The 54,574-nt window shown below is 61.2% G+C and carries 56 protein-coding genes and 1 pseudogene (1 of these 57 cut by a window edge); 36 read left to right on the top strand and 21 right to left on the bottom strand.

Going from position 1 to position 54,574, the window contains the following annotated elements; all coding sequences use genetic code 11:
• The 8 genes in view from cbiE to cobT are tightly spaced (at most 46 nt apart) and all read left to right on the top strand, a layout consistent with a single transcriptional unit that may run on beyond the window.
• A protein-coding gene (gene cbiE / locus VNX23_RS24635; RefSeq protein WP_325634174.1) for a precorrin-6y C5,15-methyltransferase (decarboxylating) subunit CbiE crosses the window boundary here: on the top strand, positions 1-84 show its 3' end. 1,107 nt of this gene lie to the left of the window's left edge; only the last 84 of its 1,191 coding nucleotides appear in the window; its start codon lies beyond the left edge, outside the window; it ends in the stop codon at positions 82-84.
• Positions 81-446, top strand: a complete 366-nt coding sequence (locus VNX23_RS24630) for a cobalamin biosynthesis protein (RefSeq protein WP_325634173.1) — start codon at positions 81-83, stop codon at positions 444-446. The genes cbiE and VNX23_RS24630 overlap by 4 nt, the downstream gene beginning before the upstream one ends.
• Positions 443-1,225, top strand: coding sequence for a precorrin-4 C(11)-methyltransferase (cobM, locus tag VNX23_RS24625; protein ID WP_325634172.1), 783 nt, complete (start codon positions 443-445; stop codon positions 1,223-1,225). Before VNX23_RS24630 ends, cobM begins: the two co-directional genes overlap by 4 nt.
• Positions 1,222-2,532 (top strand): cobyrinate a,c-diamide synthase, encoded by a 1,311-nt coding sequence (locus VNX23_RS24620; protein ID WP_325634171.1) that lies wholly within the window; start codon positions 1,222-1,224, stop codon positions 2,530-2,532. The genes cobM and VNX23_RS24620 overlap by 4 nt, the downstream gene beginning before the upstream one ends.
• A complete protein-coding gene (gene cobA / locus VNX23_RS24615; protein WP_325634170.1) occupies positions 2,529-3,323 on the top strand; it encodes a uroporphyrinogen-III C-methyltransferase in 795 nt (264 codons plus the stop codon). The genes VNX23_RS24620 and cobA overlap by 4 nt, the downstream gene beginning before the upstream one ends.
• Before the next feature lie 19 nt (positions 3,324-3,342).
• On the top strand, positions 3,343-4,020 hold the full coding sequence (locus VNX23_RS24610; RefSeq protein ID WP_325634169.1) for an energy-coupling factor ABC transporter permease: 678 nt from the start codon (positions 3,343-3,345) through the stop codon (positions 4,018-4,020).
• A 46-nt stretch (positions 4,021-4,066) separates the two neighbouring features.
• Positions 4,067-4,813 (top strand): precorrin-6A synthase (deacetylating), encoded by a 747-nt coding sequence (gene cobF, locus VNX23_RS24605; protein ID WP_325634168.1) that lies wholly within the window; start codon positions 4,067-4,069, stop codon positions 4,811-4,813.
• Between the two features lie 37 nt (positions 4,814-4,850).
• Complete coding sequence (cobT, locus tag VNX23_RS24600) at positions 4,851-5,906, top strand: nicotinate-nucleotide--dimethylbenzimidazole phosphoribosyltransferase (protein ID WP_325634167.1); 1,056 nt, start codon at positions 4,851-4,853, stop codon at positions 5,904-5,906.
• A gap of 144 nt (positions 5,907-6,050) precedes the next feature.
• On the opposite strand, the gene VNX23_RS24595 is transcribed toward cobT, so the two are convergent.
• Positions 6,051-6,626, bottom strand: a complete 576-nt coding sequence (locus VNX23_RS24595) for a histidine phosphatase family protein (RefSeq protein WP_325634166.1) — start codon at positions 6,624-6,626, stop codon at positions 6,051-6,053.
• Between VNX23_RS24595 and VNX23_RS24590 the strand changes: the two genes are divergently transcribed.
• The gene (locus tag VNX23_RS24590) at positions 6,618-6,752 is read left to right on the top strand and encodes a hypothetical protein (RefSeq protein ID WP_325634165.1); all 135 of its coding nucleotides are present in this window, start codon (positions 6,618-6,620) and stop codon (positions 6,750-6,752) included. The genes VNX23_RS24595 and VNX23_RS24590 overlap by 9 nt on opposite strands.
• A 164-nt stretch (positions 6,753-6,916) precedes the next feature.
• On the opposite strand, the gene VNX23_RS24585 is transcribed toward VNX23_RS24590, so the two are convergent.
• Positions 6,917-7,948, bottom strand: a complete 1,032-nt coding sequence (locus VNX23_RS24585; RefSeq protein ID WP_325634164.1) for a L,D-transpeptidase family protein — start codon at positions 7,946-7,948, stop codon at positions 6,917-6,919.
• A gap of 220 nt (positions 7,949-8,168) precedes the next feature.
• On the opposite strand from VNX23_RS24585, the gene VNX23_RS24580 reads away from it, so the two are divergent.
• Positions 8,169-8,777, top strand: coding sequence for a phosphatase PAP2 family protein (locus VNX23_RS24580; RefSeq protein WP_325634163.1), 609 nt, complete (start codon positions 8,169-8,171; stop codon positions 8,775-8,777).
• 554 nt (positions 8,778-9,331) lie between these two features.
• A complete protein-coding gene (locus VNX23_RS24575; protein ID WP_325634162.1) occupies positions 9,332-10,648 on the top strand; it encodes an acetamidase/formamidase family protein in 1,317 nt (438 codons plus the stop codon).
• A 104-nt stretch (positions 10,649-10,752) separates the two neighbouring features.
• Here the strand turns inward: VNX23_RS24575 and VNX23_RS24570 are convergent, their stop codons facing one another.
• Positions 10,753-11,409, bottom strand: coding sequence for an NYN domain-containing protein (locus VNX23_RS24570; RefSeq protein WP_325634192.1), 657 nt, complete (start codon positions 11,407-11,409; stop codon positions 10,753-10,755).
• A 578-nt stretch (positions 11,410-11,987) separates the two neighbouring features.
• On the opposite strand from VNX23_RS24570, the gene VNX23_RS24565 reads away from it, so the two are divergent.
• Entirely contained in the window at positions 11,988-12,935 is a 948-nt protein-coding gene (locus VNX23_RS24565; RefSeq protein WP_325634161.1) for a helix-turn-helix domain-containing protein, read from the top strand.
• Between the two features lie 62 nt (positions 12,936-12,997).
• Here the strand turns inward: VNX23_RS24565 and VNX23_RS24560 are convergent, their stop codons facing one another.
• Entirely contained in the window at positions 12,998-14,449 is a 1,452-nt protein-coding gene (locus VNX23_RS24560; protein WP_325634160.1) for a short-chain fatty acid transporter, read from the bottom strand.
• A gap of 322 nt (positions 14,450-14,771) precedes the next feature.
• On the opposite strand from VNX23_RS24560, the gene VNX23_RS24555 reads away from it, so the two are divergent.
• The 4 genes from VNX23_RS24555 to VNX23_RS24540 all read left to right on the top strand — a co-directional run bounded on the left by VNX23_RS24555 (position 14,772) and on the right by VNX23_RS24540 (position 17,296).
• Positions 14,772-15,149, top strand: a complete 378-nt coding sequence (locus VNX23_RS24555) for a hypothetical protein (RefSeq protein WP_325634159.1) — start codon at positions 14,772-14,774, stop codon at positions 15,147-15,149.
• Between the two features lie 68 nt (positions 15,150-15,217).
• Positions 15,218-15,820, top strand: coding sequence for a hypothetical protein (locus VNX23_RS24550; protein ID WP_325634158.1), 603 nt, complete (start codon positions 15,218-15,220; stop codon positions 15,818-15,820).
• Positions 15,821-16,161: 341 nt separating this feature from the next.
• Complete coding sequence (locus VNX23_RS24545; RefSeq protein WP_325634157.1) at positions 16,162-16,617, top strand: cysteine rich repeat-containing protein; 456 nt, start codon at positions 16,162-16,164, stop codon at positions 16,615-16,617.
• Between the two features lie 148 nt (positions 16,618-16,765).
• Positions 16,766-17,296, top strand: a complete 531-nt coding sequence (locus tag VNX23_RS24540) for an NUDIX hydrolase (protein ID WP_325634156.1) — start codon at positions 16,766-16,768, stop codon at positions 17,294-17,296.
• Between the two features lie 209 nt (positions 17,297-17,505).
• Here the strand turns inward: VNX23_RS24540 and VNX23_RS24535 are convergent, their stop codons facing one another.
• Together VNX23_RS24535 and katG are read right to left on the bottom strand one after the other, a co-directional pair.
• Complete coding sequence (locus VNX23_RS24535) at positions 17,506-19,128, bottom strand: CYTH and CHAD domain-containing protein (protein WP_325634155.1); 1,623 nt, start codon at positions 19,126-19,128, stop codon at positions 17,506-17,508.
• A 515-nt stretch (positions 19,129-19,643) separates the two neighbouring features.
• Positions 19,644-21,812, bottom strand: coding sequence for a catalase/peroxidase HPI (katG, locus tag VNX23_RS24530; RefSeq protein ID WP_325634154.1), 2,169 nt, complete (start codon positions 21,810-21,812; stop codon positions 19,644-19,646).
• A gap of 113 nt (positions 21,813-21,925) precedes the next feature.
• Here katG and VNX23_RS24525 point away from each other — a divergent pair, with 113 nt between their 5' ends.
• Positions 21,926-22,861, top strand: coding sequence for a LysR substrate-binding domain-containing protein (locus tag VNX23_RS24525; protein WP_325634153.1), 936 nt, complete (start codon positions 21,926-21,928; stop codon positions 22,859-22,861).
• Between the two features lie 321 nt (positions 22,862-23,182).
• A complete protein-coding gene (locus tag VNX23_RS24520) occupies positions 23,183-24,892 on the top strand; it encodes a porin (protein ID WP_325634152.1) in 1,710 nt (569 codons plus the stop codon).
• Positions 24,893-24,998: 106 nt separating this feature from the next.
• Here VNX23_RS24520 and VNX23_RS24515 read toward each other — a convergent pair whose 3' ends face one another.
• From VNX23_RS24515 to VNX23_RS24505, 3 genes are all read right to left on the bottom strand, one after another.
• The gene (locus VNX23_RS24515; protein WP_325634151.1) at positions 24,999-26,564 is read right to left on the bottom strand and encodes a hypothetical protein; all 1,566 of its coding nucleotides are present in this window, start codon (positions 26,562-26,564) and stop codon (positions 24,999-25,001) included.
• A 311-nt stretch (positions 26,565-26,875) separates the two neighbouring features.
• The gene (locus tag VNX23_RS24510; RefSeq protein WP_325634150.1) at positions 26,876-28,324 is read right to left on the bottom strand and encodes an amidohydrolase family protein; all 1,449 of its coding nucleotides are present in this window, start codon (positions 28,322-28,324) and stop codon (positions 26,876-26,878) included.
• A gap of 192 nt (positions 28,325-28,516) precedes the next feature.
• Positions 28,517-29,806 (bottom strand): serine hydrolase domain-containing protein, encoded by a 1,290-nt coding sequence (locus tag VNX23_RS24505; protein WP_325634149.1) that lies wholly within the window; start codon positions 29,804-29,806, stop codon positions 28,517-28,519.
• Between the two features lie 255 nt (positions 29,807-30,061).
• On the opposite strand from VNX23_RS24505, the gene VNX23_RS24500 reads away from it, so the two are divergent.
• From VNX23_RS24500 to VNX23_RS24485, 4 genes are all read left to right on the top strand, one after another.
• Positions 30,062-31,519 carry a L,D-transpeptidase family protein gene (locus VNX23_RS24500; RefSeq protein ID WP_325634148.1) on the top strand — a complete coding sequence of 486 codons (1,458 nt, stop codon included), beginning with the start codon at positions 30,062-30,064 and terminating at the stop codon, positions 31,517-31,519.
• 146 nt (positions 31,520-31,665) lie between these two features.
• Complete coding sequence (locus VNX23_RS24495; RefSeq protein ID WP_325634147.1) at positions 31,666-31,839, top strand: hypothetical protein; 174 nt, start codon at positions 31,666-31,668, stop codon at positions 31,837-31,839.
• Positions 31,840-31,878: 39 nt separating this feature from the next.
• The gene (locus VNX23_RS24490; RefSeq protein ID WP_325634146.1) at positions 31,879-33,540 is read left to right on the top strand and encodes a hydantoinase B/oxoprolinase family protein; all 1,662 of its coding nucleotides are present in this window, start codon (positions 31,879-31,881) and stop codon (positions 33,538-33,540) included.
• Complete coding sequence (locus VNX23_RS24485) at positions 33,540-35,597, top strand: hydantoinase/oxoprolinase family protein (protein WP_325634145.1); 2,058 nt, start codon at positions 33,540-33,542, stop codon at positions 35,595-35,597. The genes VNX23_RS24490 and VNX23_RS24485 overlap by 1 nt, the downstream gene beginning before the upstream one ends.
• Positions 35,598-35,632: 35 nt before the next feature.
• On the opposite strand, the gene VNX23_RS24480 is transcribed toward VNX23_RS24485, so the two are convergent.
• Positions 35,633-36,868, bottom strand: coding sequence for a threonine ammonia-lyase (locus VNX23_RS24480; RefSeq protein WP_325634144.1), 1,236 nt, complete (start codon positions 36,866-36,868; stop codon positions 35,633-35,635).
• A 178-nt stretch (positions 36,869-37,046) separates the two neighbouring features.
• On the opposite strand from VNX23_RS24480, the gene VNX23_RS24475 reads away from it, so the two are divergent.
• Positions 37,047-37,538, top strand: coding sequence for a TRAP transporter small permease subunit (locus tag VNX23_RS24475; protein WP_325634143.1), 492 nt, complete (start codon positions 37,047-37,049; stop codon positions 37,536-37,538).
• Positions 37,538-38,989 carry a TRAP transporter large permease subunit gene (locus VNX23_RS24470; protein WP_325634142.1) on the top strand — a complete coding sequence of 484 codons (1,452 nt, stop codon included), beginning with the start codon at positions 37,538-37,540 and terminating at the stop codon, positions 38,987-38,989. The genes VNX23_RS24475 and VNX23_RS24470 overlap by 1 nt, the downstream gene beginning before the upstream one ends.
• A gap of 6 nt (positions 38,990-38,995) precedes the next feature.
• Here the strand turns inward: VNX23_RS24470 and VNX23_RS24465 are convergent, their stop codons facing one another.
• The 3 genes from VNX23_RS24465 to VNX23_RS24455 are packed head-to-tail and all read right to left on the bottom strand — an operon-like array spanning position 38,996 to position 40,447.
• Positions 38,996-39,211 carry a hypothetical protein gene (locus tag VNX23_RS24465; RefSeq protein WP_325634141.1) on the bottom strand — a complete coding sequence of 72 codons (216 nt, stop codon included), beginning with the start codon at positions 39,209-39,211 and terminating at the stop codon, positions 38,996-38,998.
• 27 nt (positions 39,212-39,238) lie between these two features.
• Positions 39,239-39,616, bottom strand: a complete 378-nt coding sequence (locus tag VNX23_RS24460; RefSeq protein WP_325634140.1) for a hypothetical protein — start codon at positions 39,614-39,616, stop codon at positions 39,239-39,241.
• A gap of 27 nt (positions 39,617-39,643) precedes the next feature.
• A complete protein-coding gene (locus VNX23_RS24455) occupies positions 39,644-40,447 on the bottom strand; it encodes a sterol desaturase family protein (protein ID WP_325634139.1) in 804 nt (267 codons plus the stop codon).
• Between the two features lie 174 nt (positions 40,448-40,621).
• Between VNX23_RS24455 and VNX23_RS24450 the strand changes: the two genes are divergently transcribed.
• From VNX23_RS24450 to VNX23_RS24420, 7 genes are all read left to right on the top strand, one after another.
• Entirely contained in the window at positions 40,622-41,896 is a 1,275-nt protein-coding gene (locus tag VNX23_RS24450) for an ABC transporter substrate-binding protein (RefSeq protein WP_325634138.1), read from the top strand.
• Between the two features lie 332 nt (positions 41,897-42,228).
• Positions 42,229-43,110 (top strand): branched-chain amino acid ABC transporter permease, encoded by an 882-nt coding sequence (locus VNX23_RS24445; protein ID WP_325634137.1) that lies wholly within the window; start codon positions 42,229-42,231, stop codon positions 43,108-43,110.
• On the top strand, positions 43,107-44,117 hold the full coding sequence (locus tag VNX23_RS24440) for a branched-chain amino acid ABC transporter permease (RefSeq protein ID WP_325634136.1): 1,011 nt from the start codon (positions 43,107-43,109) through the stop codon (positions 44,115-44,117). The genes VNX23_RS24445 and VNX23_RS24440 overlap by 4 nt, the downstream gene beginning before the upstream one ends.
• 1 nt (position 44,118) lies before the next feature.
• Positions 44,119-44,910 (top strand): ABC transporter ATP-binding protein, encoded by a 792-nt coding sequence (locus tag VNX23_RS24435; RefSeq protein WP_325634135.1) that lies wholly within the window; start codon positions 44,119-44,121, stop codon positions 44,908-44,910.
• A gap of 42 nt (positions 44,911-44,952) precedes the next feature.
• Complete coding sequence (locus VNX23_RS24430; RefSeq protein ID WP_325634134.1) at positions 44,953-45,672, top strand: ABC transporter ATP-binding protein; 720 nt, start codon at positions 44,953-44,955, stop codon at positions 45,670-45,672.
• 30 nt (positions 45,673-45,702) lie between these two features.
• Positions 45,703-46,011: a DUF6166 domain-containing protein gene (locus tag VNX23_RS24425; RefSeq protein WP_325634133.1), complete on the top strand. Its 309-nt coding sequence runs from the start codon at positions 45,703-45,705 to the stop codon at positions 46,009-46,011.
• Entirely contained in the window at positions 46,011-47,120 is a 1,110-nt protein-coding gene (locus VNX23_RS24420) for a Zn-dependent alcohol dehydrogenase (protein WP_325634132.1), read from the top strand. Before VNX23_RS24425 ends, VNX23_RS24420 begins: the two co-directional genes overlap by 1 nt.
• A gap of 9 nt (positions 47,121-47,129) precedes the next feature.
• Here VNX23_RS24420 and VNX23_RS24415 read toward each other — a convergent pair whose 3' ends face one another.
• Both VNX23_RS24415 and VNX23_RS24410 read right to left on the bottom strand, forming a co-directional pair.
• Entirely contained in the window at positions 47,130-47,825 is a 696-nt protein-coding gene (locus VNX23_RS24415; protein WP_325634131.1) for a GntR family transcriptional regulator, read from the bottom strand.
• Between the two features lie 151 nt (positions 47,826-47,976).
• The gene (locus VNX23_RS24410) at positions 47,977-48,858 is read right to left on the bottom strand and encodes a hypothetical protein (protein ID WP_325634130.1); all 882 of its coding nucleotides are present in this window, start codon (positions 48,856-48,858) and stop codon (positions 47,977-47,979) included.
• A 168-nt stretch (positions 48,859-49,026) separates the two neighbouring features.
• Between VNX23_RS24410 and VNX23_RS24405 the strand changes: the two genes are divergently transcribed.
• Positions 49,027-49,524: a hypothetical protein gene (locus VNX23_RS24405; protein WP_325634129.1), complete on the top strand. Its 498-nt coding sequence runs from the start codon at positions 49,027-49,029 to the stop codon at positions 49,522-49,524.
• Between the two features lie 94 nt (positions 49,525-49,618).
• Here VNX23_RS24405 and VNX23_RS24400 read toward each other — a convergent pair whose 3' ends face one another.
• Both VNX23_RS24400 and VNX23_RS24395 read right to left on the bottom strand, forming a co-directional pair.
• Positions 49,619-49,903 carry a hypothetical protein gene (locus VNX23_RS24400; RefSeq protein WP_325634128.1) on the bottom strand — a complete coding sequence of 95 codons (285 nt, stop codon included), beginning with the start codon at positions 49,901-49,903 and terminating at the stop codon, positions 49,619-49,621.
• Positions 49,900-50,340 (bottom strand): hypothetical protein, encoded by a 441-nt coding sequence (locus tag VNX23_RS24395; RefSeq protein ID WP_325634127.1) that lies wholly within the window; start codon positions 50,338-50,340, stop codon positions 49,900-49,902. Before VNX23_RS24395 ends, VNX23_RS24400 begins: the two co-directional genes overlap by 4 nt.
• Positions 50,341-50,374: 34 nt before the next feature.
• Between VNX23_RS24395 and VNX23_RS24390 the strand changes: the two genes are divergently transcribed.
• From VNX23_RS24390 to VNX23_RS24375, 4 genes are all read left to right on the top strand, one after another.
• Positions 50,375-50,644: a hypothetical protein gene (locus tag VNX23_RS24390; protein WP_325634126.1), complete on the top strand. Its 270-nt coding sequence runs from the start codon at positions 50,375-50,377 to the stop codon at positions 50,642-50,644.
• Between the two features lie 27 nt (positions 50,645-50,671).
• Positions 50,672-50,866, top strand: coding sequence for a cold-shock protein (locus tag VNX23_RS24385; protein WP_414643071.1), 195 nt, complete (start codon positions 50,672-50,674; stop codon positions 50,864-50,866).
• A 391-nt stretch (positions 50,867-51,257) separates the two neighbouring features.
• Positions 51,258-51,995: a DUF3800 domain-containing protein gene (locus tag VNX23_RS24380; protein ID WP_325634124.1), complete on the top strand. Its 738-nt coding sequence runs from the start codon at positions 51,258-51,260 to the stop codon at positions 51,993-51,995.
• A 91-nt stretch (positions 51,996-52,086) separates the two neighbouring features.
• Entirely contained in the window at positions 52,087-52,266 is a 180-nt protein-coding gene (locus VNX23_RS24375) for a hypothetical protein (protein WP_325634123.1), read from the top strand.
• Positions 52,267-52,292: 26 nt separating this feature from the next.
• On the opposite strand, the gene VNX23_RS24370 is transcribed toward VNX23_RS24375, so the two are convergent.
• The 4 genes and pseudogenes from VNX23_RS24370 to VNX23_RS24355 form a co-directional block, all read right to left on the bottom strand.
• Complete coding sequence (locus VNX23_RS24370) at positions 52,293-52,472, bottom strand: hypothetical protein (protein WP_325634122.1); 180 nt, start codon at positions 52,470-52,472, stop codon at positions 52,293-52,295.
• A 13-nt stretch (positions 52,473-52,485) separates the two neighbouring features.
• Positions 52,486-52,902 (bottom strand): hypothetical protein, encoded by a 417-nt coding sequence (locus VNX23_RS24365; RefSeq protein WP_325634121.1) that lies wholly within the window; start codon positions 52,900-52,902, stop codon positions 52,486-52,488.
• A gap of 36 nt (positions 52,903-52,938) precedes the next feature.
• Positions 52,939-54,270, bottom strand: a complete 1,332-nt coding sequence (gene fahA, locus VNX23_RS24360; protein WP_325634120.1) for a fumarylacetoacetase — start codon at positions 54,268-54,270, stop codon at positions 52,939-52,941.
• Between the two features lie 16 nt (positions 54,271-54,286).
• Positions 54,287-54,574 (bottom strand): annotated as a pseudogene (locus VNX23_RS24355) (CoA transferase); the annotation flags it as partial.

Raw genomic sequence — 54,574 nt, 5'->3', positions numbered from 1 at the left:
GAAATCGCGCATGCGGGCAAGCTCGGCCGATATCGCTCATGGGAGATGGAGCGGTCGGTCGTGCAATGGAGTGCGGTGAAATGAGGGTCGCAGGGCTGGGATTCAAGCGAGACGTCACACTGGCTTCGCTGCGCGAAGCGCTTGTTGCTGCCGGCGCCGAAGGTCTTGCGGCGGTGGCAACCGTCAGCGACAAATCGCAAACGCCGGTGCTGCGGTTGCTGGCGCGAGAGCTCAATCTGCCGATCAAGGCCATTCCGGCGGCCGTTTTGGCCGGCATCGAAACCCAGACACAATCCGATCTCGTCCAGGCGAGATTCGGCGTGGGCTCCGTCGCCGAGGCCGCAGCACTTGCGGCGGCGGGTGCTCGTGCGCGTCTCGTTTCCTGCCGAACCGTTTCGCAGGATCGCACGGCTACTGCGGCAATTGCCGAAGGAGATGGCGAATGACGGTGCACTTCATCGGCGCCGGACCAGGCGCTGCCGACCTGCTTACACTGCGCGGGCGCGACATCATCGCCGCCTGTCCCGTATGTCTCTATGCCGGCTCGCTGGTGCCGCAGGGCGTTCTCGCGCATTGCCCGCGAGGGGCCCGCATCATCGATACCGCACCACTATCGCTCGACGAGATCATGTCGGAGATCGTCATCGCGCATGCCCAGGGCAAGGATGTTGCGCGGCTGCATTCGGGCGATCTATCGATCTGGTCGGCGATGGGCGAGCAATTGCGCCGTCTGCGTGCGCTTGAAATTCCCTACACCATCACTCCCGGCGTGCCGGCCTTTTCGGCCGCTGCCGCCGCGCTCGAGGCGGAACTCACGCTGCCGGGAGTTGCGCAATCCGTCGTGCTGACACGAACTTCGGGGCGGGCGAGCGCGATGCCGAAAGACGAAAGCCTCGCCGCCTTTGCCGCAACCGGCGCGGTGCTTGCGATCCATCTCTCGGTGCACATGCTCGACAGGCTGATTGCAGAGCTCACGCCGCACTATGGCGCAGATTGCCCCGTGGCGATCGTCTGGCGCGCAAGCTGGCCGGAGCAACGGATCATTCGCGCCACGCTCGGTACACTCGATGCTGCCGTCGGCCCCGAGCTCGAACGCACGGCGCTTGTGCTCGTCGGCAGGACACTCGGTTCGGAGGATTTTGCCGAAAGCCGCCTGTATGCGGCCGACTATGACCGCCGCTATCGTCCGCGAGGACCGACGCCGCGCTTCCCGGAGGCCCTATGACGCAGGCACTTGTCATTTCGGCGCCCGCCTCGGGCGCAGGCAAGACAACGCTGACGCTGGCACTCGCGCGCGCTTTTCGCGATCGCGCCCTCAAGGTGCAGTGCTTGAAGAGTGGTCCCGATTATATCGATCCCGCGTTTCACGCAGCCGCGACGGGCCGCCCCTCGGTCAATGTCGACAGTTGGGCGATGGATCGCGAGACCATTTGGCATCTCACCTCGCGCGGCGCGGACGCTGATCTTGTGCTGGCCGAGGGCTCGATGGGCCTGTTTGACGGCGTTGCCACGCCGGGCGTCTCCGGCACCGGCGCCACCGCCGATATTGCCGAAATGATGGGATGGCCGGTCCTGCTCGTGATAGATCCTTCCGGGCAGGCGCAAACCGCCGCGGCCGTCGCTGCTGGACTGCGCGATTTTCGCGCCGGCGTGCGCCTTTCTGGCGTGGTTCTCAACCGCCTTGCAAGCGCGCGGCATGAGGATCTCGTGCGCCGCGCGCTCGCCGACGTCGGCATAGCTGTGTTCGGCGCTTTGCCTCGCAACGCCGCGATCGCCTTGCCGAAGCGGCACCTCGGTCTGGTGCAGGCCGAGGAACATGAACAGGTTGGCGCCCTGATCGCCGAAGCCGCGCGCTTTATCGGCGGCCATGTCGATCTCGATGCGGTGCTGCAATCGGCAACCGTCTGGTCACCGCAACCGGTTGTACGAGGTCAAAAGGTCAGACCGCCCGGTCAGCGGATCGCACTGGCGCGGGATGCCGCCTTCTCCTTCATGTATCCGCATATGCTCGAGGCCTGGCGCGCGGCCGGAGCCGAGATCGCGACGTTCTCCCCGCTCGCCGACGAGATTCCCGATGCCGGCGCGGATGTATGCTGGCTTCCGGGGGGCTATCCGGAATTGCATGCCGGCCGTCTTGCGGAAAACCGGCGGTTTCAACGCGCGCTGAGCTCTTTTGCCCAAACACGGCCGGTGCACGGAGAGTGCGGGGGCTACATGGTGCTCGGCGGCGCGCTGACCGACGCCGACGGCACGCGCCACGAGATGGCGGGATTGCTCGGGCTCGAAACGAGCTTTGCCAAGCGCCGCATGCATCTTGGTTACCGGATTGCCGAGCTGGCTGCGCCAATACCCGGACATGAGGCGGGCGCACGCCTGCGCGGCCACGAATTTCATTATTCGACCATTGTTTCGCAGCCGGATACGCCCTTGGCGGTCGTGCGCGACGCGGCAGGCGCCGTGATTGCCGAGACCGGCTCGCGCCGCGGTCATGTCACTGGTACATTCTTCCACCTCATCGCGGAGGACAGGTGAGCGGCTTCGTCTCCTTTGTCTCGGCCGGTCCGGGAGATCCAGAGCTGTTGACGCTGAAGGCGGTGTCGCGTCTGCGCGCGGCCGACGTCGTGCTGTATGACGACCTTGCCTCAGGCGCAATCCTGGATCATGCAAGCGAGCAGGCCAACCTGGTGGCGGTCGGCAAGCGTGCGGGACGCCAGTCGACCAGGCAGCAGCATGTCAATCGACTGCTCGTCGACTATGCCGCAACCGGTGCGCGCGTGGTGCGCCTGAAATCAGGCGATGCAGGCATTTTTGGTCGGCTGGAAGAGGAGATCGAAATGCTGCGCGCGGCCGGTATCGGCTACGAGGTCGTTCCTGGCGTCACCTCCGCATGCGCGGCGGCAGCGCAAGCCGGCATTCCGCTCTCGCGCCGGCATACCTCGCGCCGGATCCAGTTCGTGACCGGTGCCGATACCAGCGGCCTGTTGCCTGCAAATCTCAACTGGGGTGCGCTTGCCGACCCGGAATCGACCACCGTGGTTTACATGGGAAGGCGAACTTTTCCGCGTCTTGCAGCAAAACTGATCGAGCACGGCATGAGCCCGGACACGCCGGCACTATTTGCAGAGTCGCTCGGCCATGCCCAAGAGCGGCTGGTCCGCTCCACCGTCGCAGGACTCGCCGAACGGCTAAGTCAGGATACCGACGCGACGACGGCCGCCGTGATTCTTTTCGGCGCACTGGCGCCCCTTGGTCCCTGCCACTTTTTCGCACCGCAAGCCGGCAAGCCGGATTGCAATCTGCAACGCCAGCGCCGTCCGGAGTGACGGCATAAGGGAATAGACCATGCATATCGAACCGGGAATCGTTGCGGGCGCCAAGATCGTCCTGAGCTATGCCACGGGTGCGGCGGCCGGCGCCTGCGCATTGAAGCTTGCCGTGGATAGCGTGCGCGAGCAGGGGGTCGTCTCGTTTGCCGTACGTAGCGTCGCAGCCACGGCCCTGGTGTTCTCCTTCTTCGAGCTGCTGCCGCACTTTCGGGTCGGTGTCTCGGAGGTGCATTTCATTCTCGGCTCGACATTGTTCCTGATTTTGGGCGCCGCGCCCGCCGCGTTCGGACTGGCGCTCGGTCTTCTGTTTCAGGGGCTGTTCTTCGTGCCGGCCGACTTGCCGCAATACGGCATGAACGTGACCACGCTATTGGTGCCCTTGTTCGCGATTCGCTCGCTCGCGGCGCGCATCATTCCCCCCAAGACCGCCTATGTCGACCTCAAGTATCGCCAGGCGCTCGCGCTGTCGACGGCGTATCAGTCCGGAATCGTCGCGTGGGTTGCATTCTGGGCACTTTACGGCGCGGGGTTTGGCGCGGCCAACCTCGCCAATATTGTCACCTTCGCCGCATCCTACGCGCTCGTCATCGTGATCGAGCCGCTGGCCGATCTGGCGGTGCTGGCGCTGGCAAAATCGCTGCGCGGCGTCACGGCAGACGGATGGGTCACCCGCCGTTTGCACCATGCCGCGTGAATGACGAAGGCGGTCGGACGGTACGACCGCCTTCCACCTTCGCGCCATGCTAACTCTCTCTTTGATTGGTATCGGTTGCGGTGATCCCGAGCAGCTCACACTTGCCGCGATCCGCGCGATCAACAAGGCCGATCTCATTCTCGTTCCAAGGAAGGGGAAGGAGAAGTCCGATCTTGCCGACTTGCGGCGCGGGATTTGCGCGAACGTGCTGACGAACGACAAGACGCGCGTCGTCGAGTTTGATCTGCCGGCGCGTGACGCCGGTGAGGAGGATTACCGCAGGGGCGTGGACGAATGGCATGACGCCGTCGCCGAGACCTGGTCGCGGGAAATCGCAGCCCATCTCGGCGGTCAAGGGCGCGCGGCGCTTCTGATCTGGGGCGATCCCTCCTTATATGACTCCAGTCTGCGGATCGCGGCACGGCTTGAGCCGCCGCCACGCATTGAGGTGGTCCCGGGTGTCACGTCGATCCAGGCGCTTTGCGCAGCCCATGCGCTGCCGGCCAATGACATCGGCGAGCCTTTTCTGGTCACGACGGGACGCCAGCTGCGCGAGCGTGGCTGGCCGTCCGGCGTGAACACGGTGGTGGTCATGCTGGACCGCGGGGGTGCGTTCCAATCCCTCGAGCCGGAGGGACTGCACGTCTGGTGGGGCGCCTACCTCGGCATGCCCGACGAAATCCTCATCTCGGGCGAGCTGGCCGAAGTCGGGCCACGTATCGTCGCCGCGCGAGCGCAAGCGCGACAACGGCACGGCTGGATCATGGACAGCTACATTCTCAGGCGCAGATAGCGATCATCGGCGAACAGTTCATTCAAGGCAGGACAACATGCTAGCCAAGTGGGTCTACCAACCGTGCCCGGGCGTCTCGGCCATTCATCGCGATGCGGCCCTGGCTCGGCAGGCTCAGCTTACCAAACCGGCCGGCTCGCTGGGACGACTCGAGCAACTCGCCATTGAACTCGCTGGCCTGCAGGAGACGGAGCGGCCGCGCGCGATGCGCGTGCCCATCATCATCTTCGCCGGCGATCACGGCGTCGTCGCCCAGGGCGTCTCGGCCTATCCTCAGGAAGTCACGATCGCCATGATGTCGAATTTCGCCTCCGGTGGTGCCGCCATTTCGGTCCTTGCGCGCGAATTGGGTTCAAGACTGGAGGTCGTCGACGCGGGCACGCTCGCGCAGTCGCCAGTGCCTGGAATCGTGACAGACAAACCGCGCAGCGGCAGCCGCGACTTCAGCACCGAAGCGGCGCTGGAGACCGTCGAAGTAGCGTTCGCATTGGAATGCGGAAAGCGCGCGGTGTTGCGGGCTGCCGGAGAGGCGCCCGATCTCCTGATCCTTGGCGAGATGGGCATCGGCAATACCACGAGCTCGGCGGCGGTCGCAGCCGCCCTGCTTGGGATCAGCGCCGAAGCGATCGCCGGCAGCGGGACGGGCGTCGATGCGGCCGGCCGCGCACGCAAGGTGAGCGTGATCGACCAGGCTCTCGCGCGGCACGGGCTTACGAGGGGCGGCGTTTCTGCCGAGGATGTGTTGTGCGCGGTCGGCGGTCTCGAAATCGCTGCCATTTGCGGTGCGATCATCGCGGCCGCTCAGCTTCGTTTGCCGGTCCTGCTCGACGGTTTCATCGTCTCCGTTGCGGCGCTGGCGGCAGTGCGTCTCAACCCCTCATGTCGTCCATTTCTCCTGGCCTCGCATCAATCGGCGGAGCGGGGGCATCGGCTGGTGCTCCGCGCACTGGACATTCCGCCGCTCATCGATCTCGACCTCAGGCTCGGCGAGGGATCGGGAGCCGCGGTTGCATTGCCGCTGCTGCGCCTCGCATGCGCGCTGCACAATGAAATGGCGACCTTCGCACAGGCGAACGTTCCACGCGCCAACTAGATCATGATGCGATTAAGTGGAAATCGCATCATGATCTCATCTCTTTGTTTGAGCATGATCTTTTCGGAAAACCGGTTTCCACTTTTCCGGATCATGCTCTAATGGTCTGCGCCGTTGCGACAGATCGTGGCAGCAGGCCTGCCGTCATCGTTCGCCAGGGCCTCCTTTAGTTTCTGGACGTTCTTCGCGCAACGCAATCTCGGGGAGATTGCGAACGCTTTGATTGACCGACACCACCCGCCATCCGTTCCGCAGGCGATCAATCCGGGTAATCGACAACGGCTGGACCAAAAAACGCAAGGCCGCTTCGACGTCGATATCGAGCGCGATGCAGAGCGCAGCGCGGATCGTTCCGGAGTGGACCACGAGTATTGACGGACCGGGCTCCAATTTCAGAAGCCCCAGCCTGGTCCTGGCCACCTGGTCTTCGAAGCTTTCGCCGCCGGGTGGTCTCGATCGAGCGGGATCTTGCCAGAACTGCGCGTAGCCTTCTTCGCCGCCGGCAGCAAGATCGTCGTGACGGTGGCCGGTCCATGCGCCAAAATCCTGCTCGGCGAATTCAGCCATCAGGACCGGATCGAGCCCAAGCGCCCGCGCCGTCTCGATCGTCCGTCGTGCCGGGCTGGCGTAGCTTGCAGCTTCGGAAGGCAGATGCCTTCGCACGGCATCCAGATGCGCCCGATCGCTCAGCTCGGCCGGAGCGTTTGCGGAATGGATCATTCCATCGACCCCGGCGACGGCCGCGTGCCGGACCAGCCAAAGAAAGCTTTCCCCTTCCATCTTATTTCCGACGATTCTCCGGCCGACCGCTATCTGGTGTTCAGGCCGGCCCGTTTCTGCCGCTAGCAAGCATCTACCATTGTAAGCCGGCTGGGCTAACTCCTTCGTCACCAATCTTTTCGAAAACGGGGGGAAGCCTTGTCCGTCTTGGTCGCGGATTTGCTGCCGCAGCCGGCGGCACGGCGGACCTCTATTTCGAGCGGGCCGCCCGCTCGTCGCTGCAACGATCGTTATGATCGCATATCGTCGACGAAATCGACAGTGGTCCCCTTCGAGACCTCTTTCGCGACGCGTTCGGCGTCCCAATTAGTGAGACGCACGCATCCGTGCGATTGAGCCTTGGACACCTTGCCGGGATCAGGCGTGCCGTGGATGCCGTAGCCTTCAGCGGAGAGGTTGATCCACACCGTGCCGACCGGATTGTTCGGCCCGGGCTTGATCGTGAAAGGCTTGTTCGAGTGAATCCCCTTGAAGTGGTATTTGGGATCGTACCGATATGTTGGATTGTGCTCGATCGCGGTCACCTTCAGAGTGCCGGTGGGCGATGGCTTTTCTTCGCTACCGACGGTCGCCGGGTAGAACCCGATCAGGGCGTTCGACCGATCAAACAGCTTTACCGTCTGCCGGTTCTTGTCGACCTCGACCCTGGCCGCTTTCGTGGAATTTGCCGTGTTCTGGTCGCCTGTATCGACGACGATGATGGTGTCGCCGGCGCGGTCGAAACGCTGGAGGGGATTGAGCGCAGCGAGCAGCTGCTCGCTCATGTGAAATTTCTCGGCCAGACCTTCGCGGGGGCTGGTGTAGCTCAGCCTCGGAATGTCCTTCATGGCTTCCATCTTCTGCGGCAGCTTGTGCAGGAAAGGTCCCCTGACGTCCTTTTCGGTGATCGTGTAAGTCGTAAGCACAGCCGCGTTGTCGGTTTCGAGTTTTTTCCAGAGCTCTCCGGTGAGATCGCTCGTGCCTGGCAGCTGTTGCGCCTCGGCGTATGCACGCAGCGCCTTCTTGGCGTTTTCGCCGAATTTGCCGTCGATCTCACCCGGGGAGAAGTGTGCACGGCCCAGCAGCACCTGCAGCCGAACGCCGAGAGGACTCGGTTTCTCGGCCGAAAGCGATTTTCCCGAAGGCTCGGCGGAATTGACAACCGCGGGCGTCAGTTCAGCGCTGGCGGCCGGAGTTGCCGCCAAGGCGATGAAAAAGCCGAGCCACACGCGCGTCGGCACGCTGATCCGACGTTTGGCGCTCGCAGGCGCCCGCAATTCCATCGACGCACCTCCCGCAAAGCTGCATATGAGGTAACAAACGCGGTCAGCGTTCGTTCCCGCCGGTGGTGGGCGCTCGGATGTCCGCGAATAGAGCATGCTTGAGTCTTCGGTTGCCAGGTCTGCAGCCGCCGGCGTGAACCGTTTTCTGTCGAGACGGAATCGTGAAACTCGCTCCACCGCGGCGCGTTGATTACGGAACCAGCCTGGTACCTGCTTCGTCATGGCGCTTATAACCGTCAAACCGAACGAGATCGACGTCGCAATCGCGGCTGCGATCGCGCGAAAGGCACGCCCTGTCCCCGAGGAGGTCGCGCGCGCGGTCACGTGGGGGGCCGACGAGAAGCTGCTGCTCGCAATGGCGGCCGTCGGTTGGCTCGTCACGCGGAGGGAACCCGAATCGCTTCGGCGCGCCGGCAATCATTTGTTGCTGGTGACGGCGACCGCCTCGCTCCTTCCGCATGTTCTCAAGTTGATGTTCGATCAGACCCGACCGGACCGCCTGACAGTGCTGGGCCACTTGCGCGGCATTCCTCGCTCGGGAAAGCCCAATGACGCTTTTCCGTCCGGTCACGCGCTACACATGGGTGCGCTGGCTTCCGCCGCGGGCGCATGGCCGCAGCCTTCGCGGGCGACGGCTCGCGGCTTCGCAATCGCTCTGTCGCTCACGCGTGTCTTCATCCTGGCGCATTGGGCGAGCGATGTCGTCGTCGGCTTTTTGATCGGGATCGCCCTCGAGCGGTTGGTGCGGCCATGGACCGGCTATCCGAAGACGCCCCCCGACGCCCAGTTCGAGGGAAGCCCGAGGCGCGCGCAGCTTCCGTGGAACTGAGCCGGCCGCCTGAAGTTTCTTCGTCATGGGGCTATTTGCGACCAAGAGATATCGCCTTGAGCCCGGCCAGAATTCAGCAAGCACTAGGGAGGCTTCGCCACTCGATCGAGGAGTTCGGCCCGTATCAATCGCTTGCGCTTTTGGCTCTGCCCCTGTGTTTGGTCGAGCCTTCAAAACTTGTTGCGGTCGCCCTGATCGGCGAGGGGCATTGGCTTACGGGCACGGCTATGATTACGGCCGCTTATGCGGCAAGCCTTGTGCTAGTCGAACGGATTTTCCTTGTCGTCAAACCGAGGCTCTTGAAACTTCACTGGTTTGCGAAGGGATGGGCCTGGATCATCGTGCGGCGATACAGATTCGTAAAAGCATTTTCGAGGTAGTCTCAGCCGCCCAATTCTGGCACCACATACCGGCTTCCTTTTCCTGTGCACCGTTTGGTTGATCGCTTCTCGTTCAAGTTGCGGGTTTTTGCTGCACGTAGGCATTTACATCTGCAGACGTTGGGAGTGAATTGTTTGTTTACAATGGTCGCGGCGTCGGTCGGGGGAGAAGCAATGCAGCAATTCAAGCGCGTTCTGGCCCTGGCTGTCTTGATCGTCACGCTCAGTGGCAGCGTCTTGTTGGCACAGCAACCGCCGTCGGCGATTTCCGGCGCGCAAAAATTGATGGCGGTGCCCGCCTCCAAATATCCCGGCCGCGTGTTCGTCCTGCCCGCAACGCTCGAAACCACCCAATGGGGATGGTTCGACAACGCCGAGTTGCCGCGCCTGGTGATCGACTCCGGCGACACCGTCGTCGTTGAAACCATGTCGCACTCCCACGGCCGGCTCTGGCCCGGCGCCACGATCGAGGAATTGAAGAAACTGCGCACGGATTGGCCGGGTCGCGGCCCCATGTCGCTGACGGGACCGATCTTCGTCAACGGCGCCGAGCCGGGCGACATCTTGCGGATAAAAATTCAGAAAATAGTTCCGCGCTCCTGGGCCGCAAACTTCAACATTCCCGGCATGTTCGGCGAATTTCCGAAAGATTTCCCCGAAGGACAGGTGAAGTATTTCTACCTCGATGCCGATCGCAAGGTCGCCGAATTCGCGCCGGGTATTGAGATCCCGCTGAGGCCGTTTCCGGGAACGCTCGGCGTGGCTCGCGCGGAGCCCGGGCGCTACAACGCCGTTCCGCCAGGACCCTTTGCCGGCAACCTCGACAACCGCGACCTCGTCGAGGGCACGACATTGCACGTGCCCGTGTTCGTCCGCGGCGCGCTGGTGTGGACCGGGGATTCGCACGCGGCCCAGGGAAACGGCGAAATCAACCTCACGGCCCTGGAGACTGCTTTCCAGGAGATCGTGCTGACCATCACGGTCGACAAGACGACCAGACTGCAATGGCCACGGATCGAGACTCCGAGCGAATGGATCACGATGGGATTCGATGAGGACCTCACCAAGGCGCTTGCAAACGCGAGATCCGAGACGGCCAAACTGCTTGCCGAGCAACGCAACGTCTCTGCCGAACAGGCGGCCGCGCTTGTTTCGAAGACGTCCGATTGCCGCGTGACGCAGGTCGTGGACATCAAGAAGGGCGTCCACTGCATCAACTCGAAAGACCAGGGCAAAACGCTCGCCGCGCAATTGCCGACCGCCGAGACGGCGGAATATCTGGTGACCTACGCCGCCAACGGCGACATGAACAAGGCGATGGACACGGCCTCATGGAACATGATCGAGCTTCTGCAAAAGCAGAAGTCGCTGTCCCGCCTTGACGCCTATTCGCTCGCCAGCATGACGATGGATTGCCGGGTCGGCGAGATGGATGCGCCGGAAAAGGGCGTGCATTGCGTCGTGCCCAAGAGCCTGTGGGTCAAGCGCTAGGGCACCACGCGCCCCTCGACGGCAATGTGCAGATCGCCGGTGGCATAGCGAACCTCTAAACGGCATGGATACGGCGACACGTCGCGGCTCCCAACCTCACGAACTCAGGCATTTCGGTGATCAGCCCCGTCGATTGCGACAGCCAGCTTGTCCGTCTCGTCCCGCTGGCTTGTAGCCCGCCGTCTCTGGAACAGCGTGGCGGGATGCTGCTGCTGCTTCGTGGGCCGCGCCGCAGAAGGCGATCGACCGAGCCTTGTTTGCAGGTCTGCGAGATCGATAAATTCGTCAGCCTGGCGACGGAGTTCATCCGCTACCATCGGCGGTACGCTCATGATCGACGAAACGATCGTGATCTTGGTTCCCCGGCGCTGCAGTGCCGCCACTAGCGAGCGGAAGTTGCCATCACCCGAGAAGAGCACGATCTCGTCCACGTGCTCGGCAATATCCAGCGCGCCAACCGTAAGCTCGACCTCGATGTTGCCCTTGATCTTGCGTCGTCCGGTATCGTCGGTGAACTCTTTGGTTGGCTTGGTAACCACCGTATAACCATTGTAATCAAGCCAATCGACCAGCGGCCGAACGGAGCAATATTCCTGATCTTCCATGATGGTCGCGTAGTAGAACGCCCGAAGCAGCGTTCCGCGGCCCTCGAATGCTTCGAGAAGTCTTTTGAAGTCGATTTCGAAGCCGAGGGCCCGCGCCGTCGAATGAAGTTTGGCCCCGTCGATGAATAGCGCGATCTTGCCTCTTCGATTTTGCATAATGTCCTCCGAAACGAATCCTCGCCAAGCGGCAGCTGTTGAGAACGTTTCGACCTGGGCGTCCACCGAGATTCTATTTCGGCTCCCAGCAGGTCGCCGGCTCTTCGATTGATGAAGTGCAGCCTGGCGCAGGCTGCGCACTTGATAACTTCATGTTCGTTGTCCGGAACATCCTCGTCGTCGTCCAGCCCATGCTGGACGTTCCAGCATGCGTTCGGACATTTGAAAACGAATGCCGCCATCAACGCTTCATTGCAGTTCGTGATCGTCACCTCGGCCATGTTAACCCGATCTACGATTTCCGAATGTAGAGAAGAACGAGATTTTCCAAGAATGGATATCGTTTTCGGTAAATGGGGTGACCCTCTGGCAGAGCCAAGGCCTTTTTGGCTTTTCAGAAGTTTGCCTCTCGTGGTGGCAATGCCACGGGGCGCAGGACTGTAGTTTGCCTTGCTGCAACCCCGAAGCGGTAGACACAATGATTGTCCGCTTTAGTATTGATCCAACTTCGGTGAGCGCGTTCCCGCGCGGTTGGCGCTCCCGGCTTTTGACCTGCCTGGAGCGAAGGGCCCAGGGCGATGAATATCCACGCAATGTCCTCGTCCCCTGCGCTGTCGACAGTGCACTGCTCCGATCCCGAAGAATTCAGTGGCATGCTGCCCGACGTCGATCGTCGGATTCTGCCGCTTGTCACAGATTTGAGTTTCTTCCAGGCCGAACTGCGACTCGGGCAGCTTCGCCTTGCGATTATAAAACGACCACCCTGCATCTCGATGGTATATCTTGCGAAAACCCGGATCGGGATCGTGCTGCCGCTGAACGACTCGCCCGGCCTGAAACTGAATGGCCTGCCGCTCGATCGGCCAGCATTGGTGAACCATGGATCGTCGATACCCCTCCAAATTTTCCAACCGGGTGAACTGACCATCGCGGCAATCATTTTCCCCACAGACCACTGCGACCGTGGATGGCCCGAACGAAATCGGGCTGCCAGGGTTGACGAGATAAGACCCGCCGCTTTCGAGCAACTGCGGCTGATGATAGCCGACGTCGTGCATCTCGCATCGTGCTCTCCGCTTCAGTTGTCACGGCAAAACCTGGTGTCTGGCTTGCAGCAGAGCCTGCTCGGGGGCTTCGATCATGCGTTCCTGAGCGCGCCCGGGGAGATCTCGGCTGCCTTGGCCATCCGCAAATATGTGCGGATATGTCGTTTGGTCGACGAGTTCCTGAGCGATGCCGCTGCGGACATACGAAGCAGCGCCGACATCGCGGCAGCGGCTGGTGTTAGCATCCGAACGCTGCATAACGCCATGACTGCGGTGAAGGGCATCAGCCTGCAGAAATTCATGATGCTCAACCGGCTTTGGTCCGTGCGCACTGCGCTCCTTCGTGCAGGTCCTGAGGATTTGATAAAGACGATCGCGCTGGACCACGGTTTTTGGCACCTTGGGCGCTTCTCGCGGACGTACCGTACATTCTTCGGTGAGTCACCCTCGGATACGGCACGCCGCTCCGCCCACGGCTGAGCGCAGCAAGCGGGAAGGGCGCCTACGAACGTGTAAACCGGGCCACCAGGCGCGGGTTGTCGTTACGGCATCACCGGCGGATGATATTCGAGCGTGTAAGCCAGAGCCCACAGCAGGAACAGCACGACCGGCAGATGCACCAGTAGTTGCAGGAAGGTGAATCCCACGACGTCGCGAGCGCGCAAGCCGAGCACGCCGAGCAGCGGCAGCATCCAGAACGGATTGATGAGATTGGGCAGCGCTTCGGCGGCGTTATAGACCTGCACGGCCCAGCCGAGATGCACCTTGAGATCGTTGGCTGCCTGCATCACGTAGGGCGCCTCTAGCAGCCACTTGCCGCCGCCGGAAGGAATGAAGAATCCGAGGATTGCGGAATAGATGCCGATCACCAGCGGAAACAGGTGCTGGGTCGACATATTGACGAAGGCATGAGTGATCTGATCGGAAACGGTGACCCCTGCGCCGTTTTTCGCCTGGGTCAGGATGGCGGCGATGGCGCCGTAGAACGGGAACTGGATCAGCACGCCCGAGGTCGCAGGTACCGCCTTGATGACTGCCGTAAGAAAACGCTTCGGCCGCCAATGCAGCAGCAGGCCGAGCATGATGAACATGAAATTATAGGTGTTGAGATTGGAAATCGCGATCATCCATTCCTGGCGGGCAAATTCGTTGATGACCCAGCCAAGCGCGAGCAATACGAGCAGGACGGTCAGAACGGGAGAATGCTCGAGCCATTCTCCCGGTTGTTTCGGCGGCGCCACCTGGATCGAGTCTTCGCGCGAGGCTTCGATCCCCATCGCTTCGGCGGTGACCGCGGTATTGGGACCGGGGGCCGACCAGACCGCGATGACCACCGAAATCACAAGCAGCACCGCCGTAATCACGATGGATTGCCACAGGAAAATCGTCTCGGAGAACGGGATCACGCCGGTGATGGACAACAGCGGTTTCGGCAGGCTTGCCGAGTTTGCTTGCAGCTGCGCAGCCGACGACGACAGCCCCATGGCCCAGGTCGCTCCAAGGCCGAGATAGGCCGCCGCCGCCGCGGCACGGTAATCCATGCGCAATTCGCGCCGCGCCGCCAGCGCTACCACCAGGAGGCCGCCGAGAATGAGGCTGAGCCCCCAGTTGAGCAGGGAGGCCAGGATGCTGACGATGGCGACAAGCCCCACCGCGCCCGTGCCGGTCGTCGGCAAATCAGCGAGCCAGCGGATGAGCCGCTGTGCGGGGGCGGACGTGGCGACGACATAACCTCCGATGGCCACGAAGGCCATCTGCATGGTGAAGGTGATCAAGCTCCAAAAGCCGTTGCCAAACGCCACGCTGACGGCTGTAGGCGAAGCCCCGTTGATCAGTGCAGCGAGCGAAACCACCACCACCGCGATGGCGACAAAGATAAAGGCATCGGGAAACCAGCGCTCCGCCCAGGCCGTGAAGCCGATGGCCATCCGGACCATCAGGCCTTCCTGATGTACCGGGCTGGGGGAGGATGCAACGGTGCTCGTCGTGGCCATTTCAGTCCTCCCCGGGCTTTCCGCCAAGGCTTTCAAGGCTTCCGCCACCTGGCTGGTTGGCTCATGTTGATCTGCATCAGGATGGTTTTGTTGATCCAGATCAACAGTAAAACTGTCGCGCCTATGCGGCACTGCAATCGCGCCCCTGGATCGTTGGACCCGTGCTGCCGCAGGCGCGAGGCGAACGCTTCGGACGACATGGCCCCGCAAGTCTCGAGCAGACCGCAAATGGCGATTGAGCTAGATCAACCAACCCCGTAGCGACGTATGCGAAGCTTTTAACTCGCCTGGATGTCTCCACCGATCACGAAGGAGTCTGATAATGGGCGACTACAGGAAAGCAGTCGCATATGCATTATCGGGAGCCCTGGTAGCGAGCCAGATCGAGTGTGCCGCTGCGACGCCGCTCCCGACCAATGTCGCGACGATGAAGTCGATGGTAGCCAATCTCGAAACGCCGGTATATTGGCGCGGAAGTCGGGACTTGGGTTGGGGTCTCGGAGCGGGCTTGTTCGCGGGCGCCGTGGTCGGCGGAGCCATCGCCAGAGGTGCGTATGGCTACTATGGCGTGCCGTACTATTATGGATATCCATACCCACCCTACAGCTACGACTATTCGTACAGCTATTCCTATTCGCCCGCCTATTACGGATGCACTACGTACTGCGGATACCATCCTCGCTATTATAACTACTGGTGAGGGCTTCAACTGCAAGGGCGCCGGATCGAAAGCGCTCAACTATTCATTGATTCGATAAGGAGGTGACAATGGCAAGCAACGCGCACTTCTATATCAACTGGGCCAAAGAACGTTTGGACGAGATGGATGCCATCCTGGCCTCGTTCGAGGGAAGAACCGCGCAGATGGCAGCCGATTCGAAGACGGCCGCGGACAATATGGTCGTCGATCTGCGAGCCAAGCGCGACGGTTTTCTGAATGAGATGAAGAAGCAAGGCGAGGCCGGTGAAGCTGCATGGCAGCAGACGAAGGCCAGGATGGAATCCCAGTGGAATAACTTCCAAGGTGAGGTCAAGAACTATGTCGAACGTTACGGCGCGCAAATGAAACAGCAACGGACGGCATTCGAGGATGTGGCCGCGGCGCAGATGAAGGCCTGGCGCGAATCGGCGGAGAAATTTCAGACCTTTTCCGCGGAATTGGCCGCCAATCAACGTGGGCAGATCGATACGGCGGTCCAGAAGATGAAGGCGGACGCAACCGCCGCCGAGGAAAATCTCAAGAAGCTCGCCAAGGCGGGTTCAGAATCCTGGACGGTTCTGAGTGCTGGCCTCGCCGAATCTCGCGCCGCATTCGATCGCGCCAACCAGGCGGCGTGGGAAGCCTTCAAGCGCGCCAGTTCGACCACATGAGACGGAGGTAGCACTCCCAACGCCGCTGCAACCAGTTGCGGCGGCGTTGTCTTGCTTGATCTGCCTCAAGTTGAACTTTCGATCCTCGATGGTTGCGAGGCGTCCCGACCTGAAAGGCGAATTTGCTGCGGTCACCTTGCGAGATTTCGGGACCCCGGGTCTTACGATCCAAAGTCTCACAATCCAAAGTATCACTATCCCAAAGTCTTGCGATCCCCAATTCTCGCACCGCCTCAAGTCTCGCCATGCCCAAATCTCGCGCTCAAGTCCGGCGATCCTCAAAGCGGGTCGAAAGTCCGGTCTGCAACGGCAATCAGTCTCAACGCGTGGGAGGATGAAAGATGCGGCAATTCATTCAAAAAACATCTCTTGGTTCGTTTTTGTGGCTGGCGCTTACGGTGGCGGGCAACGTTCATGCGCAAACGGCGGCCGCAGACAAGGTGGGCGAGCGCCTGGAAAGCGCCGTGCAGAAACTTCGAGCGGCCTGCAGCGATGATCTCGCCAAATATTGCAGCTCGGTGACACCGGGCGAGGGCCGATTGCTTTATTGCATGATTGCGCATGAGGACAAAATCAGCACCAAGTGCGATTACGCCTTGTACAGCGCAGCTCGCAATCTCGACCGGGCGATCGACTTCGTCGAAGAGGCCGCGGAGGCGTGTTGGACCGATATCCAGAAACTTTGCGCCGATGTTCCGGAAGGGGGCGGCCACGTCGCTCAATGCCTGATGAGCAAAAAATCAACGACGAGCGCGGATTGCCAGAAGATATTGGAAAAGATTCCGACGACAAAATAGCGGCTTGAGGACCGCAGGCGAGCTGGGAACTTGAGCGGCCGACACCGCGCAAGGATACCTTCGCGCCTCGCCGCTTCGAAGACCTTTCGTAATGGCGCGCGTTGTTCACAACAACGAGGCTCATCCAAATTGCGCTTTTGCAGGCGGCATGGTTTTGTGGATCGCCACGAAAGGCGAGACTCGTTTGGCGAGCAGGACGATACACGCGGTCGGGGGAATTGCGGTGCGCAATGGCGCACGGCCGAGGGTGGCCGTCGTTCAGCGCAGCAAGGATAAGCTGTGGGTGCTGCCGCGCGGCAAGCTCAAACGGGACGAGCGGCCGGTCACCGGCGCGCGACGCGAGGTGGTGGAAGAAACCGGGTTCCGGGTGCAGGTAGGCGAGTTTCTGGGTGTCATGACCTACCAAGCGCGTGGGCGGGCAAAAATCGTGCAGTTCTGGCTAATGCGCGCGGAATCCCGACCGACTTACCAGCTGATGAAAGACATTGCCGCCGTCGAATGGCTGCCGCTGGGAGCGGCGGTCAAGCGCCTCAGCCATCCGCTCGAAAAAATTTTCCTGACCAACGTCGGGCGTCATGCCGTTCTTCAAGAGAGACGGCCCCAAACGCGGAAAGTGAAGTCGGCTGCGAGCAAGGCACGACTGCGACGAAAGCGCCCGACGCGGCGGACGCGTGTGTAAGCCAGCGCTGCCTCGATAGCCTGATGCCCGCGACCTTCAATCGTTTAAAGCATGATCCGGAAAAGTGGAAACCGGTTTTCCCTCGCGACAAACGCGGAACCGCGTTTGCGCGGAGATCATGCTCAAATAAAGAGGTGGGATCATGCTGCGATTGCACTCAATCGCATCATGATCTAACCGCGGCAAGCGCGACTTTCCCGATAGCTTTCTCAGAGCGGCGGTTCCGCTGCTGGCGCTTCCAGCGGTGCCGCAATCAAGCGGTCAGGCGATTTCCAGAAGGGTTTGGCGCTGTCGAAGCGCCCATAGGCCTTTCGCGCCCGGTCGCGCAATTTCTGGACCTGCGCCTGCTGATCACCGATGATCAGTCCCGCGGCAAATGCGCGGTGGCGGCTTTGCTCCTCCGACAAGCCTTTCGCGCGATTGGTGATGATGTCCGAAAACAGGGCCTTGTGCGTGACGATGTCGTTCATCCGGCCAAGCGAATTCTGCAATTGCATCAAGGCGGACTTGATCTTCTTGCTGTGTTTTGCCGACTTCTTGCCGCCGTAAACGCTGGAGAAGAAGTTCACCGCGTAGCGGGCTTTTTTCACCTGGATGCGGAGCCTGTGCAGCTGCTCCGCGTTCAGCTCGCCGATCCTTCTTCCCCGCCGTCTGATCTGCTTGCGGCGATGCGAGAGCTGTTCGGCCGCATAGGCATCGATCGGCATTTCGCGGTAGGCGCGTTTCAAGGGGTCGTCCGAGACCGTCCAGGGGCCTGCCTCGACCCATTCGGTGGTATCAAGGACAAGCGAACGAAATCGAGCTGACCGAACGGCCTCCTGCGCATGCCGATAGCTCTTCAAGCGCTTGCGCGTGAACATGTTGCTGATGCTGGTAAATCCCGGCTCGTTCGCATGCTGCTGCCGCAGAGGCTTGATGACTTCCGAGAGCAGTGTGTCCAGATCCCGTGCCGGGCCCAATGCCTGTGCAAGCCATTTCAATTCGGTCTTGATCGCCTCCAGTCGATCGTCGCTCGTCACCGCGGAAAACAACGAAATGGCGGCGCGCAGCCGGCGCAGGGCGACCCGCATCTGGTGCAGCGCAATCTCGTCGCGGTCGAGCATGGCGGATACGTTCGCAACGAGATGGCGCAAACACGCGCGCCCGATCAGCGCGAAAGCGCGTCCGGCACTCGTTCCCGGAACCAACTCCGGATCGTACCCCGTTTCGGCGCCCAAGGCGGTCTTGTCGGCCAGATCATAGCCGCGCTCGGGTTTGCTTTTGAATTCGAGTTGAGCAGGTACGATGTCGAGAATGTCACGCGCGATCCTGAAAAGGTCGGACGGATGGCCTTGCCTGAGTTCAAGCTCGATTTCCGAAACCGGTTGCGAAGAGTCGGGCGCCAGGATTTGTCCTTCGTCGATCGTCAACATGATGTCGGCGCCGTTGCCGTTGAGGTGATAGGCCGTGCGCTCGATCCGCGTCTCAAAAACCGGTTTCAGCTCCCTGCCCACCTCGTCGGTGAGAATTTGGCCGAGAGCGGTGTCCTTCACACCGGAGATATCCGGTTGATCAGCCTCAATCGTCTGTTCCCATTCCGACCGCTCGAACAGGCCGACGCCCGCGTCGGCTGACTTGATGGTCTGCACACGCTTTTCGCCATCATGTCGCACCCGCAAGGTCAATCCGTGATCGCGCAGGAACCGATCCTTGGAATCGAAATAAATGGAATCCAGCGTTTCGCGGGTCGGGTCGTGAAGGGAATCTGCAAAACGCGGACTTTTGAGGACAGCATTGATATCTTCGGGTGCGACCCAAAGCTTAAGCTCAACCTCCGTTGGCGTATCGACCATACTGATGAAGAGTGTTGCTTGGCAGGTTTAGTGGACCAGGAACGGTCGTCATAAAAATATCACATAAAACGGGCGACGCCAGACGCCTTAGCTGCGGCACATCATTCTTTTATCGCTTGACTTTATTCAGCTGACTTGCGGCCCGGAAATTGCGTATCCAGCGACGAACCGAGGACTGTTCTAGGAGCCAGATGTCCTGCCGCGCGGCAGGTTTCGCCGCGCCGCCTGGCGTTCAGGAGATTTTCAAGCAGTTTCAAAGTTTTGTCGACGTGCTTCGCCGATGAGAGCACCGCACTCGGTCGGCTAAAGCTTCTGCTCGCAATTTTTCAAAAAATTCAAAGCGCGATGGATTGAAGTCGAAAATCCGTCGCGCCGTAGCCTATTGTTTGCGCATCAGCTACCTGTGCGCGTGCGTAGCGGTTCTTCGCTTCCCGGTCATCTCGTTTGAAAATCCGCCTGCTTTTTCAATGGGCAGAACGCCTGCCCATTTTTCATTTTTGAAGCAGGCGTTCAAATCAGGCGATGTCGAAGCGATCCAGGTTCATCACCTTGGACCACGCCGCCACGAAGTCGTTGACAAACTTCTCCTTCGAGTCCGCGCAGGCATAGACTTCCGCCAGCGCCCGGAGCTGGGAGTGCGAACCGAAGATCAGGTCGACGCGCGTGCCGGTCCACTTGATCTCATTCGTCTTCCGGTCACGCCCTTCGAACGCGTCTTCCGACCCCGCCGCGGGTTGCCACTGCGTGCTCATGTCGAGCAGGTTGACGAAGAAGTCGTTTGTCAGCATCTCCGGTTTCTTGGTGAAGGCGCCGTGGGCAGACCGCCTGGCATTTGCGCCGAGCACGCGCAGGCCGCCGACGAGAACCGTCATCTCTGGTGCCGTCAGATTCAACAGTTGCGCCCGATCGACCAAAAGCTCCTCGGCGGACAGGCGCTGCTTGTCGCGCAAATAGTTGCGGAATCCGTCAGCCGCAGGCTCGAGCGGTCCGAAGGACTCGACGTCGGTTTGCTCCTGCGACGCATCCATGCGGCCCGGCGTGAAGGGGACCCTCACGTCGTGCCCGGCGGCTTTCGCCGCCTTCTCGATTGCCGCACCGCCGCCGAGAACGATCAGGTCGGCGAGCGAGACCTTCTTGCCGCCGGACTGCGACTTGTTGAAATCCTTCTGGATCGTCTCAAGAGTCCGCAACACCTCGGCCAGCTGAGCCGGCTGGTTGACGTCCCAATCCTTTTGTGGCGCGAGCCGAATCCGCGCCCCATTTGCCCCGCCGCGCTTGTCGGAGCCGCGGAATGTCGAGGCCGAAGCCCACGCGGTCGAGACCAGTTGGGAAATGGTCAGGCCCGAGCCGAGGATCTTCGCTTTCAGCGTAGCGATGTCGGCGTCACCGATCAGCGGATGATCCACGGCGGGAACCGGATCCTGCCACTTCAGTTCCTCCTTCGGAACGAGCGGACCGAGGTAACGCGCAATCGGACCCATGTCGCGGTGCGTCAGCTTGAACCACGCGCGCGCGAAGGCGTCGGCGAACTGATCGGGATGCTGGTAAAAGCGCCTTGAGATCTTTTCATATGCCGGATCGAGCCGCAGCGACAGGTCCGTGGTCAGCATGGTCGGAACGTGCCGCTTCGACGGGTCGAAAGCGTCCGGGATCGTGGCAGCGCCACCCTTTGCCTTCCACTGTTGCGCGCCTGCCGGGCTCTTGCTCAGCTCCCATTCGTTGTTGAACAGGTTCTCGAAAAAGTGGTTGCTCCACTTCGTCGGCGTCTGCGTCCAGGTGACTTCCGGTCCCCCGGTGATCGCATCCTTCCCCTTGCCGGTTGCGAATTTGCTCTTCCAGCCGAGGCCCTGCTCCTCGATGCCGGCGCCTTCCGGTTCCGCGCCCACCAGCGTCGCATCGCCCGCGCCGTGGGTCTTGCCGAAGGTGTGACCGCCGGCGATCAGCGCGACGGTCTCTTCGTCGTTCATCGCCATGCGCTTGAACGTCTCGCGGATATCGCGAGCCGCAGCGACCGGATCCGGCTTGCCGTTCGGCCCTTCCGGGTTGACGTAAATCAGGCCCATTTGCACGGCGCCGAGAGGCCCCTGAAGTTCGCGGTCGCCGCTGTAGCGTTCGTCTGCCAGCCATGTCCCTTCAGGACCCCAGTTCAACTCTTCCGGCTCCCAGACATCCGCGCGCCCGCCGCCGAATCCGAAGGTCTTGAAGCCCATCGACTCCAGCGCAACGTTGCCGGCGAGAACCATCAGGTCGGCCCAGGAGATCTTGCGGCCGTATTTCTGCTTGATCGGCCAGAGCAGACGCCGCGCCTTGTCGAGGTTGGCGTTATCCGGCCAGCTGTTGAGAGGTGCGAAGCGTTGCTGGCCCGCCCCCGCGCCGCCGCGGCCGTCGCCAATGCGGTAGGTGCCTGCGGCATGCCAGGCCATGCGAATGAACAGTCCTCCATAATGGCCAAAATCGGCTGGCCACCACTCCTGCGAATCCGTCATCAAGGCGTTGAGGTCCTTGATCACGGCATTGAGGTCGAGGCTTTTGAATTCCTTGGCGTAGTCGAATGCCGCGCCCATCGGATCGGACAGATTCGAGTGCTGGTGTAGCACCCCCAAGTTTAGTTGATTGGGCCACCAGTCACGGTTCGTAGGTGCGCGTTTCCCGCCCGATACCGGGCATTTTGTTTTGTCGTCCATGATCATCTCCTCTGGTGGATTGGGGAGTTCCGCCCAGTCCGGGGTGCGCAATTTACGTAGCACATTTCATCAGGTAAAATTGACTTTAATGATTGCTGCGATAGGAAAATCTGATGATCAACGTCACGCTTCGCCAGCTTCGCTATTTCGATGCGCTGGCACGCCACGGCCATTTCGGGCGCGCGGCGGAGGCTTGCTCGATTTCACAGCCGGCCCTGTCGATGCAGATCAAGGAAATGGAAGAAGCTCTCGGCGGCATGCTGCTGGAGCGAAGCGCCCGACAGGTCGCACTCACGAGATTCGGGGAAGAGCTTGTGGAACGCGTCCGCGATATCCTGCGCTCGGTCGAAGAACTTGGAGACTTCGCACGCGCCGCCCACGCCCGCTTCGTGGGCCGCCTGCACATCGGCATGATCCCGACGGTCGCGCCCTATCTGCTGCCCAAGGTGATCGGAAATCTCTCGCGCACCTATCCCGAACTCGACATCCAGGTGCGAGAAGCGTTGACTCCAAGGCTGATCCAGGAACTCGCCGAAGGCCGGCTGGATACCGCCATTCTCGCATTGCCGGTGTCAGAACCTTCGTTGACCGAGGTTGCGTTGTTCTCGGAGAATTTCCTGCTGGTCCGGCCGCGCGAAGACGAGCGAACGCCGGTGCCCAGCAGCGAGATGCTGCGCGAAATGCGGCTCTTGTTGCTGGAAGAAGGGCACTGCTTCCGCGACCAGGCCCTGTCCTTCTGCAAGAAGCAATCGTCGGCGCCACGGGAAATGCTGGACGCCAACTCGCTCTCCACGCTCGTTCAGATGGTCAGCGCCGGCATCGGCGTCACCCTGATCCCTGAAATGGCGGTTGCGGTGGAGACCCGCTCGGCTTCCGTGTCCGTCGCGCGCTTCAAAAATCCGCAGCCGTCACGGACCATCGGGATGGTCTGGCGCAAAACCAGTCCTCTGGCAAGGCAACTGCTGCAGATCTCTGAAGTGGTGTGTCAATCAGCCGGCAAGGCGCGCGGGCGATCACGTCCCAACGGCGCTCCCTCGCCCACGAGGTGATCGAACAAGCGGAAAACTGCCCTGCTTTCGCCTTGAAGCTGCCTCGCATCGACACGTCCGCGACGTCAGATATTTCGCGAGAAAACAGTTCTTCGCGCGGCGACCGGTAGAGCATTCCGTTGCCGCCGGCCCCCAGATTGCAATCCTCTTCGACCCCGATTTGACACGGCTTTTCGCGCCGTTCTCTACTCATCGAGAGACTGAACCATTTTTCGGGGGATCTCGATGCGTTTGGAAATTTGCGATGACCTCGCTTCCGCGAAAGCGCGCACTCATGCAAGATGCGGCATTTCCATTCTTGCTGTTTCAACCGGCGTCTGGATGCTGGGCGCACCAGGCGCGCGCGCGGATGACAGCGCGGCACTTCAAAGGCTGGAAGTGCAGGTCCAGCGCCTGGAAGCCCGCCACGAGAGCGAGATCAAGGCGCTGCAGGCCGAGATCCGGCGATTGCGCCGGCAAAAGGGGGAAACGGAAAAGCCGGGAACGGTGACCGCGACGCGCTCGCCCCCGGCCGATCAGCCGCGATCCTCCACCGCGCCGTCAGGCGTTCCGAGCCCGGCATTGCCGGCCAAGGTCCTCATGACCTACGACCGCGGCTATCATTTCGGCTTTTCGGATGCGACCGGCGACAACACCGTCGAACTCTTTGGCCGCCTCCAGCTAGACGCCGGGGGATACACCAATTACCAGCCGGCACCGGCGACGCTTGATCGCAAGGGTCTTTCGGATGGGCTTGATTTGCGCCGGGCGCGCCTCGGCGTCATCGGAACGTTCATGACCGATTGGCACTACGCCTTTGTGTACGATTTCGGCAACTCTTCGGACAGCAGCAATGCCAACAACGCGCTCGCGAGCGCGAACTCAGGCACCAGTCCGACGACGAGCAACACCTTCCTGTCGGGGGTCGAGAATGCGTTCCTGACCTACAATGGCTTTTACAAACACGACAACCTGTTTCCAACGGCATTTGATTTCGGCATCATGGACGTGCCGTGGACGCTCGAAGAAGCGACGAGCTCGAACGACCTGATGTTTTTGGAGCGCTCTACCGCACAGGTGATCGCAACCAGCTTTGGCGGCGGCGACTTCCGCTCGGCGATCGACGTGCGCTCCAACAACGACCGCTACTGGCTCGGTGCATTCCTGACCGGCCCCAATTCGGGCGCCCTGCACACGGCTGGCGCCTCGTGCAACACCGGCACGGTCGCGGTAACGCCGGGAACACCCTGCGTCACCAGTGCCCAAATGACCGGGCTCGGCCCGCAACTGGCATTCCTTGCGCGCGGCGCCTATCAGCTCGTGCAGGAGCAGGACGCAACCTTCCATGTCGGGTTCAACTACGCCAATCTGTTCGCGCCGCGTGTCGGCCCTAACCTGGCCGCCGTCCTGCTTGCTGATCGCCCCGAGCTTCGGGTGGATCCGACCTCTTTCCTCGCCACCGGCAATATTCCAGCAAGCGGCGGGCAGGTTTACGGCGTCGAAGTCGCAGGCTCGTACAAGAACCTCTTCGCACAAGGCGAGTACTACCACTATGTCGTTGACACGCGTGCGGGCGTACCGACAGTGCCGGGCAATTTGCAGGGCGGCATTCCGGGTCCCGCGCTCAATTTCGATGGCGGTTACGCCCAGGCAAGCTACAGCATCGGTGGTACCAGGCATTATGACCCGACCCGCGGCGCCTATACCGGCGTCATTCCGGAAACGCCGATGATGCCGGGGAGCTCCGGCTGGGGCGCGCTCGAACTCGCCACGCGCTACACCTTCGTCAACCTCAACAGCCCTTATCTGACGACGGCGACGCTCGGTCCCGCATTTTCCGCGCCGGGTGTCTTCACCGGCGGCACCACAACTTACGGCGGCGGCAAGGAGACCAGCTACGGCATCGGTCTCAACTGGTATCCCAACTACAACATGAAGTTCATGCTCGATTACGAACACGTGGTGGTCGACAATCCGCAATTTTTCGGCGGGGCGAATTATCGCGGTGCCACGATCGATTGGATCGCGGCGCGGTCACAGATCGTGTTCTGACGCGTGTGTCGGGCTTGCCGCCTAGACGTTATCAGTGCGCCGAAGGCAGATGCGGAAGGGGCGGGAGCCAGCTCCCGCCCTTTGCGATCATGCCATCGCTGGCAACTCACTTGCTCAGGAATGCCTTGGCTTCCCCGGTCTCCTGCCGCTCGGTATCTGCGTTTTGCGCCAGTGTTACTACCTTGCCGTAATAGTCGGCCGCTTTCTGGCGATCGCCAGCCGCATTCGCGGCGCGCGCCATGCCAAGCAGCGCGCGATAGCGATTGGGGGTCTGATGAAGCGCCGCCTCGTACTCTGCCTGCGCCGCCGCCGGCTGGCCCATCTCAAGCAGCAGTTCCGCCAAAAGTTCGCGAAGCGGATAAAGACGATTCTCCATGGCCACATGCTTGATGCTGCCATCCTCACCATCGGCGGCCGCGCGCATCAACTTCTCGGCTTGGTCGCGGGCGCCCTCCTTAAGAGCGATCCATGCCGAGATCGCCTGGATCTGCTCGTCTGACCGGTCTGCCCAATAGGACTGGTCGGCCTTTGCGAGGGCAGCGCGCAGCGTCTTGATGGCTTCGACCTCGGCCCTTGCGCCCTCAAGATTGCCAGTCCGTGCCATTCCGATACCGCGCGCGAAATGGGTAAGGGCGTCGGCCTGGGGGTATTGGCTCGGCTTGAGCGGAAGCGCAGCCGCGCCATTCCAGTCGGCACGTTCCAGCACATAGCGAGCCGGCATGGCGTTCTTGGCCGTGAAGTTTGCGAAATTGATTGGTCGGTCGCCGCGATCGGCGGTGCCGAGCGATTTTTCGGTCAGCGCTTTTGCCTTTGCATCCTGGGCGAGTTGCAGGTGCGCATAAACCGCGAAGTCGGCCGCATGATAATAATCGGGCTGGATTTCCAGGGACGAAGTGTTCGATGCGATCGATTCCTCCCACAGTCCGACCATGGAGTAAATGTGCGAAGGCATGTGTCGGGCGTGGGGAACCGCCGGAGCAATGACCGCATAACGTCTCGCCGCGGGAATGCCTTGTTGCGCCAGCGGTGCAAAGTCATAGGCGTGAATGAGGAAATGCGTGACGCCGGGATGTTGCGGATTCTGGTCGTACAGTTTCTCCAGAATTGCCGCCGATTTGAGCTGCCTGGCGTAGGTAGTGTCCTCGCGCAGCGCCGATGCCTGCAAGGTGAGTGCATAAAACACCTGGGCCTCATAGTCGTCGGGATAACGTTGCGCAAGACTCTCCATGGCGTCGTTATAGGTGGCCAACCTGACGTTGACGGGGGTCTTGGCGTAGTCCCGGTAGTAGGCGCTCAACGCTTCGATCCAGTCGTGCTCGCGCTGCGTGGTTTTGATCGCGCGCCCTTTTTCCAGTGCCGCCCAGGCCGCCTGGGCATCCGCCGGGGTCGGAGTGGTGGCCAGCGTGTTGCCAAGGAAATCCGCCGCTATTCCCCAATAGGCAATTGCGCAGTTCGGATCCTTCTGCAGTACATCCTCGAATGTACGGCGCGCGATCAGGAACCAATAAGAATGGATCATCGCGACGCCGCGTTCGAACTGTGCCTGCACGGCCGGATCGCATGAGGTCGGAAAGCTCAGCTTGCCCAGCCGGTCATCTTGCTGGCCGTACGCATTGCCGCTCATAACGACTGTCATGAGACCGGCTGTCAGTATCGATCGCATCGCCTTCATGCGTTCCTCCCATCCGCGAAAGGTGCACAGCTCTATCCGCGGCGTGACCACCACGTTCAGTCGTCCTTGGGATCAAAGCGAAAAGAACTCACCAGTGACATTTTTCGCGCCCTGAAATCGAACTCGGCATGTCCAAAAGGAAGCTCTTCGAGGTTACCTCATCAGGTATTTGGACGGAAGAACCGATGGGAAAGCGCGGCGCAAAGTCGCCCCTGTCATTATGACAGGCTGGCTTACCTGCTGCAGGCGCCAGTGCCGTTCCTGGCAGCAGGGCCGTCGGTCGCAGAACTATCGGCGTTGTCCCGACGCGCTCAGCGCCATTTCGTGCGCTCGCGCACGCCGGCAAGCGCGGAGCGCGCGCCGGCGACGATTCCGGAGGTGTCGAGCGCGGCGAGCTTGCCGCCGCGCTTGAGGATGCGGCCGTCGACCACGACCGTGTCGACGTTTTCGGGACCCGTCGCTTCGAGCACGAGATGAGCCGGATCGGTCACGACAGCCATGTTGAGCGCATCGGGGCTGATTGCGATCAGATCGGCGCGCTTGCCCGGTTTGAGCGATCCGATTTGATTGTCCATCCCCATCGAACGTGCGCCCTCGATGGTGCCGAGCTCAAGCGCCTTGCGCGCCGTCATCCTGAACTCGCTTTCCACCCTGGCGTTTTCCGAATCGCGCGCAAGCTTGAGCACGCCGAACAGGTTTGAGCTTCCGGTCAGCGCCGAGGTATCGATCGAGACACCGAGCGGAATGCCCTTCGCCAGCATCTCGCTGATCTGCGGATAGCCGTAGCCGATGCGAAGCTCGGAGCCGGGCGACACCGATACCGACGAGCCGGTCTCCTTGATCATGTCGAGTTCGGCGGGGTTTGCCGACAGCGCGTGAATGAGCTGGACGTCCTTGCCCATCAGATTTGCCTTGTAGAGCAGACCGATCTGGTTCACCGCCTTGCGGGCGCTCGCAACATGAAGCGTGATTGGCAAACCGAGCTTGCGGGCGTTGTCGAACTCCGGTTGATAGACCTCCGGTTTGATCGGGCCGGCACGGAACTGCCCGCGCCATCCCATGCCGAGCGTAATCAGGCCGTCGTTGGACCAGCTCTTCCAGTTCCTGGCGAGGCTCTCGATTGGCGCCTGATCCGCCGACTGGGTGTCGGGCAAGCCTTGTGCCCAGCCGCAGGAGTGGCGGGCACGGATGCCGACCTCGGCAAGCGCACGAATATCGGCCTCGGCATGCGCCGTGCTGCGCGCGTTGTGAAACCAGGAATGCACGAAGGTCATTCCGGAATTGATCGCTTCCGCCGCCGCGAGCCGCGTGCTCTGAAAGATATCGTCCGGGCCCATCTGCTGGCCGAAGCGCGCCACCGTCGGGAAATAGCCTTCCTCCGGCTTGTCGCCCGCAAAGCTGCGGAACAGCGTGTTCCACATGTGCCAATGAGTCTCGACGAGGCCGGGCATCACGATCATGCCGACGCCGTCGATCTTTTCGCCGCCCCCGATCACGTCCTTGCCGACGGCGACGATTTCGCCATTGCGCACGTGTACGGTGCCGCCCGCGATATCCCCGAGTGCGCCGTCCATCGTCATCACGTAAGCATTGGCGATGGTGAACTCGCCGCGCGACGGGAGTCTTGATGGGAGTCCTGGCGAGCCGGCGTTGTCGCGCGCGGCCTGCGCCTTTAGCGGCGACGAAAACAGCCCGCTTGCGCCGGCAGCACCGAGCGCGGCGGCGCCGCCGATAAAATCACGCCTGCAGATCTCGCACATCGAACCCCTCCCTGTAAGCGTCGGCTTTTGCCGATTATCAAGCCGCGGACTTCTCCGCTTGAGGCTACCTTATATCAGCCGGATCGCCCCGGGCAGCGGCTCGATCCTGGCGACGTCATTTCCGCAGAGCTGCACCGCCATGCCCGCCTGCCTGGACAAGGCTTGATCGCGTTCGACCCGGACGATCGCGCGTCAGGCCGATTTTATGAGGGCATAGATTTCGCGTTCGAACTGCCGGTAGAGATGCAGCGCGCGGTAGTCCGCAAACGGTAACACCTGGGTCATGAACACAGCCGCGACGCGCTTGCCGGGATCGATCCAGTAATAAGTGTTGAAGAGGCCGCCCCAGGTCAGGCTGCCGGCACCGCGGCCATGGGCGATGGGCTGCATGTTGATCATGTGACCAAAACCCCATTTGAGGCCGACGCCGGGACAGAGATCGACGTCATTGGAGAGTGCGGGGGCCGTCGTCTTCAGGACGCCGACATCGACCTTGCCGATCTGGTTCTGACCCATGAGCGCGACAGTCTCGGGACGCAGGATCCGCGTGCCATCCAGCGTACCTCCCCGCAACAAGCTGCGGATGAGAGCCAAGTAATCCGGGCCGGTCGAATAGATTCCACCCCCGCCCGAAAAGCTTTGCTTCGTCGATCGCGGCTCCATCGGTTGTGCCGCAAGCGATCCGTCGCCCTTGCGCCGATGTACGCTCGCTTCTCTCTCCTGCTGGCGCGGCGAGATGACGAAGGTCGTATCCTTCATTCCCAGTGGATCGAAGATGTGCTTGCGAAAATAGACGTCAAGCGACTCGCCGCTGACAAATTCCACGATGCGGCCGACCCAATCGATGCTGGTGCCATATTGCCAGCGTTCACCGGGGTCGAACATCAGCGGGTTGCGCGTGATCAGGGTCTTTTGCCCCGGGGTGAATTGCTTGATCGAGGTGGCATACTGGACAGCCTTGGCATCCCACAGCCGGTAGGTGAAACCGGCGGTGTGGGTCAAAAGCTGGCGCAACGTGATCGGCCGCGTTGCCGGTCGCAACAACGGCAATCCCTTGGTGTCAAATCCCTCGAGCACTTGGGGCGCGCCGACCGCTGGGTCGATCTCGGGTACCGGTGCATCCAGCGAAAGCCTGTTCTGTTCGACGAGTTGCAGCGCAGCGACCGACGTCATCAGCTTGACCATCGAGGCGACGCGAAACACCGTATCGCGCGTCATGGTAGGTCCGTCATGGAGCCGACGCCGGCCGAAGCTGCCTTCATAGATCGTGCCGTCGTCGGTCGTGGCCAATGCCACGACACCGGGCACTTCTGCCGCACGTGTCGCAGCTAGAAGCATCGAATCGATGCGGGAAACCGTCGTGCGGTCGATGGGGGCGGGCACCCTGTCGTGCGCGAACGCCGCGCGCAGGTTCACCGCGCCGGCTGCCGTCAGGCTCACGGCTGTCTTCACCACATCGCGGCGGCTGGGGCGATAGATCATGCTTAGAGGACCACTTGGATGCGATCAGATTCGAGGGCTGCTCACAATATCAAAGCAACCAGGCTGCTCAGATTACCATGCGGGCCCAATCTTTGGCCCACATATGCCAATCCCCAGGCACCTCCGGGAGGAACCCGCAGCCTCCGAGAGCGTTTGCCCAAATCCGAATTGGCAGGTTTGTTCGAACCGGATTAGTCTCCATCAATTGCCGACTGGCCCCGATCAGATGCGCCGCGTATGACGTTTGGTTTCACAATGCACAAGCGGACGCGGTTGCGCCGTGCGTATCTTACCGTTGTGGCTCTCAGCGTGCTGATTGCGACCGGCAATGAAGCAGGCGCGAGAGGCGAGGGCAGGGCCGAATCCGTCGTCTCGCGTGCCGCTGGCGAGCCGGTCATGGCCGTCGTATCGCTTCATAACCAGCGGATCACCATCTATGACGCCAATGGCTGGATTTTGCGGGCGCCAGTGTCGAGCGGTCAGAGGGGGCGTGAGACGCCCGCCGGCATCTTCAGCATCATCCAGAAGGAGGCCGAGCACTACTCCAACCTGTATGACGACGCGTCCATGCCTCATATGCAGCGCATTACGTGGTCGGGCATCGCGCTTCACGGCGGCGCCTTGCCAGGACATCCGGCGTCCCATGGCTGCATTCGGATGCCCTTCGACTTTGCGGAGCGGCTGTTCGACCTGACGCGGCTTGGCTTGCGGGTGATCGTTGCGCCGACCGATGTTGCGCCTGTCGAAATTGCCCACCCGGCTCTGTTGCAGTCGAAACCAGGTGCCAGCGCGCTCGCGGCCGCCCGAATTGCGGAGGCGGAGGAGGCGGCCAGAAGGACGAATCAGGCGAGGGGTGTCGCAGGGACGGCCTATCGGGAGTTTACGCGGGCCATGGTTCCGGTGCGCGTGGCGGAAAATCTGAAAGCAAGAGCGGAAGCACAATTAGCGGCCGCCGAGACCGCGCTTGGCTCCGCTGCATCGACCGAGGCGAAGCAACAGGCCGAGGACGCCAAGGAGAAAGTGGTTGCCAGAGTAGCCGAACTCGCGGAGCAATCGGCAGCCGCGAAGGCCGAGGTTCAACCCAAGCTCGACGCCCTTAACGCTGCGCGTGAGGCAGTCAACGCCGCCGAGACCACCCGGGTCAAGGCAGCCGAGGCAGCGCGCGAGGCGACACGCGCGCTCGAGCCGATATCGGTTCTCATCAGCCGCAAGACGCAACGGCTTTATGTCCGGCAAGCCTTTGAACCGGTATTCGACACGCCCATCACGGTGCAGGACCCCGATCGCCCAATTGGCACCCGTGTCTTTACGGCTGTGGAGCGCTCTGGCGATACCAATGTTCGATGGAGCGTCGTCTCATTGCGCGGCTTGGCAGAATCACGCGGGCTATCCTTTGGCAATGGCCGGGATGTCAACCCGACCGAGCCGAACAATGCAAAATCTGCGCTCGACCGGATTTTCATTCCGCAGGAGGCCCTGGATCGCATTCCGGGGATCGTCCCGCGATCTTCCCTGATCATCACGGATGAGGCGTTGAGCACCGAGACCGGCAAGGGGACTGACTTCGTGGTCCTTCTGAGCGGCGAACCGCAAGGGGGAATCAAATTCCGGCGGCGCGCTCCAGCCAACGAGGTTTCCTATTCGCGTCCACGCGACGTCCCGGTTTATTGGCGTTCCCCTTCGCCTTACGGGGCTCCGTTCTCCACGTGGTGAGAGCGGCAAAAAGAAAATCGGCCCTGCACAAAGCAGAACCGACCAAGTCAAGGGGGAATAAAGACCATCAAGCCGCAGCGCAGCCGATGGCGTGGAATAGATACAGGTAAATCCTGACGCGAACCTTACAGTCGGACGCGCATCCTATGCACGATTCATTGCAAGATATTTCCGGATGCTGTCCTCGATCCAATTCTTATGAACATTGCTGCGATACCGACGATCGCGGTGCGCTCGGTCTCAAAATACCGGCGACGCTGCTCGGCACCGCCGATGGGGTGATCGAACAGGGCGTGTTGACGAGCGCACCCGTTCTGTGAAGGCTTGCGCCGTCAAGGTATTTTGGACCGCGGGAGCCCATGTCCACAGAGATCGACCCCATCACGCGATCCGTCGTTCAGCACCGGCTGAGTTCGATCGTCAGGGAAATGGGCGAAGCCATGCTTCGCACGTCCTATTCGCAAATCCTCAACTCCAGCCGGGATTTCTCGCTTGCGATTTGCGATACGAGGAGCCGCCTGATCGCCCAGGCCGACCACATCCCGGTGCATGTTGGCGCACTGCCATGGGCGACACGGGCCGTCGAACAGCGCTTCAACGATGTGCGCCCCGGCGACGTCATTCTGCTGAACGATCCCTATCATGGCGGCAGCCACCTTCCCGACCTGACGGCATTCGTCCCGGTTTTCGATTCAGGAAGACGATTGCTGTGGACCATCGTTCGGGCCCATCAGAGCGACATCGGCGGCGCTACCCATGGCGCCTACAATCCTGCCGCGACCGAAATCTGGCAGGAAGGGTTGCGCGTCCCGCCGATCAAGTTGTACGAGGCCGGACGTTTGCGTGACGACCTGCTCGACATGCTGGCGTTGAACATCCGTAACCCCCGCGAGTTCCGCGGCGACCTCGCGGCCATGGTCGGCGCAGCCCATCTTGGCGAACGGCGGTTGTCGCATCTGTTTGCAGAATTCGGCGCGACGGTCGTGGAGGCGGCGGTGGAGACGATCCTTGACACCGCCGAGGCGCGAAGCCGCGCGGTGGTCTCGACCTGGACTGACGGGGTTTTCCATGGCGAGGCGTTTCTCGATGACGACGGCCATGGCCGCAGCGACATCAGGATCGCCGCGAAGGTGACGAAGATGGGCAGCGAGATCGAGGTCGACCTGTCCGACTCCGATTCCCAATCGACGAGCTTCGTCAATTCCTCGCATGCCAACATGCAGGCGGCGGTGGCGATGGCGTTCGCCTATCTGATTGAGCCCGACATACCGAAGAATGACGGCGCGTTACGGCCACTCAAGGTGATCGCGAGGCAAGGCACCGTGGTTTGGGCCGATCCGGGCCGCCCCGTCACGCTTTGCACCAGCCATCCTTCCAACGAGATCGTCGAGGCGGTCATCAAGGCGATGTCGGCTTGCTGCCCGGATCGGGTCATGGCCGGCTGGGGCCGGCGTTTCCGGATTGCGATCCAGGGCGAGGATCCGCGAACGGGGCGCAATTTCATCTGGCACATGTTTCAGGCACGCCCGGGCGGCGGTGCCTCGTCCGGTGGCGACGGCTGGTCGTCGATCGGCGAATGGCACTCGGTTGGCGGGATCAAGTTCGGAAGCATCGAGGTCGCCGAGGCGCGCTTTCCCCTGCATTTCAGGCATCATGAATTCCGCGCCGGCTCGGGCGGCGACGGACAGTTTCGCGGCGGTCTCGGCGTCGCCCTTGATCTCGTCCTCGAAACCGCAAAACCTGCCCGCGCCAATACGGCGGGCGATGGCGTGCGCTATGGCCCGTGCGGAATTCTCGGTGGTCGCGACGGCATTCCCCATGACTATCGCTTGACATCGGCCGACAGGCCGCCGCGTGTGCTGCGCACCAAGGAAGTCGGAATCGAGCTTCGGCCCGGCGATTGCCTTGAAATACGCTCCTCGGGCGGCGGCGGCTGGGGGCTTGCGGAAAAGCGGTCGCCGCAGGCGCGTCAGCGCGACCTTGAACAAGGCCTGGTCCGGACGACGGGGCAGGACGCTTGATGAATTTCACGATCGGAATCGACGTCGGCGGCACCTACACAGATTTGGTCGCCATCGATCAGAGCGGCGCGACCGTTTTCGCGAAATCGCCGTCGACGCCTGCCGATCAATCGATCGGCGTCATGGCCGGGCTCGATGAGCTGGCGCGCCGGTTGAAGCTGACGCGGGCGGAAATGCTCGGCCTGACGCAGCGCATCGTCCACGGAACCACGGTGGCAACCAACGCCCTTCTGGAGAGAAAGGGCGCCAAGGTCGCGCTACTGACGACCGAAGGCCACCGCGACGTCATCGAGATGCGCGAAGGCCTCAAGCCGGACCGTTACGATCTTCATACTCCGCCGCCCGAGCCTTTGGTGCCGCGCGAACTTCGTTTTGGGGTTCGTGAGCGATTGAAGGTGGACGGCAGCATCGCCGTCGCTCTCGACGAAAAATTGCTTGGCGAAGCCATCGCCGCGATCAAGCACGCCGGCGCGACATCGGTAGCGGTCTGCTTTTTGCATTCCTATCTCAACCCGGTTCACGAAAGGGCCGCGGCCGAGCGCGTGGGAGGTGAACTGTCGGGAGTGAGCCTCTCCCGCTCGAGCGACGTGTTGCCGCAGATCAAGGAATATGAACGCGTCTCGACGACGATCGTGAATGCCTATGTCGGGCCGCTGGTGCGACACTATCTCGTCAACCTGGAACAGCGCCTCACCGAGGCAGGATTCAAGGGCAAGCTGTTTATTGTTCTGTCGCATGGTGGCATGGCTCCGGTAGAGGAGGCCTCGCGACTTGCCGCTGGCACCGTGCTGTCGGGCCCGGCCGGCGGCGTATCGGGAGCACGGCGCTGCGCCGAGCTGCTCGGCATTTCCGATCTGGTGCCGTTCGACATGGGTGGCACCAGTACCGACATCTCGCTGATTTCGGAGGGCCGCGTATCGCTCTCGGCCGACGGCATGCTTGCCGGACAGCGTATCGCGCTGCGCAGCCTCGATATCGCCAGCATCGCGGCAGGAGGCGGGTCCATCGCCAGCGTGGAAGCGGGGCCAACGCTTCGCGTCGGTCCCGAAAGCGCGGGCTCGGTACCGGGGCCGGCATGCTACGGCAACGGCGGGACGGCTGCGACCGTTACCGACGCAAACGTCGTTCTCGGCTATCTCGACGCGGCTGCTTTCATGGGTGGGAAGCGTCCGCTCGACCGGGCCGCAGCGGAAGCCGCGGTCGACAGAGTAGCGGCCTCGCTCGGCCTGTCGCGCCTGCAAGCCGCGGCCGGCATTCACCGCATGATCAATCTGAAGATGGCCGATGGCATCCGCCTGATGACCCTGCGCCGCGGCGTCGATCCCAGGCGCTTTGCGCTTTTGAGTTTCGGCGGGGCGGCCGGCTTGCATACGATCGAGGTCGCGCGCGAACTTGGCATCAAGCGTGTCATCGTTCCGACCGCGGCCTCGGTGCTTTCCGCATGGGGCATGCTGACCAGCCATCTGCGCTACGAAGCGAGCCGGACTCATTACGGAACGGGTTCGCGCATTTCGGCCGAAGAGGTGCGCAAGTTGTTCGCCGAGCTCGATGAGCAGGCCGCGGGCCGCTTAAGGACCTGGTTCGACGGAGAGATCGCCGTCGAACGCTCCGCCGAGATGCGCTATGGCGAGCAGGTATTCGAGATCGACGTGCCGCTCGATGAGATCGACTGGAAATCAGTGTCGGTCGTCGAAGAGATCGAGCAGCGTTTTCACAAGCGACATGAAGAGCTTTACACCTATTCCTCGCCCGGCCAGGAGGTTGTGTTTGTAAACGCGCGCGTTGCCGCGATCGGGAAGGTGGCGACCCACGGGGAGGGTGCGAGGGTTGCGTCGGCTGTGCCGGGTATGCCTCGATCGCGGCAAGCGTTCTTCGGCAAATGGCGCGAGGTCCCGCTCTATGCGCTCGAATCCCTTGCGCCGGGCCAGTGCTTCGAAGGCATTGCGATCATCGAGGCGGAAACGACAACGATCGTCGTCAACGAGGGCGATAGGGTGACGGTCAATGCCTTCGGCTGGCTCGATATCGAACTTGCGGGCGGTGGCGGAGAAAATTGAGTGAAGTAAGTCGGCGGGCCGGCCGTCATGCTTCATCAATGCCCGCTGATGTCAATGTTGGCCGCCTTCAACGCCGCGATGGTTGCGTCGAGATGCGCCCGGTCCCTGGTTTCGATCACGACCTCGAGCAGGACCGCCTTCGCGGGCAGGTCGGTGAAGATGCGCTGATGAGATACCTCGACGATGTTGGCGCCCATCTTGCCGAGAATGGCGACGACGGTGCCGAGCTGGCCCGGCCGATCCGCAATGTCGAAGCGCAATTGCGTCAAACGGCCCTCGCGCGCAAGCTGACGGGTCAGCACACTCGACAGCAGGTGCGTGTCGATATTGCCCCCGCTCAGCACCATACCAACCTTGCGGCCGGCGAAGCGGGCCTCGTCGGCGAGGACCGCGGCAAGACCGGCGGCGCCCGCGCCTTCGGTGACGGTCTTCTCGATCGTAATCAGAAGGCTCACCGCCTGCTCGATCCGTTGCTCGCTCACCAGCACGATATCGTCGACAAGCGCGCGCACGATTTCTGAAGTGATACGGCCGGGCGCCTTGACCGAGATGCCCTCGGCCAGCGTGTCGCCCCGCATCGGAAGCTGTTGGGCTTTGATCAGATTATACATCGACGGACAAAGCGCAGCCTGCACGCCGATGATCTCGATGCCGGGTTTGAGCGTCCTGGCAGCAATCGCCATGCCGGATATCAGACCGCCGCCCCCGATCGGGACGATCAGGATGTCGAGGTCAGGAACCGCGCCAAGCATTTCCAGTGCGGTGGTGCCCTGGCCGGCGATGATCAACGGATCGTCGTAAGGATGGATGAAGGTCAAGTGCTGCTGGCGGCCATGCTCGATGGCGAGCGCGGTAGCCTCTTCCAGCGTCGCCCCACCCTCGATCACGTCGGTGCCGTGCCGGCGCGTATTTTCGATCTTCACCGTCGGAGTTCCCACCGGCACGAAGATCGTCGCGGGTATGAAGAGGCGGGCGGCGTGATAGGCCACGCCCTGGGCGTGGTTGCCGGCTGACGCCGCGATCACGCCTCGGCGCCGTTCTTCGGCAGACAGTGCCGACAGCCGGTTGAGCGCACCGCGCTCCTTGAACGTGGCCGTAAACTGCAGGTTCTCGAATTTCAGCCAGATATCCGCGCCGGTGATGTCGGACAGCGTCCTGCTGCGGTCACAGATCGTCCGCTTCACGGAACCGGCCAGCAGTGCTGCCGCGGCCTCGATGTCACCAAAGCTGACCGGCAGGCGCGCAAGGGAGGCTGTCAACGTCTTGTCCATGAAATACGGATCCCGGTTGGCGGTTCCAGGCTCGATGCGGAATACCGTATGCTAGTCTCGAACCAGACCGGCAAAAATCAAAATTTTCTGCAGACTCGCTCAAAGGGCCGGGGCATAAACAATTCCGCTGTCGCTTTATGGTCCGGTGATTCAGGGCAAAACCGCAAGGGGATAGAACGTGACGCCGTTGCTGCGCGGCCTCGACCGCTTGATTGGCCAATTTGTTGCCGCGGCCAAATGGCTTGCCTTGCCGTTGATCCTCTTGTTGTTCCTGCAATGGCCGCTGCGCGACCTCCTTCACAAATTTTCACGGGAAGCCAACGATTTGGGGCAGGTGGCCTTTGCCCTCTTCGTCGCGGTGAGCGTAACGGCAGCGACCCGCGCCGGCACCCATCTCGCCGCGGATGTTTTGGCGCGGCGCTATCCCGAACGCGTGCGGCGGCGTCTCAACCAGGTCGGCAACGCCATCGGACTTCTGCCCTGGGCGATGTTCGTCCTGATCGCCAGCAGGACAGTTGTGCTTTCCAGCGTTCGAGACCTCGAGTCATTTCAGGACAGCGGCAATCCCGGATATTTCCTGGTCAAGCTCGCGCTCTGGCTGCTGGCGATTTTGGTGATTGGCCAATCGCTGGTCGAGATTTTCCGTCCTCTTATGGTGGACGACGACTGATGGAGTGGATGGGACTGGCGCTCCTTGTGCTGGTGGGAATAGGCATTATCGCCACCGGCCTGCCGGCCGCGATCGTCCTGATCACGGTTGCAACGTTCGGCGCGATCATCGGTGTTGCCACAGGCGCCATCGACGCCGCCACCCTTGGGGCATTGCCGACCCGCCTGGTCAATCTGCTCGAAAACGACTTGCTTCAAGCCTTGCCCCTCTATGTGACCATGGGTCTGTTGCTCGACCGGCTTCCGGTCGCCGACGCACTTTATCGCGCCGGCAGCGCCGTACTTCCGCGCACGCCATCCGCCCCGCTGGTGTCGGGCATGATGCTGGGTGCCTTGCTCGGGCCGATGAACGGCTCGGTCGGCGCCAGCGTGCTCGGACTGTCCCGCGTGGTCGCGCCGCGCCTTGCGGCAGAAGGCATTCCCGCGCCCAATCGGCATGCGATCGTTGCAGTCGCCTCCACACTCGGCGTGCTGGTGCCGCCGTCCCTGGTCCTCATCCTTCTCAGTGATGCGATGTTGTCGGCTCACACCATGGCAGTGACGGCGACGGGAAGAAGCGATCGGGTCGTCAATACGCAGGATATTTTTCATGCGGCGCTCGTGCCCGGCGGGATTTTTCTCGCGCTGTGCCTGGCGTTGTCCTGGATCGCCGGACGAACCGCGACCAAATTGCCGGTGCGCGAGCGTCTGACGGCAGGGCAGGCGTGGCTCGCCTCAATTGCGCTCGTCTCCTTGATCACACTGTTGGGCGGAGTAGCCCTTGGATTCTTTTATGCCGTCGAGGCCGCGGCAATGGGGGCGTTTGCGTTTCTTGCGGCGGGCCTTGTGACGGGCCGCCTGCGCGGCAAAGTGCTGAATGACGTGCTGAACGATGCGATCGCGCTCACCGGTGCTCTCTTTTCGTTACTGCTGGCGGCAACCACCTTCACGATGATCTTGAGGCTACTGGGAACAGCCGATCTCGTCGGCAGGATGTTATCCTCAATTCCGGGCGGCGATATTGCGGCGGTCGCCGTCGTGCTCGGCGTACTCGGCTTGAGCGCCTTCGTGCTCGACGCCTTCGAAATCATCTTCGTCATCGTGCCGATCGTGATTCCGCCGCTCCTGATCCGCGTGGCCGATGCGCGCTGGGTCTCGGTGCTGGTGCTGTTGACGCTACAGTCGAGTTTTCTGCTGCCGCCCTTCGGCTATGCCCTAATGATGGTTCGCAGCGTCCTCAAGGAGGCGGTCGCCTTTCGCTCTTTCGTGCGGGCGCTTGCGCCGTTTCTGGCGGCGCAATGGTTTTTGCTGCTGTTGGTGTTGTTCTTTCCGCAACTCACCCATTTGGGGATGTCTTCGGACAGTTCGCGGCTTCCCTCAGCCCCTCTTTCGGACGAGGAATTCAACAAGCGCCTCAACGAAATGATAAGATTGCCGGAGCTGGATACGAACGAAGACCTGAACCGCCGGTGAGAAAAGTTAACCCTGCCTGGGTGCGGCGTCGCGCTTGACGCCGCCGGCCGTCTCCTCCCGCTTGACTTCGGGGAACAGCCACATCGCGAAAATCATGAACAGGCCGAGGAAGGCCACGACATACTGGATGCGATCATGCCCGAGCAGATGCTGATGCCAGGCGGCGATGGCCGCCACCAGGATCGTGACCAGCGAAAGGCCAAGCTTGATTTTGACGGGCATCGCCGCGTTCTCCCCTATGAGAAAAATCTACGACAAGTTCTTCGCCAGCGTCGCCAGCGCCAGCAGTTGGATTGCGATCAGCGTGACAAGTCCCTTGCTGCCGTCGCGGAATGAGGAGGGCCAGATCTCGAACAGGGCGGGAGAAAACAGCACGACAAGACCGGCCACGACAATCAGCGTGCTCCATCTGAGTTCGGAATAGCCGAAAATTGCCGTCCCGATCAACAGTGCCGCCAGCAACACCGCATTGCCGGCGACTAGTACCAGGCCCGCATTGGATTTCAACGAATCGGGGCGGGAGTGAAGCGGAAACATCCCGGCAATGACGAGAAAGGAGAGGGTGCAGACGGTAGCGAATACCGCAAACCAGAGCAGCGAAATCCAGTGCGGCTCGATCGCGTCCATCTTTCCTCAGCCCGTCGCTCGATCCGCCTATTCAGCCGGGGTGGCAAACCCCGATGCCTGTCCGGCCATCACCGGCCTGGGGGTGCGCGCCGTCTTGCGCATATTGGTCTTGACGAAACGCGTGTCATAGCCGTTCAAGAGATGGCCGATCAGCCCGCGATCGAGATCGGAGGTGCCGAACAGCCAGTCCATGATCGGGAACGTCAGATTCATGTTGCGCTCCATCATGATTGATTGATCGTGATGGGCAGTGTGATGACGCCGGATCGTATTGACGAACGGCATGTTGCGGACGAACCAGTTTTCGTCGACATGGCAGCAGAAGTGCATGAACTCGTAAATCAGGTACATCGACGTCGTGGTCGAGATCAAAAGCCAGCCGACATTGGGCGAGACCAGCCAGCCAAGGATGAGCGCCGGCGGGATCGACATCATCGTGAACGTCACCAGCGCGTAGGGCGGGAAGAACGTCACGCGCCAGTCATGGTGATCGGCAAAGCGCATCTCCTTCTCGGTGAAGAACTGGTGATGCATCAACGTGTGCCGGTTGTAGATCGCGCGGAACGCTCTCACCTGCGAGGGCCGGTGCATCACGAAACGGTGGATCCACCATTCGAAGAAATTGGCGAACAGGAAGGTGACGGGGACGATCAGGAACTCCCACCAGCGCAGGTTCTCGATATTGGCGAAATAGACGTAGAGCGCGGTGAAGCCGATCACGTAGATGACGAAGGCATGCAGCCAGCCGTTGTACCAGCCGACGATGCGGTGGCGGTAGGTGGCCCGGTAATTCCGCTGCCGTTGCGTCATCGGGCTCGAGGAAAGTTCCATCTCGTCGTCTCCGGAAGATCGTTGGCCGGTGTAATATATCACCAGTCTATTAGACGGCAAAGCGGTTTTCGCATGCTGAATGGTCGGAAAAAACGCTTGATGCGATGTCACTGAGATATTTATGGTATGCCAACGCCAGGCGCGGCAGATGCGCATCAATAACGGGAGGCACGCATGAAGCTCACGCGTCGCGAGTTTTCCTTCTCGGCAGGGACAGCGATCATCGCAGCCGCCATGCCGAAGATGTCGGCGCCGGCGCTGGCGCAGGACAAGCCGCTGCGCATCGGAATTATTGCGCCGCGATCGGGCGCGGCGGGAACAGCCGGCGAATGCGGCATTCGCGGGGTGCAATGGGGGGCGGAGCGCATGAACAAGGACGGCGGAATCGCCGGCCGCAAGATTGAACTGGTGTTCGAGGAGGAGACCAATCCGAAGGATACGATCGAGCGCTTCCGCCGTCTGATCCTGCAGGAGAAGGTCGAGGCTGTTCACGGGCTGATCTCGACCGGCGTTAGTCTTGGCGTCGCGCCGGTAGCCGAAGAGGAGCAGGCGCTGCTCGTGATGTGGGACGGCACGACCCAGGACGGCGTCAAGGAGACCATGGCGAAGCCGCGCTATGTCTTCCGCTCCACCGACAATGAGTGCGAAGCGGTGATGGGCTCGCTGCTGGCGATCAAATATTTCAAGGGCAAGTTCAAGCGCGTGGCCGGCATCAATCCCGACTATTCCTACGGCCGCAACAACTGGGAGGCATTCCGGCAGATCCTCTCCCGCTACGGCATCGAGGCCGAATTCGTCGCCGAGCAATGGCCGAAGGTCGGTACCATGGACCTGACCTCGCATGTCGCTGCGCTGAAGGCCGCCAAGCCAGATCTGATTTTTTCATCGATGCTGTTTGCCGATCTGCCGGTTTTCATGAAGCAGGGGAATGCGGCCGGGCTGTTCGAAAATACCAGGCTGGTGCTGCCGGGAGCCGGCTGGCAGATCAACCAGCTCAAGAAGGAATTCATGCCGGAAGGCGTGATCTTCGGCCACAACACGCTCTATTTCGATCATCCGCAGGCCTCCGCGCTGCAGAAGGCGTTCGTGCAGGATTACAAGGACCGCTACAAGGAAGTCCCACATTGGGAGGCGGACCGGGCATATTTCGCGCTTGTGACCTACAAGGCCGGCGTCGAAGCGGCGCAAAGGGCCGCGGGCAAGTGGCCGACGCCGGAACAGGTGGCTGAAGCGATGCCGGGCCAGGAAGTCGAGAGCCTCGGCGGCAAGGGGCGCTTCCGAAAGGACAAGATCGCCGAGCAGGTGTTCTATCAGGGACCATCCACCAACAAGAACAATTACGATTTTCCCACGCTCGCTTCGATCGACACCTTCCAGGCCGAGCAGTTGCAGAAGCCGCCGGGCGCGGATTTCTGGGAGTGGATCAAAACCGCCAAAATGCCGGTCTAGTGCAATGGATTTGACATTCGCGACACCCCCCCGCGGCAAACTCGTAAAGCGAATGTCAAATCCAGAACTCCCCCGGACACAAATATTGCCAGTGGTCCTTTTGATTCCGACATTCGCAAAAGTGGCCGCTGAAACGGGAAGCGAATGTTAGAATCGGACCACTAGTGCAGCGAATTTGAAAATCCTATCGGTGTCGGGGCAAGTTCGTAATAGGAACTTCAAATTCAAAGCCGCTACTCAAATCAACAAGTTGCTGGAGCTCCCTTGATTCCGAAGTTCGCATCAGGGGTCGCCGCGAGAGCTTGCGAACTTCGGAATCGGAGCTCTAGGATATGACCGAGCTGGTGGATGTCGCTCTCGGCGGGATTTTCCACGCCGCGGTGCTGTTCCTTGTCGCCGCAGGGCTCCAGCTCGTGTTCGGGGTCCAGAAGATCGTCAATCTCGCCTGCGGATCGTTCTATGCTTTGGGCGCGTATTTCGGGATCACCGCGGTTGGCGTCGCCATCAGGCTCGGCATGCCGCCGGTATTGTTCTTTCCGGTGCTGATCGTTGCCGGGCTTGCGATCGGTGTTGTCGGCTTGCCGATCGAGCGCGTGCTGCGCACAGTCTATCGCCGGGACGAGAGTTACCAGCTCCTGATCACCTTCGGTTTCCTGCTGATGTTTCAGGACGCGTTTCGGTATTTGTGGGGCGCAACCCCGCGGACAATGGACAATGTCTATCTCGCTTACGGCACCGCGCATTTCCTCGGAGTTCGGGTCCCGACCTATAATCTCCTCGTGATCGCCGCGAGCCTCGCCATCGCCTCGGGGCTCGGTCTCTTCCTCGAGCGCACCAGAACCGGCCGCATCGTGCGTGCGACCGCGGAAAACCGCGACATGGCCGAAGGCCTCGGCGTCAACGCGTCGAGGATTTTTGCGCTGGTCTTCACCGTCGGCTGTATGCTCGGCACGATCGGTGGCGCGCTGGTGGTGCCCTCGGGTGCGGCTTCGCTCGACATGGCGGTCGAACTGGTAGTTGAATCCTTTGCGGTGGTGGTGATCGGCGGGCTCGGCAGCATGCGCGGCGCGCTGGTCGGCGCGCTGATCGTAGGCCTGATGCGCGCTTTTGCCATCTCCCTGATGCCTGAACTGGAGATGCTGTCGGTCTATCTGGTGGTCGTGGCCGTGCTCATCCTGCGTCCCGCAGGGCTGTTCGGAAAGGCAACCGCGTGAGCCATCCGTCAATTGGTATAGTCTCGCCCGCGACCGTGCCGCGAACGATACGCATCGATGGATCCTGGGTTCTGCTCGCCCTGGTGGCAATCCTGGCGTTGCTGCCGCTGGTCGCCTCGCCATACGTGCTATTGTTGATGCTGCCATTCGTGGGCTATGCCATCGCGCTTTTCGGATTCAATCTTCTGTTCGGCACGACCGGACTTCTGTCATTCGGCCACGCACTCTTCCTCGGCGTCGGCGCCTATACCGCGGCGGTGCTGACCTCGAAATTCGGAATTTTGAGTTTTGAAATCATCCTGGTTGTGGCAGCCCTTATATCGGCCCTTGTCTCGGTGATCATCGGCAGCCTGTGCGTCCGTTATACCAAAATCTTCTTCGGCATGCTCACGCTTGCGTTTGGCATGCTGTTTCATTCCTTCCTGTTCAAGTTCTACGCCGTCACCGGCGGTGACCAGGGAATGCGGGTGCTGCGGCCGCTGCTGCTCGGCATGGAATGGCGCGGCGGAAAGACCGCCTTTCTCATCGGCCCGTTCTACTACTACGCGCTGACCCTGTTTGCGCTGCTGGGATTGACGATGTGGCGCATCACCCGATCGCCGTTCGGATTGCATCTGCGCGCCATCCGCGAAAACGCTCCCAAGGCCGCCTATGTCGGGGTCGAGATTTTCCGGATGCGGCTGAAGGCCTTCGTGATTTCGGCTGTCTATGGCGGGATCGGCGGAACTATTCTTGCCGTCACCACGGGGCTGGCGGATCCCGAACTCGCTTATTGGACCCACTCCGGCAACCTGGTGTTCATGGCGGTACTGGGCGGCAGCGGGACCTTCGTCGGTCCGGCGATCGGCGCGCTGGTGTTCGTCGTGCTGCAGGACTTTGTCATGGCCGTCACCCAATACTGGCGCTTCGTGATGGGCGCCATATTGGTGTGTCTGGTGATCTTCATGCCGCAGGGCCTCGCCGGCACGATCGAACTTCTCTTCACGCGCCGCGATCGGGAGGCATGAGATGCAGCCGCAGTCCGTGGCGACAGCCAGTATGGTGCCCCTGTTCGAGACCATCAGCGTGTCCAAGGCCTTTGGCGTGTTCAAGGCACTTAGCGACATCTCCTTCTCCGTCAGCGAGGGCGAGTTCGTCTCCATCGTCGGGCCGAACGGCGCCGGAAAAACCACGCTCGTCAACGTCGTGACCGGTCTGTTACGTCCTACCGCCGGAGAAGTGCGCTTTCTCGGGCGCGACATCGCCGGAATAGGACCAGTCGAGCTTGCAAGGCTTGGAATGTCGCGGGCGTTTCAATTGGTGAATATTTTTCCCGCGCTCACCGTGCGAGAAACGCTGGCGGTTGCGATTGCCTCGCGTCTGCGCCGTGTGTCCAATCCGTTCCGCTCGCTCAAGCGCGATGGCGTGTTGCAGGCGGACGCCGAGCGCGTTGCCGAAGTGCTCGGTCTGCGGAGCAAACTCGAGAACGTCGCCTCCACGCTCTCGCAAGGAGAAAAGAAACTGCTCGATATCGCCAGCGCCTTTGCCCTCAATCCGACCATCATCCTTCTCGACGAGCCGACCAGCGGCGTATCGACCGCCGACAAGCACGCCATCATGGAAGTTCTCGTCGCTGCGGCGAAAGCCGCAGGCGTACGCGCGATCGTGCAGGTCGAGCATGACATGGATCTCGTCGAACGCTACTCGCATCGCATTGTCGCGCTGCAGGCCGGTTCGCTTCTGGCCGACATGACGCCTGCCGCGTTCTTTGCCGATCCGGCGATGACCGCAGCGGTCGTGGGCACTCGCCCGAGACTGTGAAAGAGACTTTGAAGAAAGCGCATGTTTGAGAGAGCCGATGCGATGCTGAATCTGTCGAATCTGAGGGTGGACATCGAGGGCAGCCGCATCCTCAACGGCATCAGCCTGACTGTTGCCGGCGGTGAACTCGTGTGCCTGGTGGGGCGCAACGGCGCGGGAAAGACGACGACGTTCCGCACCATCATGGGCTATCGGCGTCCCCGGTCCGGCGGAATCGATTTTGACGGTGTGAGCCTTGCGAGGATGCCGACCTGGCAGATTGCACAGAGCGGCATCGGGTTTTCGCCGGAAGAGTCGGAAGTGTATTCGGATCTGACGGTTGCCGAGAATATCGAACTATCGACATGGACCCGGCCGACCGGCCGGGCGGCCGATGCACGCATCGAGGAAGCCTATGGCGTATTTCCGAAACTGCGCCAGTACCTCGCCCGCGGCGGCGCACAGCTTTCAGGCGGCGAGCGCAAGATGGTGTCGATCGCGCGCGCTCTGACCCTCGATCCCAAACTGCTGCTGCTCGACGAGCCGTTTGAAGGACTGTCTCCGGCGATCATTCCATCGATCGCGGCAGGGGTGGCTTCGATCCGCGCAATGGGCAAAGGCATCCTGATCGCCGAATCCAACGTGCATCACATTCCCGACTATACCGACCGCATCTATGTGCTGGAACGCGGCGAGGTGATGTTTTCCGGCACGCTTTCCGAAGCCTACCGGGATCGCGATGTGATGAGGGTGATTGCAGGCAGGATCGAAACTGCTTCCTGACCGTGAGAGGTGCCAACAGTGGAGGACGACATGAAGATTTACGCAGGCGACCGGACCATCGACGGCGTCAAGGTCACAGTCGACGGCGCGCCACTCGATCCCAGCGTCAACGTCGAGGAGTTTACCAAAAACGGCTTCGAGTGGAGTTACGAGGGACCGGAGCCGCGTCAGCTCGCGCTGGCGCTGTTGATGGATCATCTCGGCGACAGGGCCGCCGTCAAAGCCATGGTCGAGCCGTTCATGCGCGAGGTCGTTGCCAATTTCGGCAATGAATGGGAGATGACCTCGGCCGACATTGATTCTGCGCTCGCTGCGCTTTCCGGCAAGCGGGTTGCGTAATGCGAAGTTTTCGCGCGGCCGTGCTGCATGCGCCGCACACGCCGGTGTCGATCGTGCCAGTCACGTTGGCGGCATTGAAGCCGACCGATGTCCTGGTTCGGATCCGCGCGGCCGGCCTCTGCCATACCGATCTCGAGGTGATCGAGGGATCGCTGCGCTATCCGTTGCCGATCGTGCTTGGCCATGAGGCGGCAGGCGTGGTCGAACAGGTCGGCGCCGCGGCGCGCGGGGTGAAGGTGGGCGACCATGTCGTGCTGTCCTGGAATCCCCATTGCGGGCACTGCTTTTATTGCGATCGCGACGCGCCGATCCTGTGCGAGCAGTATCTGGGCGAGGGACCGAAGGCGCTGCCATTCGACGGCGAAAGCCGGTTGAGCCTTTCGGATGGACGGATGCTGCAGCAGCTGATGTTTTTGGGCTCGTTCGGTGAATATTGTGTCGTCGCCGATCAGCAGGCCATTCCCATTCCGAAGGAGGTTCCGTTTGACCGCGCCTGCCTGATCGGCTGCGGGGTGATGACCGGCGTCGGTGCTGCGCTTAATCTTGGTGCGATCGCGCACGGCGATGCCGTGATGGTGGTCGGATGCGGAGCGGTCGGCCTGTCTGCAGTACAAGGCGCGCGCCTTGCCGGCGCTGGCACGATCATCGCGGTGGACCTCGATCCGGCCAAGCTCGAGCTTGCCGGGCGGCTCGGCGCCAGCGTGGGCGTGAATGCGTCAAGCGAGGATGCGATCGCCGTCGCAAGGCGCGAAACGGCCGGCCGGGGCGTCGATGTGGTGATCGAAGCGGCCGGCAGCAGCTCTGCCTTTCGCATCACTGCGGAGGCCGTGCGGCCCGGCGGTCAGGTGATCTGGCTCGGCAAGATCGACGTCAACAAGGATGTTTCGTTCCGCTGGGGCTCGCTGATGCAGGAGAAACGCATCCGTCGCGTCTCTTACGGCAATGCGCGGCCGCGCCGCGACTTCCCCTTGCTTGCGCGCGCCTATCTCGACGGGTCGTTGGTGCTGGATGAGCTGATCTCCCGTCGCATCAGGCTCGAGGAGATCAACGACGGCTTTGCCGCCTTGAAGCGCGGCGAGACCATTCGCAGCGTCGTCATGTTCGACTGAGGCGGCAAATCAGGTGTCGAGCGTCTTGCGCGCGAAATCCTCGATATAGTCGATCAGCCGGTCCGAGGCGGTGGCGGCAGCCTTCACCCTTTTCTGCGCGACAGCCTCGGCGACCGCGGCGTGCAGCTTGGCGGCGAGCGGCAAGTCCGCCACTTGCTGATAGTGCTGATACCAGAACCGGCGCGACAGCGCGTTCATCAATCCCATGGACCTTCGGGCGAATTCGTTTCGGGCCGCGGTTGCAATCAGCATGTTGAAGCGCTGATCGAGGCGCATGAAAGCGATGTCGTCGGCCTTTTCGGCCGCGGCAAGCATGGCCTGCGCAACTTCGGCAAATTCACGGCGCTCTTCCGGTGTCGCGCGATCGGCGGCCAGACCAGCCATCAGGCGTTCGAGCTCGCGGCGGACCTCGAGCAGCCGCAGCTGCAGCCTCAAATTGATTTCGGAAACCATGATGCCGCGCCTCGGCATGATGACGACAAGCCCGTCTCTGGCCAGCCGCTGCAGAGCTTCGCGGATCGGGGTACGGCCGATCTTGAGTCGGGAGGCCAGCGCCTGTTCCGACAATATGGTACCGGGCGACAGCCGTAGCGTGACGATCAGCTCTTCCAGCTCGCGATAGGCGCGATCCGTCAGCGTGCCGTCTTCCTCGCCGGTCCGGGAGCGGCGTTTGGCTTGTCTTTTCGATTTCAAACCGTTTGCCATGTGCGCGAAGCTCGAACCCGGGGCAAGTCGCGGTGGTTCATCCCAAAGGTATATTGGACATATATCACAAGGCAACAGCCTGCGACCGAGCGAAAGCTGGTCAATCGGTTGCGGATAACGGCAATTGCCTCGCTTCGGCGGATGATCTTCGCTATTTCGGATCGTTCTGGTCTGGTCCCATCGCCCAGAGCCATTGATCGTGACCGGTAGCGAAGGTGGCGTTGGTCTGGGCCGGATTGCGGTTGACCAGCGGCCGCAAATACATCGGGTGCGTGACGCTGCGGACCTCGTGCTCCACGGTGAACAGACGTCGGCCGTTTGCGGGATCGACGATATCGCGAAAGCGATATTGGTAGCGATTGTCCTCGCGACAGACGAGGCCGCGCTCCGACAGCGCACGATAGGGGCCGGAAAAATTTGTGATGTAGATCTGCACGTGGTGGCCGTCATATTCCGGCTGCGGCCGGTCGGTCTCCCTGAAAAGGAGATGCTGGTTCTGGCCCGTTTTCACCGATGCAACGGTGGCGTCCCACAACTCTGCCGGCATTCCCATGATCTTTGGGTAAAACTCGCAGATGGCATTCGCGGTGCCCGCCGGCACCTCGAACTCGACATAGGGGATTCCGAGAGTAATACGCCCGAAGCGCGCCGCATCCGGCTCGAAACAGCGCATGCGATTGCCCCAGGGAAAGGTCGCCTCGACATGGTCGTTGTGCTCGCGGAACGCGAACGCCGTCCCCCTCAATTTGTGCGCTATCGAAGCGAGCCGGTCGAGCAGCGCCTTGCGCCCCGAAATGACGAGCCCGATGTGGCCTCGTAACACCTGCGCCTTGCCGCTCGGCAGATGAAACTGGCTCCTGCCGACATTGACCCACATGTTGTCGTCGGACGTCATCAGATAAGGGTCACGGGTAAGTCCCAGCCCAGTCACATAGAACAATGTCGCCAAATGCTGATCGGGCACCCGGACGTTGACGTGCTCCAGATGAATTGAGTTCCCGAGGTCTTCGGCGGCGCGGTCGAATTTCGGCATCGAATGTGGTCCCCGGATACGGACGACCCATCCGCGGTTATCATTGATTTTGCTATGGAATTTTGGATATTTGGTTTTCAACCCATACAAACGGCCATATACGGGTCATTGCCTTCTGCGCGGCGCTGTGACAAACCGCCGAGCGCCGCATTGGAGGAGTCCCCGCCCATGCCGCGTGCGCAGCTCGTCGAAACTTACATTTCCTCGCTGCCATTGGTAGAGGTTGCCATCGTCGGCGCCGGCCTGCAGTGCATGATCCGCGCAGGCAGCCACGGCGAGATCGCGCCGGGCGAGATAGTCCAGCACAGGTATTTTTTCAAATCATCGCACGCCGAGCTGGTACTCCTGACGATCGGCCCCGAAGGCCTATCAGGCAAACCTGCGGCCACGCTGGCGGCGTCGATCGAGCAAGCGGCGGCAAAGCTCGGTGCCAAATGGCAAACGTCTGACGCGCTCCGCAAGGCCGCCGAGGTGCAGGTCGCCGAGATCGTCGAGCGCGTCAAGGCTTCCGGCCAGCACGGCGCCCTGAAACCGTGGAACACGCGATATCGCCAGTACCGCCTCGCGCAGGTCGAAAAGCGCGAACCGGCGATTCCTTATTCTGCTTTTCTCGAGCAATTCGTGATCACGCCTACCGTGCGCAGCATCGCGGCGAGGGCAGGATGATCTAGCCCCAAAAGAAAAAGCCCCGGCTGCCGCAGCAAACCGGGGGCCATCTCAAATTCACCGCGCGTGGTGATTCACTCGCAGCGGAGTTTTTTCACCCTTGTTCGGCATGGCGCTGTGCCATTGCTTTGGCTTCTTTCAAAGTCGGCGCTTGGCCGATGCGCTCGCTGGCCATACCGACAGCGCTGCGGGCTCCGGTCCTGCAGCGCAAGACCGTAAAGTATTCCGCAACAGTGCGCGTGGCACGATCGCCTCTTCCAAGCACGGGCCCCTCGATTCGATATTCACTGCCGTCACTGCCTGATGCACACCATTCGCGCGGGCCCTTGATAGCTTCTTCCGAAGTGACCCATTGCAACATCTTTTGTCTGTCGCTCATTTTGCCTCCGCTATTCCGCTGCTGTTCAGCAGAGCTTTGGCGGCCGTCGCCAACGTTTCCAGCAGATCGCAATCTGAAAACGGTTCCGTATGTTCGGCCTCGAGTTCATTGGCATATAGGATCATGGATCGCAGGCCGGGCAGCGTCGTCGGCACGGTCGCCGCGAGCTCCAGCGCATCGTAGGCCGCGGCGCCGGGGCCATCGGTGATGGCCCGCTCGTCGTCAACGGACAAACCAGGGCGCCCGTTGACTTCATTCCAAGCGAGTTGCTCGACTGCCGCGGCACTCCTGTGGGCCTCGATCGCCGCAAAGATCGGATCGGTGACATGCCCGGGAGAGGCCCGGGCATCGGCGGGGATCGCAGCGGCAACAGCGCCGCCGGCAGCGACGGTGAATAAATGCCGCCGCGTCGTCGTGTTTGTGGGTGCCTTGGCCATGGATTGAACCCTTTCTGTGGCTGGGGTTAGAGCCGTGGCGGAAGTGTTGCGCGCTTCCCCTCGGCTTGCTTTTATGGTACTACACTTTATGGCAAAAAAGTCAAATAAAGTAGTACCAAAAAAGCGGCGCGGACGTCCCGCCACCGGGCGCGATCCCGTCACCGCCATCAGGCTTTCAAACGAACTTCGTGAAACCGTCGACAGGTGGGCCGCGTCACAAGACGACGAGCCCAGCCGCTCCGAGGCGATCCGCCGGCTTGTCTTGATCGCGCTGGGGCTCGGGCTGAAGGCGAAGGGGAAATAGAACGCGATGCCTACCGGAACATTGAAAATGTGGAATGCCGATCGCGGCTACGGCTTCATCGCGGATGATGCCGGCGGCCCGGACATGTTTCTACACATCAGCGCGCTGCAGGCAGCGCTCATCGATCCAGACGACATTAGAAAAGGCGACCGCCTGACCTTTGATGTTGAGAGCACTCGGGAGGGCAAGACGAAGGCCGGCAACGTTCGGCGGACGGGCTGAAGCGCCCGCAGGCGGATGCCGCCGCCCTGGTCGAGCTCGGGCTGAGGGCAAGGAAATAACAACACCGACCGCGATGCTCCTTTGCCAAAGCTTGTGGACGCGGCACTTGCTATTGCGCCTGTACGACCGACTGAGACACCGCCAGATCGACGCCGCAAGTTCACGGTAATTGAGGGCGGAAAGGAATGAGACGATAATGATTCGCTGGCGATACAGAGTATTGTCTAGCGTTAACAAAGTGTTAACTATTTAATAATTCCTCCCTTGATATCAAGCAGTTAACATCCTATGTTCCGTCTTGAGAAGCGAGGTTGTCCCTAAAGGATGACGCCGCGCTCATTCAGGGGCCCGTGCTTTTATTAGCGCGGGCTTCCGCGTATTTGGGGGGTGCGTGAGCACCAATTTTGTATACCTCGACGAGTTTGGTCATATCGGGCCATATATGTCCCGCACCAACCTTCGATACAATGAAAGCCCTGTTTTCGGTTTAGCTGGCATAATTTTGCCAGAGACAGCAATCCGTCCGTTCGCGACCCAATTCCTACAACTGAAAGAGCATCTTTTTAAAGCTGAGATCGCCAAAGTGGGCACGATAGGCGCACTTTGGGAAAAAAAGGGAAACGTTATTTTCACGACCAAACATATTGCTAAATATCCCCACTTTCGAGCTACAGGTCTTCGTTTGCTGAACAATGTTCGCAACTGCGGCGGGAAAGTCTTTTATTACGGCAGAGAAAAGATTTCAGGGACAACGAACGTAAATTCAACCGGCCTCTACACCACGGTACTTGGTCAGACGATCCGCCAGCTCGAAAGTTTCAGCGAGGCGCGTCAAACCAACTATGTCATGGTGGTTGATGAGCATTCGGCACGCAAACAGCTATTGATAACCGCCTCAAAGACCATGTTTGGTCAAAATCCGGCTCGGCGCCTTTTGAGTCCGCCATTTGAGGTCGAAAGCTATATCAATCAGAACATCCAAGCTGCCGATTGGGTAGCTGCTATCGTCGGACGCCTTTGGGCTTATGAAATTCGCCCAAGACACTATGCAGATCATGCCGATTTCAAAAAATATTTTTGGGACCGCCTACATCAGGTTTCGACGCACAGCACGGTGCTTCCCCGCTGAGTCCCGGCCCAAAAGGCCAGCCATAGTCATATGTGCCGATTACGCGTCGGGCCTCGTCAGCGATCATTTGGCAAGCAGCCGCGACGGCGGCATGACCGACGGTTTTCAGTTCGAGGTCGATTACTTTCAGCTTCACGATAAATTCGGCGATGGTGTAAATGCCGCCGGTTGTCATAATTTCTCACACTCCGATCGCTTCCTAAGAAATGTCGCCGGCGACCAGTGGGGCGAGGACCAGCCGCCGGCGACCACAGCGCCAGGCCAGCGGTGAACATCAAGCCGCCGGGCGTCGCCGATTCACTTGCGCTTCACTTTTTGGTTCGCGTAATTGGCGGCGTTGATCTGCGGCCGCGTCGGCGCCTCGTGCAAAACGCCGAGCGGTTTGCCAGATCCATGATGGTACGTCGGCTTCGGCGCGGGCGTGCGATCGCGATTCATTGGGCTATTGTGCGTGCCGGTGCCTCGCAAGCGTTTCATGGTCGTCTCCTTGTTATGCGCTGCCGCTGAGGATCTCGTCGACCCGCTGGTAGAAGCGTGCATCGATTTCGCGTAGTTCGGCCTGATATGCCGCCTCCCCATCGAGTGCCGATGTCGTCGGCCTGGTGCGATCTTCCGGAGGCGCTTTCGGCGCCTCGGCGGCGACCTTGGATTCGAACGCCTTGACCTCATCCTCAAAGTCCGCGCGGGGCAATCCTGCATCGACTGAATCGCTTGCGAGATCATTCCGCACCATGTTGTCGAGCATCAGGATCTCGCTTTCCGTACCTTTACGCGCGGCGATCGCGTCCTGAAGCCCGTGATGGAGCTCGGCCAGGCGTTCCTGCTTCGTTGCGGCGTAAACATCAAGCTCACCCTTCTCGCGGAAACCGCTCACCCAGGGCTTCTCCCTCAACACAGCATCATCCATCAGGCTCTCCATGGAAAGATGAAGTCTTTCTGCGCTTCAAATTTCGGAAGCCGTGATCCGACCAATACACGATCCGAAGCCGATCGCGGCATAGCCCTGCCGGCTACATCGACCCCGAAATGTGATTTCATCACCATCTTGCAAAAAGCTGCGCTGCTCGCCATTCGGAAGGACCACCGGCTTCGCACCTGCGCTAGTAAACTCCAACATACTGCTAAGTTCGGCTGGGCTTGGTCCGGAGATGGTGCCTGTTCCAATCAAATCACCAGGCAGCAAGTTACAACCGTTGACGGTGTGATGGGCGACCATCTGCGCTGGCGTCCAATAGAGGTATTTCGCGTTCGAAGTGAGGATTTCGAACGAGGGCTCTTTCGCGCCGCGCATCTTCTCGGTCGACAGCAACACCTGGAGGCGGACGTCGAGACCGCCATTCGCCTGGTCCGCGGCATCGTACAAGTAATCGAGCGGACGCGGATCGCCGTCCGGGCGTGACAGCGCGGCGACGCGGAAAGGCACGAGCGCATCCGCCGTCACCACCCATGGTGAGACTGAGGTCGCGAAGCTTTTGCTGAGGAAGGGGCCGAGCGGATACATCTCCCAGCGCTGGATGTCACGCGCCGACCAGTCGTTCAAGAGCGAGAAGCCGGCGATCTCCTGCGCCGCTTCGGCAATCGGAATGAGCTTACCAAGCCGGTTGCCGCCGCCGAGATAGAAGCCCATTTCGAGCTCGAAATCCAACCGCTCGCACGGGCCAAAACTCGGCGGTGTGCCGGCAGCCGTCGGCGGACGCTGCCCCAGCGGCCGCTGTACCGCGCCATGTCCGACCTGCACCGATGAAGCCCGGCCGTGATAGGCGATGGGTACCCATTTGTAGTTCTCTGGCAGCGGATCTTCTGGCCTCAGCAGGGCGCCGGCCGCGCGAGCGTGATAGATGCCGGCATAGAAATCGGAATAGTTCGACACTTTCGTCGGAAGATGGAGGGTGCATGCACCCAGGGGCGTCAACAGATCCGACGCATGCCGCCGGACCTGATTGCTGGAGCTACCCTGGTCGAGCATATCGGCGACCGTCCGACGCAGGTCGCGCATCGCGGCGAGACCGAGCGCAAACAACGAATTGAGCGACGTCTTCTGCAAGGCACCGCGCGCCTGTTCCGTGAAACGTTCGCCGGCGCCGCTCGCTTTCTTTAGGTCCAAGACGTGGCCGCCGATCGCCACGCCAATACGGGGAGTCGAATCAGCTCTGGTGCCGAATACCCCGAGCGGAAGGTTCTGGATTGGAAAATCATTGTCCGGACGATTGGCGTCTTCTACAAAACTGCGCCTTGCAGGATCATGGGTCTCGTCGAGAGTGGGGAATTCCATCATTGTGTGTCCGCCGGCGTTATGCACGATCCAGCGAGTTCGCGGCGGCGGCGCGAACGAACATCTTCGCGCGATTGTAGGCTTCAATCTCTGCGTCCGAGATGCCGAGTTCTCTAAGGATCTCGTCGTTATGTTCGCCCTGAAAGGCAGGCTGCGAAACCTCGCCGAGGACGCTTTCGGAGAAATGCCACGGGTGGCCGGGCAATCGGTACGTACCGCCAAACCGGTCCGGTACCTCCCGAACGGCTCCCCAATACTCCGCCCACTCGGTCTCCGACAGGTCCTTGAGAGAACGCACGACGCCCAC

It is taken from the genome of Bradyrhizobium sp. (assembly GCF_035570375.1).
Taxonomy (GTDB): Bacteria; Pseudomonadota; Alphaproteobacteria; order Rhizobiales; family Xanthobacteraceae; genus Bradyrhizobium.
Note: the sequence above shows the minus strand (reverse complement) of the source record. Positions and strands in the feature narration are given on the sequence as shown.

What these genes read in the sequence shown, in the direction of transcription:
- VNX23_RS24580 (WP_325634163.1), top strand. Translation starts at nt 8,169, where the DNA reads ATGGCGCTTATAACCGTCAAACCGAACGAGATCGACGTCGCAATCGCG.
- VNX23_RS24365 (WP_325634121.1), bottom strand. Translation starts at nt 52,902, where the DNA reads ATGGATGATGCTGTGTTGAGGGAGAAGCCCTGGGTGAGCGGTTTCCGC.
- cobM (WP_325634172.1), top strand. Translation starts at nt 443, where the DNA reads ATGACGGTGCACTTCATCGGCGCCGGACCAGGCGCTGCCGACCTGCTT.
- VNX23_RS24420 (WP_325634132.1), top strand. Translation starts at nt 46,011, where the DNA reads ATGCGAAGTTTTCGCGCGGCCGTGCTGCATGCGCCGCACACGCCGGTG.
- VNX23_RS24400 (WP_325634128.1), bottom strand. Translation starts at nt 49,903, where the DNA reads ATGAGCGACAGACAAAAGATGTTGCAATGGGTCACTTCGGAAGAAGCT.
- VNX23_RS24395 (WP_325634127.1), bottom strand. Translation starts at nt 50,340, where the DNA reads ATGGCCAAGGCACCCACAAACACGACGACGCGGCGGCATTTATTCACC.
- VNX23_RS24445 (WP_325634137.1), top strand. Translation starts at nt 42,229, where the DNA reads ATGACCGAGCTGGTGGATGTCGCTCTCGGCGGGATTTTCCACGCCGCG.
- VNX23_RS24505 (WP_325634149.1), bottom strand. Translation starts at nt 29,806, where the DNA reads ATGATCTATCGCCCCAGCCGCCGCGATGTGGTGAAGACAGCCGTGAGC.
- VNX23_RS24535 (WP_325634155.1), bottom strand. Translation starts at nt 19,128, where the DNA reads ATGGTCGATACGCCAACGGAGGTTGAGCTTAAGCTTTGGGTCGCACCC.
- VNX23_RS24515 (WP_325634151.1), bottom strand. Translation starts at nt 26,564, where the DNA reads ATGAAGGCGATGCGATCGATACTGACAGCCGGTCTCATGACAGTCGTT.
- VNX23_RS24570 (WP_325634192.1), bottom strand. Translation starts at nt 11,409, where the DNA reads ATGCAAAATCGAAGAGGCAAGATCGCGCTATTCATCGACGGGGCCAAA.
- VNX23_RS24630 (WP_325634173.1), top strand. Translation starts at nt 81, where the DNA reads ATGAGGGTCGCAGGGCTGGGATTCAAGCGAGACGTCACACTGGCTTCG.
- fahA (WP_325634120.1), bottom strand. Translation starts at nt 54,270, where the DNA reads ATGATGGAATTCCCCACTCTCGACGAGACCCATGATCCTGCAAGGCGC.
- VNX23_RS24585 (WP_325634164.1), bottom strand. Translation starts at nt 7,948, where the DNA reads ATGGAATTGCGGGCGCCTGCGAGCGCCAAACGTCGGATCAGCGTGCCG.
- VNX23_RS24470 (WP_325634142.1), top strand. Translation starts at nt 37,538, where the DNA reads ATGGAGTGGATGGGACTGGCGCTCCTTGTGCTGGTGGGAATAGGCATT.
- VNX23_RS24590 (WP_325634165.1), top strand. Translation starts at nt 6,618, where the DNA reads ATGGATCATTCCATCGACCCCGGCGACGGCCGCGTGCCGGACCAGCCA.
- VNX23_RS24610 (WP_325634169.1), top strand. Translation starts at nt 3,343, where the DNA reads ATGCATATCGAACCGGGAATCGTTGCGGGCGCCAAGATCGTCCTGAGC.
- VNX23_RS24620 (WP_325634171.1), top strand. Translation starts at nt 1,222, where the DNA reads ATGACGCAGGCACTTGTCATTTCGGCGCCCGCCTCGGGCGCAGGCAAG.
- VNX23_RS24405 (WP_325634129.1), top strand. Translation starts at nt 49,027, where the DNA reads ATGCCGCGTGCGCAGCTCGTCGAAACTTACATTTCCTCGCTGCCATTG.
- VNX23_RS24430 (WP_325634134.1), top strand. Translation starts at nt 44,953, where the DNA reads ATGCTGAATCTGTCGAATCTGAGGGTGGACATCGAGGGCAGCCGCATC.
- VNX23_RS24540 (WP_325634156.1), top strand. Translation starts at nt 16,766, where the DNA reads ATGGTTTTGTGGATCGCCACGAAAGGCGAGACTCGTTTGGCGAGCAGG.
- VNX23_RS24500 (WP_325634148.1), top strand. Translation starts at nt 30,062, where the DNA reads ATGCACAAGCGGACGCGGTTGCGCCGTGCGTATCTTACCGTTGTGGCT.
- VNX23_RS24410 (WP_325634130.1), bottom strand. Translation starts at nt 48,858, where the DNA reads ATGCCGAAATTCGACCGCGCCGCCGAAGACCTCGGGAACTCAATTCAT.
- VNX23_RS24480 (WP_325634144.1), bottom strand. Translation starts at nt 36,868, where the DNA reads ATGGACAAGACGTTGACAGCCTCCCTTGCGCGCCTGCCGGTCAGCTTT.
- katG (WP_325634154.1), bottom strand. Translation starts at nt 21,812, where the DNA reads ATGGACGACAAAACAAAATGCCCGGTATCGGGCGGGAAACGCGCACCT.
- VNX23_RS24370 (WP_325634122.1), bottom strand. Translation starts at nt 52,472, where the DNA reads ATGAAACGCTTGCGAGGCACCGGCACGCACAATAGCCCAATGAATCGC.
- VNX23_RS24595 (WP_325634166.1), bottom strand. Translation starts at nt 6,626, where the DNA reads ATGATCCATTCCGCAAACGCTCCGGCCGAGCTGAGCGATCGGGCGCAT.
- VNX23_RS24520 (WP_325634152.1), top strand. Translation starts at nt 23,183, where the DNA reads ATGCTGGGCGCACCAGGCGCGCGCGCGGATGACAGCGCGGCACTTCAA.
- VNX23_RS24425 (WP_325634133.1), top strand. Translation starts at nt 45,703, where the DNA reads ATGAAGATTTACGCAGGCGACCGGACCATCGACGGCGTCAAGGTCACA.
- VNX23_RS24495 (WP_325634147.1), top strand. Translation starts at nt 31,666, where the DNA reads ATGCACGATTCATTGCAAGATATTTCCGGATGCTGTCCTCGATCCAAT.
- cobF (WP_325634168.1), top strand. Translation starts at nt 4,067, where the DNA reads ATGCTAACTCTCTCTTTGATTGGTATCGGTTGCGGTGATCCCGAGCAG.
- VNX23_RS24450 (WP_325634138.1), top strand. Translation starts at nt 40,622, where the DNA reads ATGAAGCTCACGCGTCGCGAGTTTTCCTTCTCGGCAGGGACAGCGATC.
- VNX23_RS24565 (WP_325634161.1), top strand. Translation starts at nt 11,988, where the DNA reads ATGAATATCCACGCAATGTCCTCGTCCCCTGCGCTGTCGACAGTGCAC.
- VNX23_RS24545 (WP_325634157.1), top strand. Translation starts at nt 16,162, where the DNA reads ATGCGGCAATTCATTCAAAAAACATCTCTTGGTTCGTTTTTGTGGCTG.
- VNX23_RS24550 (WP_325634158.1), top strand. Translation starts at nt 15,218, where the DNA reads ATGGCAAGCAACGCGCACTTCTATATCAACTGGGCCAAAGAACGTTTG.
- VNX23_RS24460 (WP_325634140.1), bottom strand. Translation starts at nt 39,616, where the DNA reads ATGGACGCGATCGAGCCGCACTGGATTTCGCTGCTCTGGTTTGCGGTA.
- VNX23_RS24415 (WP_325634131.1), bottom strand. Translation starts at nt 47,825, where the DNA reads ATGGCAAACGGTTTGAAATCGAAAAGACAAGCCAAACGCCGCTCCCGG.
- VNX23_RS24455 (WP_325634139.1), bottom strand. Translation starts at nt 40,447, where the DNA reads ATGGAACTTTCCTCGAGCCCGATGACGCAACGGCAGCGGAATTACCGG.
- VNX23_RS24435 (WP_325634135.1), top strand. Translation starts at nt 44,119, where the DNA reads ATGCAGCCGCAGTCCGTGGCGACAGCCAGTATGGTGCCCCTGTTCGAG.
- VNX23_RS24485 (WP_325634145.1), top strand. Translation starts at nt 33,540, where the DNA reads ATGAATTTCACGATCGGAATCGACGTCGGCGGCACCTACACAGATTTG.
- VNX23_RS24560 (WP_325634160.1), bottom strand. Translation starts at nt 14,449, where the DNA reads ATGGCCACGACGAGCACCGTTGCATCCTCCCCCAGCCCGGTACATCAG.
- VNX23_RS24525 (WP_325634153.1), top strand. Translation starts at nt 21,926, where the DNA reads ATGATCAACGTCACGCTTCGCCAGCTTCGCTATTTCGATGCGCTGGCA.
- VNX23_RS24510 (WP_325634150.1), bottom strand. Translation starts at nt 28,324, where the DNA reads ATGTGCGAGATCTGCAGGCGTGATTTTATCGGCGGCGCCGCCGCGCTC.
- VNX23_RS24465 (WP_325634141.1), bottom strand. Translation starts at nt 39,211, where the DNA reads ATGCCCGTCAAAATCAAGCTTGGCCTTTCGCTGGTCACGATCCTGGTG.
- VNX23_RS24490 (WP_325634146.1), top strand. Translation starts at nt 31,879, where the DNA reads ATGTCCACAGAGATCGACCCCATCACGCGATCCGTCGTTCAGCACCGG.
- VNX23_RS24575 (WP_325634162.1), top strand. Translation starts at nt 9,332, where the DNA reads ATGCAGCAATTCAAGCGCGTTCTGGCCCTGGCTGTCTTGATCGTCACG.
- VNX23_RS24375 (WP_325634123.1), top strand. Translation starts at nt 52,087, where the DNA reads ATGACCGACGGTTTTCAGTTCGAGGTCGATTACTTTCAGCTTCACGAT.
- cobT (WP_325634167.1), top strand. Translation starts at nt 4,851, where the DNA reads ATGCTAGCCAAGTGGGTCTACCAACCGTGCCCGGGCGTCTCGGCCATT.
- VNX23_RS24385 (WP_414643071.1), top strand. Translation starts at nt 50,672, where the DNA reads ATGTGGAATGCCGATCGCGGCTACGGCTTCATCGCGGATGATGCCGGC.
- VNX23_RS24555 (WP_325634159.1), top strand. Translation starts at nt 14,772, where the DNA reads ATGGGCGACTACAGGAAAGCAGTCGCATATGCATTATCGGGAGCCCTG.